At 53.6% G+C, this 57,244-nt stretch carries 50 protein-coding genes and 3 tRNA genes (1 of these 53 running past the window's edge); 18 read left to right on the forward strand and 35 right to left on the reverse strand.

The window, feature by feature from the left end; translation table 11 throughout:
- Nucleotides 1-123: the 5' end (the start) of a hypothetical protein gene (locus HMPREF3039_RS03880; protein ID WP_067569019.1), read on the reverse strand. It extends 534 nt beyond the left edge of the window; 123 of the gene's 657 nt are visible here — the first part of the coding sequence; it begins with the start codon at nt 121-123; its stop codon lies beyond the left edge, outside the window.
- Nucleotides 124-283: 160 nt separating this feature from the next.
- Here HMPREF3039_RS03880 and HMPREF3039_RS03885 point away from each other — a divergent pair, with 160 nt between their 5' ends.
- From HMPREF3039_RS03885 to HMPREF3039_RS03905, 5 genes are all read left to right on the forward strand, one after another.
- On the forward strand, nt 284-3,034 hold the full coding sequence (locus HMPREF3039_RS03885; RefSeq protein WP_067569021.1) for a calcium-translocating P-type ATPase, PMCA-type: 2,751 nt from the start codon (nt 284-286) through the stop codon (nt 3,032-3,034).
- Between the two features lie 140 nt (nt 3,035-3,174).
- Nucleotides 3,175-3,414 (forward strand): hypothetical protein, encoded by a 240-nt coding sequence (locus HMPREF3039_RS03890; RefSeq protein ID WP_067569023.1) that lies wholly within the window; start codon nt 3,175-3,177, stop codon nt 3,412-3,414.
- A gap of 425 nt (nt 3,415-3,839) precedes the next feature.
- On the forward strand, nt 3,840-4,673 hold the full coding sequence (locus tag HMPREF3039_RS03895; RefSeq protein ID WP_067982620.1) for a hypothetical protein: 834 nt from the start codon (nt 3,840-3,842) through the stop codon (nt 4,671-4,673).
- 261 nt (nt 4,674-4,934) lie between these two features.
- Nucleotides 4,935-6,092: an efflux RND transporter periplasmic adaptor subunit gene (locus tag HMPREF3039_RS03900; protein ID WP_167506799.1), complete on the forward strand. Its 1,158-nt coding sequence runs from the start codon at nt 4,935-4,937 to the stop codon at nt 6,090-6,092.
- Nucleotides 6,093-6,105: 13 nt separating this feature from the next.
- Entirely contained in the window at nt 6,106-9,246 is a 3,141-nt protein-coding gene (locus HMPREF3039_RS03905) for an efflux RND transporter permease subunit (RefSeq protein ID WP_067569030.1), read from the forward strand.
- A 74-nt stretch (nt 9,247-9,320) separates the two neighbouring features.
- Here the strand turns inward: HMPREF3039_RS03905 and HMPREF3039_RS03910 are convergent, their stop codons facing one another.
- The 3 genes from HMPREF3039_RS03910 to thiD form a co-directional block, all read right to left on the reverse strand.
- Complete coding sequence (locus tag HMPREF3039_RS03910; protein ID WP_067569036.1) at nt 9,321-10,703, reverse strand: SLC13 family permease; 1,383 nt, start codon at nt 10,701-10,703, stop codon at nt 9,321-9,323.
- Nucleotides 10,704-10,909: 206 nt separating this feature from the next.
- Nucleotides 10,910-11,227 (reverse strand): hypothetical protein, encoded by a 318-nt coding sequence (locus HMPREF3039_RS14095; RefSeq protein ID WP_067569038.1) that lies wholly within the window; start codon nt 11,225-11,227, stop codon nt 10,910-10,912.
- Nucleotides 11,228-11,425: 198 nt separating this feature from the next.
- Nucleotides 11,426-12,217 carry a bifunctional hydroxymethylpyrimidine kinase/phosphomethylpyrimidine kinase gene (gene thiD / locus HMPREF3039_RS03920; protein ID WP_067569157.1) on the reverse strand — a complete coding sequence of 264 codons (792 nt, stop codon included), beginning with the start codon at nt 12,215-12,217 and terminating at the stop codon, nt 11,426-11,428.
- Nucleotides 12,218-12,330: 113 nt separating this feature from the next.
- Between thiD and HMPREF3039_RS03925 the strand changes: the two genes are divergently transcribed.
- Nucleotides 12,331-12,798 carry a hypothetical protein gene (locus tag HMPREF3039_RS03925; protein WP_067569040.1) on the forward strand — a complete coding sequence of 156 codons (468 nt, stop codon included), beginning with the start codon at nt 12,331-12,333 and terminating at the stop codon, nt 12,796-12,798.
- A gap of 7 nt (nt 12,799-12,805) precedes the next feature.
- On the opposite strand, the gene HMPREF3039_RS03930 is transcribed toward HMPREF3039_RS03925, so the two are convergent.
- Complete coding sequence (locus HMPREF3039_RS03930; RefSeq protein ID WP_067569047.1) at nt 12,806-13,852, reverse strand: tetratricopeptide repeat protein; 1,047 nt, start codon at nt 13,850-13,852, stop codon at nt 12,806-12,808.
- A gap of 175 nt (nt 13,853-14,027) precedes the next feature.
- On the opposite strand from HMPREF3039_RS03930, the gene HMPREF3039_RS03935 reads away from it, so the two are divergent.
- Nucleotides 14,028-14,759, forward strand: a complete 732-nt coding sequence (locus tag HMPREF3039_RS03935) for a hypothetical protein (RefSeq protein WP_067569050.1) — start codon at nt 14,028-14,030, stop codon at nt 14,757-14,759.
- A 28-nt stretch (nt 14,760-14,787) separates the two neighbouring features.
- Here the strand turns inward: HMPREF3039_RS03935 and HMPREF3039_RS03940 are convergent, their stop codons facing one another.
- Nucleotides 14,788-16,041 carry a hypothetical protein gene (locus HMPREF3039_RS03940; protein ID WP_067569053.1) on the reverse strand — a complete coding sequence of 418 codons (1,254 nt, stop codon included), beginning with the start codon at nt 16,039-16,041 and terminating at the stop codon, nt 14,788-14,790.
- Between the two features lie 116 nt (nt 16,042-16,157).
- Here HMPREF3039_RS03940 and HMPREF3039_RS03945 point away from each other — a divergent pair, with 116 nt between their 5' ends.
- Nucleotides 16,158-16,706 (forward strand): DUF805 domain-containing protein, encoded by a 549-nt coding sequence (locus HMPREF3039_RS03945; RefSeq protein ID WP_067982615.1) that lies wholly within the window; start codon nt 16,158-16,160, stop codon nt 16,704-16,706.
- Here the strand turns inward: HMPREF3039_RS03945 and HMPREF3039_RS03950 are convergent.
- On the reverse strand, nt 16,651-18,615 hold the full coding sequence (locus tag HMPREF3039_RS03950) for an Eco57I restriction-modification methylase domain-containing protein (protein ID WP_167506798.1): 1,965 nt from the start codon (nt 18,613-18,615) through the stop codon (nt 16,651-16,653). The two genes, HMPREF3039_RS03945 and HMPREF3039_RS03950, sit on opposite strands and share 56 nt — an antisense overlap.
- A gap of 652 nt (nt 18,616-19,267) precedes the next feature.
- Between HMPREF3039_RS03950 and HMPREF3039_RS03955 the strand changes: the two genes are divergently transcribed.
- From HMPREF3039_RS03955 to HMPREF3039_RS13575, 3 genes are all read left to right on the forward strand, one after another.
- Nucleotides 19,268-19,765 (forward strand): hypothetical protein, encoded by a 498-nt coding sequence (locus HMPREF3039_RS03955; RefSeq protein ID WP_067569060.1) that lies wholly within the window; start codon nt 19,268-19,270, stop codon nt 19,763-19,765.
- A gap of 690 nt (nt 19,766-20,455) precedes the next feature.
- Complete coding sequence (locus HMPREF3039_RS03960) at nt 20,456-20,878, forward strand: hypothetical protein (protein ID WP_067982607.1); 423 nt, start codon at nt 20,456-20,458, stop codon at nt 20,876-20,878.
- A gap of 99 nt (nt 20,879-20,977) precedes the next feature.
- Nucleotides 20,978-21,484, forward strand: a complete 507-nt coding sequence (locus HMPREF3039_RS13575) for a hypothetical protein (protein ID WP_147550073.1) — start codon at nt 20,978-20,980, stop codon at nt 21,482-21,484.
- Between the two features lie 325 nt (nt 21,485-21,809).
- Here HMPREF3039_RS13575 and HMPREF3039_RS03970 read toward each other — a convergent pair.
- A tRNA-Lys gene (locus tag HMPREF3039_RS03970) sits at nt 21,810-21,885 on the reverse strand.
- Between the two features lie 41 nt (nt 21,886-21,926).
- Nucleotides 21,927-22,001 (reverse strand) — tRNA-Thr (locus tag HMPREF3039_RS03975).
- Nucleotides 22,002-22,196: 195 nt separating this feature from the next.
- On the opposite strand from HMPREF3039_RS03975, the gene HMPREF3039_RS03980 reads away from it, so the two are divergent.
- Together HMPREF3039_RS03980 and HMPREF3039_RS03985 are read left to right on the forward strand one after the other, a co-directional pair.
- Entirely contained in the window at nt 22,197-22,694 is a 498-nt protein-coding gene (locus HMPREF3039_RS03980; RefSeq protein ID WP_067569069.1) for a hypothetical protein, read from the forward strand.
- Between the two features lie 234 nt (nt 22,695-22,928).
- On the forward strand, nt 22,929-24,902 hold the full coding sequence (locus HMPREF3039_RS03985) for an alpha-galactosidase (protein WP_147550070.1): 1,974 nt from the start codon (nt 22,929-22,931) through the stop codon (nt 24,900-24,902).
- Between the two features lie 31 nt (nt 24,903-24,933).
- Here HMPREF3039_RS03985 and HMPREF3039_RS03990 read toward each other — a convergent pair whose 3' ends face one another.
- Both HMPREF3039_RS03990 and HMPREF3039_RS03995 read right to left on the reverse strand, forming a co-directional pair.
- The gene (locus HMPREF3039_RS03990; protein ID WP_197457188.1) at nt 24,934-25,719 is read right to left on the reverse strand and encodes an SDR family oxidoreductase; all 786 of its coding nucleotides are present in this window, start codon (nt 25,717-25,719) and stop codon (nt 24,934-24,936) included.
- 54 nt (nt 25,720-25,773) lie between these two features.
- Nucleotides 25,774-26,997, reverse strand: a complete 1,224-nt coding sequence (locus HMPREF3039_RS03995; protein ID WP_197483296.1) for a hypothetical protein — start codon at nt 26,995-26,997, stop codon at nt 25,774-25,776.
- A 203-nt stretch (nt 26,998-27,200) separates the two neighbouring features.
- On the opposite strand from HMPREF3039_RS03995, the gene def reads away from it, so the two are divergent.
- Entirely contained in the window at nt 27,201-27,905 is a 705-nt protein-coding gene (gene def / locus HMPREF3039_RS04000; protein WP_067569076.1) for a peptide deformylase, read from the forward strand.
- Between the two features lie 72 nt (nt 27,906-27,977).
- On the opposite strand, the gene tdh is transcribed toward def, so the two are convergent.
- Complete coding sequence (tdh, locus tag HMPREF3039_RS04005) at nt 27,978-29,015, reverse strand: L-threonine 3-dehydrogenase (protein ID WP_067569079.1); 1,038 nt, start codon at nt 29,013-29,015, stop codon at nt 27,978-27,980.
- 240 nt (nt 29,016-29,255) lie between these two features.
- Here tdh and glgP point away from each other — a divergent pair, with 240 nt between their 5' ends.
- Nucleotides 29,256-30,920, forward strand: coding sequence for an alpha-glucan family phosphorylase (glgP, locus tag HMPREF3039_RS04010; RefSeq protein WP_067569082.1), 1,665 nt, complete (start codon nt 29,256-29,258; stop codon nt 30,918-30,920).
- Nucleotides 30,921-31,354: 434 nt separating this feature from the next.
- Here the strand turns inward: glgP and HMPREF3039_RS04015 are convergent, their stop codons facing one another.
- The 14 genes from HMPREF3039_RS04015 to HMPREF3039_RS04075 form a co-directional block, all read right to left on the reverse strand.
- Nucleotides 31,355-32,131 (reverse strand): ion transporter, encoded by a 777-nt coding sequence (locus tag HMPREF3039_RS04015; protein WP_067569085.1) that lies wholly within the window; start codon nt 32,129-32,131, stop codon nt 31,355-31,357.
- Nucleotides 32,132-32,139: 8 nt separating this feature from the next.
- On the reverse strand, nt 32,140-32,499 hold the full coding sequence (locus HMPREF3039_RS04020) for an arsenate reductase family protein (RefSeq protein ID WP_067569088.1): 360 nt from the start codon (nt 32,497-32,499) through the stop codon (nt 32,140-32,142).
- Nucleotides 32,500-32,634: 135 nt separating this feature from the next.
- On the reverse strand, nt 32,635-34,041 hold the full coding sequence (locus HMPREF3039_RS04025) for an MBL fold metallo-hydrolase RNA specificity domain-containing protein (protein WP_067569091.1): 1,407 nt from the start codon (nt 34,039-34,041) through the stop codon (nt 32,635-32,637).
- Nucleotides 34,042-34,301: 260 nt separating this feature from the next.
- The gene (locus HMPREF3039_RS13580) at nt 34,302-34,730 is read right to left on the reverse strand and encodes a hypothetical protein (RefSeq protein WP_067982595.1); all 429 of its coding nucleotides are present in this window, start codon (nt 34,728-34,730) and stop codon (nt 34,302-34,304) included.
- A gap of 281 nt (nt 34,731-35,011) precedes the next feature.
- Nucleotides 35,012-35,191, reverse strand: a complete 180-nt coding sequence (locus HMPREF3039_RS13585; RefSeq protein WP_147550064.1) for a hypothetical protein — start codon at nt 35,189-35,191, stop codon at nt 35,012-35,014.
- Nucleotides 35,192-35,255: 64 nt separating this feature from the next.
- A complete protein-coding gene (locus HMPREF3039_RS04035; RefSeq protein WP_197483297.1) occupies nt 35,256-35,549 on the reverse strand; it encodes a hypothetical protein in 294 nt (97 codons plus the stop codon).
- A gap of 1,362 nt (nt 35,550-36,911) precedes the next feature.
- A complete protein-coding gene (gene tatA / locus HMPREF3039_RS14465) occupies nt 36,912-37,211 on the reverse strand; it encodes a twin-arginine translocase TatA/TatE family subunit (protein WP_067569100.1) in 300 nt (99 codons plus the stop codon).
- 55 nt (nt 37,212-37,266) lie between these two features.
- Nucleotides 37,267-38,694, reverse strand: coding sequence for a tetratricopeptide repeat protein (locus HMPREF3039_RS04045; protein WP_067569102.1), 1,428 nt, complete (start codon nt 38,692-38,694; stop codon nt 37,267-37,269).
- 18 nt (nt 38,695-38,712) lie between these two features.
- Nucleotides 38,713-40,344, reverse strand: coding sequence for a pseudouridine synthase (locus tag HMPREF3039_RS13590; RefSeq protein ID WP_147550061.1), 1,632 nt, complete (start codon nt 40,342-40,344; stop codon nt 38,713-38,715).
- A 200-nt stretch (nt 40,345-40,544) separates the two neighbouring features.
- Nucleotides 40,545-40,700 (reverse strand): small basic protein, encoded by a 156-nt coding sequence (locus tag HMPREF3039_RS13285; protein WP_012419301.1) that lies wholly within the window; start codon nt 40,698-40,700, stop codon nt 40,545-40,547.
- A gap of 123 nt (nt 40,701-40,823) precedes the next feature.
- Nucleotides 40,824-41,543 (reverse strand): tRNA (guanosine(37)-N1)-methyltransferase TrmD, encoded by a 720-nt coding sequence (gene trmD / locus HMPREF3039_RS04060; RefSeq protein ID WP_067569111.1) that lies wholly within the window; start codon nt 41,541-41,543, stop codon nt 40,824-40,826.
- A 12-nt stretch (nt 41,544-41,555) separates the two neighbouring features.
- A protein-coding gene (prfB, locus tag HMPREF3039_RS04065) for a peptide chain release factor 2 (RefSeq protein WP_336296839.1) occupies nt 41,556-42,675 on the reverse strand; the annotation gives its coding sequence in 2 pieces (ribosomal slippage) (nt 41,556-42,590 and nt 42,592-42,675; 1,119 coding nt in all).
- Nucleotides 42,676-43,093: 418 nt separating this feature from the next.
- Nucleotides 43,094-43,495, reverse strand: coding sequence for a metal-dependent transcriptional regulator (locus HMPREF3039_RS04070; protein WP_067569114.1), 402 nt, complete (start codon nt 43,493-43,495; stop codon nt 43,094-43,096).
- 137 nt (nt 43,496-43,632) lie between these two features.
- Nucleotides 43,633-45,321 carry a 30S ribosomal protein S1 gene (locus HMPREF3039_RS04075; RefSeq protein WP_067569117.1) on the reverse strand — a complete coding sequence of 563 codons (1,689 nt, stop codon included), beginning with the start codon at nt 45,319-45,321 and terminating at the stop codon, nt 43,633-43,635.
- Between the two features lie 310 nt (nt 45,322-45,631).
- Between HMPREF3039_RS04075 and HMPREF3039_RS04080 the strand changes: the two genes are divergently transcribed.
- On the forward strand, nt 45,632-46,222 hold the full coding sequence (locus tag HMPREF3039_RS04080; RefSeq protein WP_067569119.1) for a SagB/ThcOx family dehydrogenase: 591 nt from the start codon (nt 45,632-45,634) through the stop codon (nt 46,220-46,222).
- A 302-nt stretch (nt 46,223-46,524) separates the two neighbouring features.
- On the opposite strand, the gene HMPREF3039_RS04090 is transcribed toward HMPREF3039_RS04080, so the two are convergent.
- Entirely contained in the window at nt 46,525-47,007 is a 483-nt protein-coding gene (locus HMPREF3039_RS04090; protein WP_067569162.1) for a GNAT family N-acetyltransferase, read from the reverse strand.
- 94 nt (nt 47,008-47,101) lie between these two features.
- Between HMPREF3039_RS04090 and HMPREF3039_RS04095 the strand changes: the two genes are divergently transcribed.
- Nucleotides 47,102-47,178 (forward strand) — tRNA-Pro (locus tag HMPREF3039_RS04095).
- A 91-nt stretch (nt 47,179-47,269) separates the two neighbouring features.
- Here the strand turns inward: HMPREF3039_RS04095 and HMPREF3039_RS04100 are convergent.
- Genes HMPREF3039_RS04100 through HMPREF3039_RS04115 form a run of 4 tightly spaced genes read right to left on the reverse strand, consistent with a single transcriptional unit; the run spans nt 47,270 to nt 52,784 of the window.
- Nucleotides 47,270-49,462, reverse strand: a complete 2,193-nt coding sequence (locus HMPREF3039_RS04100) for a hypothetical protein (protein ID WP_147550052.1) — start codon at nt 49,460-49,462, stop codon at nt 47,270-47,272.
- A 21-nt stretch (nt 49,463-49,483) separates the two neighbouring features.
- Nucleotides 49,484-49,780: a RyR domain-containing protein gene (locus tag HMPREF3039_RS04105; protein WP_067569164.1), complete on the reverse strand. Its 297-nt coding sequence runs from the start codon at nt 49,778-49,780 to the stop codon at nt 49,484-49,486.
- A 26-nt stretch (nt 49,781-49,806) separates the two neighbouring features.
- Nucleotides 49,807-50,508, reverse strand: a complete 702-nt coding sequence (locus HMPREF3039_RS04110) for a hypothetical protein (protein WP_067569127.1) — start codon at nt 50,506-50,508, stop codon at nt 49,807-49,809.
- 20 nt (nt 50,509-50,528) lie between these two features.
- Nucleotides 50,529-52,784: a hypothetical protein gene (locus HMPREF3039_RS04115; RefSeq protein ID WP_147550049.1), complete on the reverse strand. Its 2,256-nt coding sequence runs from the start codon at nt 52,782-52,784 to the stop codon at nt 50,529-50,531.
- 378 nt (nt 52,785-53,162) lie between these two features.
- Here HMPREF3039_RS04115 and HMPREF3039_RS04120 point away from each other — a divergent pair, with 378 nt between their 5' ends.
- Complete coding sequence (locus tag HMPREF3039_RS04120; RefSeq protein WP_067569132.1) at nt 53,163-54,008, forward strand: GYF domain-containing protein; 846 nt, start codon at nt 53,163-53,165, stop codon at nt 54,006-54,008.
- A gap of 13 nt (nt 54,009-54,021) precedes the next feature.
- Here the strand turns inward: HMPREF3039_RS04120 and HMPREF3039_RS04125 are convergent, their stop codons facing one another.
- The 4 genes from HMPREF3039_RS04125 to folK all read right to left on the reverse strand — a co-directional run bounded on the left by HMPREF3039_RS04125 (nt 54,022) and on the right by folK (nt 57,208).
- Nucleotides 54,022-54,891, reverse strand: coding sequence for a M23 family metallopeptidase (locus HMPREF3039_RS04125; RefSeq protein ID WP_067569134.1), 870 nt, complete (start codon nt 54,889-54,891; stop codon nt 54,022-54,024).
- 47 nt (nt 54,892-54,938) lie between these two features.
- Nucleotides 54,939-55,820, reverse strand: a complete 882-nt coding sequence (locus tag HMPREF3039_RS04130; RefSeq protein ID WP_197483298.1) for a sugar phosphate isomerase/epimerase family protein — start codon at nt 55,818-55,820, stop codon at nt 54,939-54,941.
- A gap of 69 nt (nt 55,821-55,889) precedes the next feature.
- Nucleotides 55,890-56,678 carry a 3-methyl-2-oxobutanoate hydroxymethyltransferase gene (gene panB, locus HMPREF3039_RS04135; RefSeq protein WP_067569141.1) on the reverse strand — a complete coding sequence of 263 codons (789 nt, stop codon included), beginning with the start codon at nt 56,676-56,678 and terminating at the stop codon, nt 55,890-55,892.
- 20 nt (nt 56,679-56,698) lie between these two features.
- Entirely contained in the window at nt 56,699-57,208 is a 510-nt protein-coding gene (gene folK, locus HMPREF3039_RS04140) for a 2-amino-4-hydroxy-6-hydroxymethyldihydropteridine diphosphokinase (protein WP_067569144.1), read from the reverse strand.
- Nucleotides 57,209-57,244 lie beyond the last annotated feature (36 nt).

Below are 57,244 nucleotides of genomic sequence, written 5' to 3' on the forward strand. Positions count from 1 at the left end.
CCACACGTAAACCGCTGCCAGCCCCGCCACACCGCCTACGGACATCCAGAAGCCCCACGACCGGCAGGCGATCGCAAAAGCGGCGGAAAGAACGGAAAGGCCATGACAGAGATCGTTCCACATAGGTCCACCAGAATCGCCGGAACACGTTCAAAGTCAAGTCTGCAATTCCGGATATGCCCTCAGGAGGGACCCGCGCCGCAAAAACTCCCGTCATCGTTCCTTCAAAGCGCCCTATGGGCTTCCATCCCCGGACCGAATCAGGTAAACAAGCGTTCCGGACATGAAGAATACAGCACATTACCAGGGACTCACGGAAAAGCAGGTTCTGGAAAACCGTGACAAATACGGCGTCAATATCCTGACTCCCCCTGAAAAGGAGCCTTTGTGGAAGCAGTTTCTGGAAAAATTCTCCGACCCCATCATCAAGATACTTCTCGTAGCCCTGGTGCTGTCTGTCGGCGTAGCCTGCTACCAATTCTTCTCCGGGGCGGAACCGGCAAGCGTCTTTCTGGAACCCGTCGGCATCCTGGTGGCCATTCTGCTGGCCACCTGCGTAGGCTTCGCCTTTGAGGTGAGCGCCAATAAAAAATTTGAAATCCTGAACCAGGTCAACGACGATACGATGGTGCAGGTCATCCGCGGCGGCAATATCTGCGAAATTCCCCGCCGCGACGTGGTGGTCGGAGACGTCGTCGTCCTGAACACCGGAGAGGAAGTCCCCGCGGACGGTGTTCTGCTGGACGCCGTTTCCCTCCAGGTCAACGAATCCACGCTGACCGGGGAACCCCTCATCAGCAAAACCACGGTGGAAGCCGAATTCAAGCCGGACGCCACCTATCCCTCCAACCATGTCCTGAAGGGAACCACCGTGGTGGACGGCCACGGCGTCATGGAAGTGAAGGCCGTGGGGGACAAGACGGAATACGGCAAGGTTTACGAAGGCTCCCAGATAGACAACAAGGTGGAAACGCCTCTGAACCGCCAGCTTTCCCGGCTGGGGGACCTGATTACCTGGGCCAGCTACGCCATTGCCGCCCTGATCATCATTGGCCGCCTCACCCTGTACTTCACCCGTCTGGAAGGCGCGGTGGACTGGCTGGCCGCGGGCAGCTACATCCTGAACACCATCATGATCGCCGTCACGGTCATCGTGGTGACGGTGCCGGAGGGGCTGCCCATGAGCGTCACGCTGAGCCTGGCCCTCAGCATGAAAAGCATGCTGAAAGCCAACAACCTGGTGCGCAAGATGCACGCCTGCGAGACCATGGGGGCCGCCACCGTCATCTGCACGGACAAGACGGGTACCCTGACGCGCAACCAGATGAACGTGTACAAGGCGAATTTCTACGGCCTGGGAGACGCCCTCCCGGCGGATGACGAACTGGGGAACCTGATCCGGGAAGGCATTGCCGTCAACTCCACCGCTTTCCTGGATTATGCCGATCCCGAACACATCAAGGCGCTGGGCAATCCGACGGAGGGTGCCCTGCTGCTCTGGCTGCACGGCCAGGGAGTAAACTACCTGGACCTGCGGGAAAACGCGCGCGTTCTGGAACAGCTCACCTTCTCCACGGAACGCAAGTACATGGCCACCGTCGTGGACTCCCCCCTGCTGGGTAAAAAAGTCCTGTACGTGAAGGGCGCGCCGGAAATCGTGCTGGGCAACTGCGCCACGGTGCGCACGCCGGACGGAGAGACGGACGCCGCCGCCATGCGCCCGGCCATTGAGGAACAACTGCTGGCCTACCAGAACCAGGCCATGCGCACGCTGGGCTTCGCCTACCGTATTCTGGATGATGACGCCCCCGTGTTCCAGGATGGGAAACTGGCACGGCACGACCTGGTTTACCTGGGCATCACCGCCATTTCCGACCCCGTCAGGGACGACGTTCCCCAGGCCGTGAAGGACTGCATGGATGCCGGAATCAGCATCAAGATCGTCACGGGAGACACGCCGGGCACCGCACGGGAAATCGGCCGCCAGATCGGCCTGTGGACGGAAGCGGACACGCCGGACCGCCTGATGACGGGCGTGGAATTTGAACGGACGCCGGACGGGGAATTGCTGGACCGCGTGATGGACCTCAAAATCATGTGCCGCGCCAGGCCCATGGACAAGGAACGCCTGGTAAAGCTGCTCCAGCGGAAAGGCCAGGTGGTGGCCGTCACCGGGGACGGCACCAATGACGCCCCCGCGCTGAACGCCGCCCAGGTGGGGCTTTCCATGGGGGACGGCACCACCGTCGCCAAGGAGGCCAGCGCCATCACCATTCTGGACAACTCCTTCATGAGCATTTCCCGTGCCGTCATGTGGGGCCGTTCCCTGTACCGGAACATCCAGCGATTCATCGTGTTCCAGATGACCATCAACGTGGCGGCCTGCCTCATCGTGCTCATCGGCGCCTTTCTGGGAACGGAATCCCCCCTCACCGTCACGCAAATGCTGTGGGTGAACCTGATCATGGACACCTTCGCCGCCCTGGCCCTGGCTTCCCTGCCGCCGGACGAACGCGTGATGCGGGACCCGCCGCGCAAAACCACGGACCATATCATCACCCGCCCCATGGGCAGGGACATCCTGGGCGTGGGCATTCTGTTCGTGGCCTTCCTGTTCGGGCTGCTCCAATACTTCAAGCATGCGGACATCACCAGCCTCACCCAATTCAGCGTCTCCGGCTATCTGGGAAGCTACCTGGACTTTTCATCCCCGGAACATGAACTGACGCCTTACGAACTGTCCCTGTTCTTCACCATCTTCGTTCTTCTTCAGTTCTGGAACATGTTCAACGCCAAGGCATTCAATACACACAGGAGCGCTTTCGCGCGCATGGGCGCCAGCATCGGAGGCTTCGGCCTGGTGGCCCTGCTCATCCTGACCGGGCAGTACCTCATTGTCACCTTCGGCGGCAAGATGTTTAACGTAGTACCCCTGAGCTGGACGGACTGGGGCCTTATCTTGGCAGGAACTTCCATCGTCCTGTGGATCGGGGAATTCATCCGGATGCTGGGGGACTCCAGCCATAAATCCTGATACATTTTTATCCCGTAAAAATGGATAAAACACGGATCAGGCCACCTAGAATCCAATAAAAAATCATGGACAATTAAGGAACATATTTTCTTCTTTAGAGAAGGCTGATGGCGTTTTAATCCAATCTCTAATCTCTTCTCATGCTCCATGTCGCCTCCATCACGAAATTATCCGCAGGGCCGGTTTCAGGAGGAATTCTTCCATCTGTCGCAAACGCCGGGAAGGAAAATACCGGCACTTTGCAAATGGAATCGGTTCCGGATGAACTATCCGCTGATATTCATCTTGCAAAAGAAGAAGGTAAAGAACCGCCCAAAAGCGGAGCTGAAGACAAAAAGCGTAAAAACCTGGGGATTGGGGAATTGGTGACGCTCCCCTGACAGGAAAACCTTCTCTCATGCGAGATGCAGAAAAACTGGAATGGGAAGTCATTTCCAAAACCCATTTAAAGAACATTCCCAAGCCACTTCCCGAAATGGCGGATGAACACAAACCGTTGGTCATAGCTGCTGATGTAAACGGGAGACTCGTTCTTATTGATAACACCGGATCCCCAAGACCATGAACCGCTGCAAGGATTTGCCTCAGGAATGGTGCCGGGTCACCAAGTTCAGTACCAGCCAATGTTCAGATTCAATCGTAGACATCACTACGCAAAAACGGTATTTTCGATTCGACTGGTCGGCTTCAAGGAAGAAGGCGTTGCCATCAAAGTAACACCATTCGGCCGTAGTGTCCAAAGAACGGGAATCAAGCAGCTCTGTTACAAGACGTCACGCAAACCGGAAACCCTGACACAATCTTTATGGCCCGGATCATCATCATCTTTTTTTCCTGTTTGGCAGGTGCCGGTTTAGTTCTCGGTACACCGGTAAAGCTGGCTCCTGATGTGCCTTCTCCCCCCTGTCCCCGGATTCTCAAGTCTCCGGAGAATATGGCTTTTCAACTAAACACATTGCTTGAGGAAGGAAAGCTGGAGGAGTTCTATCAGTCCGCATCCCGGGAACTGGCAAAGATAGATGATGAAGATGAACAGGTTCGAGACATGGAGCGTATCCAATCCCGTTTATGGGTTTTTTACTACGTCGCGGCGGCTCCGTTTTTTCAAATGGAGGAAAAACCGGATGAAATGATTTCCTGGTCTCATTCAAGATTACTGGATTATCTGACCAAAATCAGTGCGGTCCGCCATATGGCTTATTCCCGCAACGACGCGATAAACGGAGACACGGTCATTCCAACTATCCTGCGCGCCGAGTATTGTGCCCGGATCATTAAAGACATGCGTCTCTCCTACGATCCCGAGTCAGAGAAAAAACAACAGAAAAAGGGGGAAGAATTCATGGCAGACTCCCGGAATCTGATGAACAAAAAGAAATTGGATTTTCTGCAACTGCAGCGGAGGGAACGCCTGTTCCAGTACAAGCTGAGTACGGCCTCCAAAAGGAACGACATGGTCAAAAACAATATTCAACTGCTGGAAGAAGATTTCATTGCCATGCTGCTCCGCTCTTTTCCCGGCAATGCGGCCAAAATTAAAAAGTACCTGAAACAGGCCGGATACTTAAACAAGGAAATCCCACCGCTGCTTGACCGCACGGCAGGCCGTACGCCGAAAACCGCCTTTTTATACAAATAGGGCAGAATCAAACAGCAGCATCTTCCACGGCAAGATATTCAACATGGCCGGTTGGACGTGATCCTCATCGTTGCAGGCACCCACGCCATCCTGTGGTTCGGGAAGCTGACGGGAGCCTTCCTCCCCAGCTCCTTCCCTCCGGCGTCCGTGGCCTATCCGGCCGCATGATGCGGCCGAAATCACCCCTGCATGACACGGACGGCGCTGCCGCCCGGAAAGCCTTCTTTCAACAAAGGGACACCCGGACATGTCATTCACAGCATGGACTTGACACGCCTGACGGGCTCTATTTCCGTTTTTGCCGCCTTTCTCTCCGTGACCTGCCTGCTCCTTCCCGGCTGTAAAAAAGCGGAACGGCAGGCGCCTGAAATGCCCACGCTTACGTATGAACACCCGGTCGCGATGGACATTCCCGTCAAGGGAAGCTGGGTGGGCCATCTGGACGGGGTGGATAACGCCTCCATCGTGCCGCAGGTGACGGGCTACCTGCAAACGCAGAACTATTCCAACGGCGCCGTCGTGAAAAAGGGGGAAGTCCTCTTCCGGATTGACGATACCGTTTTCAAGGACCAGGTAACCAAGGCCCAGGCCACGCTGGAACAGTCGCAGGCCCAGTTGCAGCAGTTGAATTACGACTTGCAGATTTACAAGCCGCTGGCGGCGGAGAACGCCATCTCCAAACAAAAATATGAAGACACGCGCCTGTCCGCCATCGCTGCGGAAGCCCAGGTGAGGGAGGCCACGGCCGCGCTGGAACTGGCCAAAAGGAACCTTTCCTACACCATCCTGTACGCCCCCTTTGACGGAATCGCCGGCATCTCCAAGACAAACATAGGCGACCTGGTCAGTCCGGAAAGCGGCGCCCTGGCCATCGTCTCCTCCGTGGACCCTATCCGCGTCAATTTTGCCGTCACCCAGCAGGAATGGATTCAGCAGGCGGGAAAAAACGGGGACGAAGGCATCCGCACGGACAGCAAGCTGGACATCACGCTCAAGGACGGCAGCACCTATCCGGAACAAGCCACCGTCGTGGCCATTGACCGGGCATTCAACCCCCAGACGGGAACGATCCGCGTCCAAGCCAACCTTCCCAACAGGGACTACCTGCTGAGGCCCGGCATGTTCATCATCGCCACGGCGCAGCTCGCCACCGTTAAAAATGCGCTGACGGTGCCCGCCAAGGCCATTCTTTCCACGCAGGGCCGCTTTTTCGTGGTCACGCTGGATGAAAACAACCACCCCTCCATCGTCCCCGTGCAGGCCGGGACGCAGATCGGGGAGCGGCAGCAGGTCACTCCCCTGAAGCCGGACTCCCTCACTCCGCAGAGCAAAGTAGTCGTGGACGGCCTTCTCCAGGCGGAGGCGGCCACCCGGAATCCGGACGCGCGCCTGAAAGCGGTCCCTGCCTCCAACCAATAAGCCCTTTTTCACCATGGCCGACTTCTTCATCAAGCGCCCCATTCTTTCCTTCTGCCTCTCCATCATCATCGTCCTGCTGGGGGCCTTCTCCATTCTGCGCCTTCCCGTTTCCGAATACCCGGACATCATCCCCCCCTCCATCCAGGTGACGGCCACCTATCCCGGGGCCGACTGCGAAACGGTGGTCAAATCCATCGCCTCCCCCATCGAACAGCAAATGTCCGGCGTGGACGGCATGTCCTACATGACCTCCGTCAACACCAACAACGGGCAGATGAGCATGATGATCCTGTTCGAGACAGGCACGGAGGCGAACATGGACCAGGTGCTCTCCTACCTGCGCTACGGACAGGCCACCTCCCAGCTTCCGCCGGAAGTCAGCGAACTGGGCATCTCCCTGCGGAAAACCAGCGGGCTGCCCGCCCTGGTCATCAGCTTTTATTCCCCCAACGGAACCTATGACGGCCTGTGGCTGGCCAACTACGCCTACATCAACATGGTGGATGCCATCAAGCGCGTCCCCGGCGTGGGGGATGTCCAGGTCTTCGGCTCCGGCCGCTACGCCATGCGCATCTGGCTGAATCCGGAAAAAATGGCGGCCCTGAACATCACGGCCAGGGACGTCATGCTGGCCGTCCAGGCCCAGAACGCCGTAAATCCGGCGGGGAAGATAGGCGCCCAGCCCGCTCCGCCGGACCAGCAGCTTTCCTTTACCGTCAAGGCTCCCGGACGCCTGACGACCGTGGAGGAGTTTGAAAACATCGTGGTGCGCGGCCAGGGCAGCTCCATCGTGCGGGTGAGCGACGTCGCCCGCGTGGAACTGGGTTCGGAAACCTACAGCCTCAGCTCCACCGTCAACGGCATGCCGGCCGCCTCCCTGGGCATTTACGAAGCGCCGGGCGGAAACGCCATTCAGCTGGTGGACAACATCAAGGCCCTTCTGGCAAAAAGCAACCTGCCGCCGGACATGGATTACCTGGTTTCCCTGGATTCCACCCTGGCCGTACGCGCCGGGATTGAAGACATCGTCAGCACCCTGCTCATCGCGCTGGGGCTCGTGGTCCTGGTCGTATTCATCTTCCTGCAGGGGTGGCGCGGAACGCTCATTCCGGCATTTGCCGTTCCGGTCTCCATCGTCGGGGCCTTCATCGCCTTCCCGTTCTTCGGCTTTTCCATCAACACCATCTGCCTGATGGGGCTGGTGCTGGCCATCGGCCTGGTGGTGGATGATGCCATCGTGGTGGTGGAAGCGGTGAAAAACCACATTTCCAATGGAGAAAAGCCCTTGCCGGCCACCATCGCGGCCATGCGGGAAGTATCCGGCCCCATTGTCAGTACGGCCCTGGTGATTTCCTGCGTGTTCGTTCCCACACTGCTGCTCCCCGGCGTATCGGGAAAGCTGTTTGAGCAGTTCGCCGTGACCATTGGCATGTCCATCATCATTTCCGCCTTCTGCGCGCTGTCCCTCAGTCCGGCGCTGTCCTCCCGGCTGCTGAAAGGCGGCAATTCGGACACCATCTGGCTGCTGGGCCCCTTTTTCAACATGTTCAACAAGGGATTCAACAAGGCGCGGGACTGGTACGTCAACGCCTGTTCCTGGCTGATCCGCCGCATGTGGGTGTCCATTCTGCTGCTGGCCGCCATGACCGCCCTGCTCTTTCCGATGGCCAGGCTCATTCCCTCCGGCTTCCTTCCCAATGAAGACCAGGGCTACCTGTTCGGCGGCGCGGAACTGCCGGACAATACCTCCCTGAATGTCACGGAAAAAACCTCCGCGCAGATTGAACGGATCATCCGGGAAGACCCCGGCGTGGAAGTGGTCACCACCGTCAACGGCTTCAACCTGATCAGCAGCGTCCAGAGCTCCTCCAACTCCTTCTTCTTCATTTCCCTGAAGCCCTGGTCCGAACGAAAGGGACCGGACATGACGGCGGACGCCATCGCCGCCAGGCTGAAGAGCAAGCTGAACGCGTCAATTTCCTCCGGCATGGCCTACGTGGTTCCGCCTCCCCCCCTCCCGGGAGTGGGAACGTCCGGGGACGTCACCTTCCTGCTGGAAGACCGCCAGGGCATAGGCGAGGAATTCCTGGCCTCCAATACGTCCAAATTCATCGAGGCGGCCGGGAAAAGGCCGGAAATTGCGGGCATCAGCAACTTCATGTCTCCCTCCAACCTTCAATACAATCTGAACGTCAATACGGAACAGGCTACCCTCCAGAACATGAACGTGGATGAGATTTATGCCACCATCCAGGCGTACATGGGGAGTACCTTCCTGAACAACTTCAACATCTACGGCCAGGAATGGCAGGTGTACATGCAGGCGGACGCCCCATACCGGGACAGCATCGACAAGCTTTCCATGTTCTACGTGCGCAACAACAACGGGGACCCGGTTCCTCTGGACTCCGTCATCAACGTCACGCACGGATGGGCCCCGGAATTCCTGATCCGCCAGAACATGTTCAACAGTTCCCAGCTCAACATCACGCCAGCGGAAGGCTATTCCTCCGGACAGGTCATGAACGCCCTGGAAGAGGTATTTACCCAGACGATGCCCGCAGGCATGGGCTACGGATACTCCGGCATGAGCTATCAGGAAAAACAGGCGCAGCACGGCATCACCATCGGCATGATTTTCGCGGCCTCCGCCATATTCGTTTTCCTGATCCTGGCCTCCCTGTATGAAAGCTGGTCGCTCCCCGTCGCCGTCTTCATGACCGTTCCCATCGCCATTCTGGGCGCCTTCGCGGCGCTGTGGATTTTCGGCCAGCAATTGAACATTTACTCGGAAATCGGGCTCATCGTGCTGATTGCCCTGGCGGCGAAAAACGCCATCCTCATCGTGGAATTCGCCGTGCTGGAACTCAAACAGGGGAAAGACCTGCTCACCGCCACCCTGGATGCGGCCAGAATCCGTTTGCGGCCCATCCTGATGACCAGCATCGCCTTCATCATGGGCTGTCTTCCTCTGGCCCTGGCCACGGGCGCGGGAGCGGCGGCGCGGCAGGTGGTGGGCATCGGCGTGATCGGGGGGATGATTACGGCCGTCTTTATCGGCGTTTTCTTCATTCCCTCCTTCTTCTACCTGATCGCCAAACTGGCCAAACTGGACAAGAAGGCCGCCCTGGAACGGCAGGAAAAGGCCTCATGAAAAGGCTGTAGGACAGCACTCCCGTGTAAAACGGAAGGCCCCATGAAACCGGCCATATTCCCCTTCCGGCGGCGTTACATCCAGAATATCCAGGCCCAGAACGCCTTGACGAACACGAGCACCACATTGATCAGCAGGCCGACCTTGATCATGGACATCTGGGGGACTCTCCCCGTGGCGAAGGCGAGCGCGTTGGGCGGCGTGGATACGGGGAGCATGAACGCGCAGGAAGCGCCGATGCCTACCAGAAGCACCAGCGGCGTGGCGGACATTCCCATGGCGGAAGCCACCGTCACCATCAGCGGAGCCACCAGGGCGGCGCTGGCCGTATTGGAACAAAACTCCGTCAGGGACGTGATAAAAACGCTGATGATCAGCAGAATGATCAGAGGATTCTGCCCCATTGCCAGGTCGGAAACCTGATTTGCCAGGAATTTGGCCGCGTCCGTCTGAACGAGAACCGTGCTGAGAGTAATGCCCCCGCCAAACAGGAGCAGCACGCCCCAATCCGTATTTTTGGCAATGCCGCTCCAGTTGATGACGCCGCACAGGGGCAGCAGCACCACGGCGCACAGGGCAATCAGCGTATCCATGGAAGGAATGCCGCCCAGCAGGGAGGAAAGAAAACCGCTGCCCATCCAGCACCCCGCAATCACGGCAAACAGGATCAAAACGCGAATCTGCTTTCCGTCCAGGCCGGAAGGCCGTTCCTCGTCCGTGGCGGGCGCCATATCCACGTGCAGCTTCAGGTTGGGCTTGAAAAACAGGTACATCAGGGAGAACACCAACACGCCGAACACGGCCACAATGGGCATTGCAATACGGAACCATTCCGCAAACCCCATGGCAAGCTCATGGGCCGCAATCGCATTGGGAGGAGAGCCCACCAGCGTGCCCATGCCGCCGATGGACGCGCTGTAGGCCACCCCCAGCACGGCGAACGGAGCCGTGGTCTTGATTTTCTCCTTCGGAATGCGGTCCAGCAGGCCGATCACCAGCGGCAGCATCATGGCCGCAGTGGCCGTATTGGACATCCACATGGAAAGGAATGCCGTCGCCAGGAAAATCAGAACCAGGGCCATGCCCAGGCTTCCCCGCGCCACGGCCAGTATCTTCCCGGCTAGCCATGAATCTATCTTCTGTTCATGCAGAGCCCCCGCTATCGCAAAACCGCCGAAGAACAGGAAAATGGTGGGGTCCGCAAATCCGGCCAGCGCCCTGGCGCCCGGCAGAATGCCCATGAACATGGCCAGAACAGGCACCAGCAGGGCAGTCACGGTCACATGCAAAGCCTCCGTCAGCCACAGGATGCCGATGAACGTCAGCACGGCAAGGCCCTTGGCTACCTGAGGCTCCACGGGAAGCCACTTGAGCATGGCCAGGAAAAGAAGGACATCACAGGCAATGATGATGTAATTGCGGTGTCCCTTGGGTTTGTCTGTCGTATCGTGGCGCATGGCGGAAAAACGGAATGATATTCCCTTCTATGTAGGGCCGCGAAGGGTGAAGCGTCAATACATTTTCCGGACAATTGCGCCCGGTGCCGCGAATATGGCCGGATGCGGAAGATGCCGCGGCACGCAAAAAGCCGCCGCGCATCAGGCGGGGCGGCTTGTTAAACCGTTTGATGGACGCACGGGGGCAATCCCGGCCATGCGGACAATTATTCAGCCGCGGATTCAGCCGCGGGCTCGGCGGCTTCCTTCTTGGCAGCCGGCTTTTTGGCAGGAGCCTTCTTGGCGGCAGCGGCCTTGGGTTCCGCTTTCTTGGTTTCCGTTTTCTTCGCGTCAGCCTTCTTGGCAGGAGCCTTGGCCGCGGTCTTTTTGGCGGGAACTTCCTTGGCGGCCGGCTTTGCTTCCTTGGCAACGGGAGTAGCCAGGCGGATAGGCGTATTGGAATTCAACTTGGCCTGTTCCTTCTTACGCTTAAGGTAATCGGCACGTCTGCGGCGCTTGGTGACTTTGCGGATTTGCTGTCCCATAGTGATATTGCTATGATAATTACTAATTTTTGAAAAGCTCCATGCCATACATGGGCGCAGATAGGACTACCAACCCGGCATCCGATACGCAAGCACAAAGCGTTATTAGGGCACAGAAAGGCGGCTTTCCCATCCGCTTTTCAGCGGGTTTCCCCGCATCACGGCGCCATTGCCGCAAAGTCCGTACGGGGAAAAAGGTCACCACAGCTTCAGCGCATCCACGCGCGCGGGACGCTCCCAGCGCACATGGTCGCGGATGGCGGCGGCGATGAATTCCAGCCCGCGTTCCACCGCAGTCACGAGTCCGTCCCCCGCCGCCAAACGCGCGGCAATGGCGGCGGACAGGGAGCACCCCGTTCCGTGCGTGCTGACATCCCGCACGCGCGGACGCGTCCATTCCCCCAGCATGCGGCCGTCCGGCCCCGCAAGCACGTCGCGGCAGTCCCCGGCCAGATGGCCGCCTTTCAGCAGCACGGGGCACCCGTACCGCAGGGCCAGCCTGGCGGCGGCTTCCGGCAATTCATCCCGCTCCGGATTGGAGGAGGAACGGAGCAGCACGGCGGCTTCGTCCAGATTGGGGGTCAGCAGGGCGGCACGCAGCAGGAGCAGTTCCTCATAAACGGCCACGGCCTCTTCCCGCATCAGGCGGTCGCCGGCCGTCGCGATCATGACGGGGTCCACCACCAGGGGAATGTCCGCATTCTTCAGCACCCCGTGCACGGCGCGGACAATGGAGGGAGAATACAGCATGCCCGTCTTCACGGCGGCAACGGGAAAATGTTCCAGATTGATTCTGACCTGGTCGGCCACCAGTTCCGGCTCCACTTCCTGGATGCCGCGCACGAGTCCGGGCACTTCCGAGACGATGCAGGTGACCGCCGTCAGCGCGAAAGCGCCCATGGCGTGCGCCGCCTTCAGGTCCGCCTGGAGTCCGGCCCCGGCGGAACAGTCGGAACCGGCGATGGTCATCATTACGGGAATCTCGCTCATGCCCCTGTTTTTAATCGCGCGGGAAGACGTTGAACATTCAAAAATCAACCAGCGGCTCCCGACTGTCACAAATCCCTGTGGGAAAATGGCGCAGGAATGCCACAATCCGGCCCATGACCCACGCCGCCTCATCCGGGGACGACCAGGAATTCTGGCTTTTCGTCCAGGACGCCCCGCTGCCTTCCGGGGAAGAACTCCAGCAGGCCATGTTCCGCCTGGACCCCTGTTTTCAACTGAACCTCTCCGGAGCTCCGGAAGAAGCCCCGGACCATGTGCTGGAAGGCAGCTACCTGGATGAAGAAGGGGAATCCCAGCTGGACGTGTTCTGGGTCATGGAGACGGAAGACGCGCGCAAAGCCTTCAAACGCGACCGCGGCGCCCTGAAAAAAATAGGAGACCGCACCAACATGCTGCGCTTCATTTTGGAAGACGAATGCGCCACGGGGCACGTCTTTGCCATGATTCACGCCATTCTGGAAAACCGGAACGGGCTGCTCGTCATCCCCGACGAGCGGGGATTCGCCATTCTGGAACGGAAGGAAGCCCTGAAATTCCTGCATCAGGAAATTCAGGAAAACTGACTCTTCCTCATGGGGCGGAGGAAGGCTGGCGCCCTTCCTGCGGCGTCTGCCTCCGGCTATTCAGCTCAAGAGCCTTCTTTTTCCAGACTTCCGCCATGTTCGCATCCTGCCGGGTGCCTTTGCCCGTGCTGTAGCAGACGGAAAGCATCAGCATGGCGTTCACGTGTTCCTGCCCCGCCGCCAGACGGAGCCAGTTGAACGCCTTCCCCTCATCCACGGGAACGCCGGAACCGTCCAGATAAGCCAGCCCCACGATATACTGCGCATGGGGATCCCCGCCGGAAGCGGCCTGCTGGTACCATTTCAAGGCGCGCTCCATGTCCTGCGCCACTCCCTCCCCCTTGGCGTAGACGCGCCCCAGATACATGGACGCCGCCACATCCCCGCCGTTGGCGGCCCTTTCCAGAAAGGCCAGCCCTGATGCCGCATCCTTGTCCAAGCCCAGCTTCCCCTCCATGGATGCGCGCCCCAGCAGGGACAGAGCGCCCGGGTGATTTTCATCCGCCGCCTTGTGCCACAGTTCCAGGGCCTTGTTCTGGTCCTGATTGACGCCGTCCCCTTTGGAATACATCATGCCCAGCATGTACAGGGCATTTCCGCGCTGGCTGCCGGGCCGGCCCAGGCCATATTCAAACCATTCCCTGGCTGCGGCCGGATCACGCGTTACTCCGGTACCGTAAAGAAAAAGGGCTCCGATGACCGTCTCCCCGGAATAACCGGCGCCGGACTCCGCCACGGACTCGCACCAGGACCGGACATCCAGCGGATGAACCCAGCCGTTTTGCAGGCCTTCCGCATAAAGGGAGGCAAGTTCGTTCAGGGCCTCCACGTGTTTTTTATCGTCTCCCCTGGCGCGTTCGGCCCCTGCGGAAGCCGCCTGAAGACGGTTTTTCCAGGTTCCGGACTTTCCCGTATCTGCGGAAGATTCAGCCTGTTTTTCCCCGTTCTTCTCAGAACGCACCGGTTCCTTTTCTCCTCCGGACGGCTTATTCTCGCAGCCGCACCAGAAAACGGCCAGGAAGACCAGCAGACAAGGGAAAATCTTTTTCATCATGTGCTCACCATAAGACAGCCGCCCACAGCTGCCAAGCAGAGAAACGACAGAAACGCCGTTTTGACCCCGTAGTATGGCAAATAAGGCGTCATTACCCGGAAAACGCGCGGAATTTCTTGCTTTTTAGCATTGAATCTTTGTCTTCTTTCTGTTCTAACAGAGTCGTTCACCTATCATGAAAGCTTCTCCATGCCTGTATCTTCTGACATGTCTGGCCATGGCGTTCCTGGAATGCGCCTTTCACCGGGCCTACGCAGAAGAACGGCCTGTGAAATACATCTTTGAGCTGTCCGACGAACCCGTGAAAGTCCGCCCGGGGAAAATAGATACCAAAAGCGTTTTCTTCCCAAAATACGCGCGCGGCACCTCCCCGGAGGCGCTGAAGCGGCAGGCGGCCATTTTCCAGACGCCGGAGGAGCAGGAAGCGCCGGAAAACAAGGTTTCCATCAACATCCATATGAACAGCGACAGGGATGATGCGGACGGCGGCAACCTGACGGGGTACGAATTCAACCATTCAAACACCCAGGAAGGCATGATCATCACGACGGAGACGCCGGACGAGGAAGTCTGGCTGAATGACGGAGACCCGGACAGTCCCTTCTTCCACACGCCCCGTTCCGCGACCAATACGGAAATCCGGGAAATATCGGCTCCGGCGGACGTTTGGCCGGCCTGGAATGAAGAAGAAATAAATTTAAGCATGAATCTTCCGGAATCGCCCCCTCGCCCTTTCGTGATCCGTCCGTCGCCGCAGGGTTCCTTCCGGACCATCATCAAATCCTTCAACGGAGAGGTTTTTGAAACGGAACCCAAACCGCTCCATCCCGTATGGGACGATCTTCCCCCCGGGTACGTTCCCATTCCCGCACTGCCCGCCTACCAACCCACTGCCTTTAAAAACTGAAAAGGGCGTTTCTCCCTCTCCCGGATTTTCAGAACTTGAACCGCACGGCCCCGTACAGGGACCATCCGTTAAAGGCCCTGGCCGTGGCGGAATCCGTATGGCTGGTGACGTACTCCAGCCCCAGCATCAGCTTTACCGTATCAATGGACTCCGGGCACAGATAGCAATTCAGGCCCAGGTAAAAGGAATTCATGCTGTCCACCCATGCGGGATAGCGCGTCACGGAAGGGACATAACGGCTGTTCAGCCGCACGGAGCCGTCCCCAAAGGAACATTGATACTGGAAAACGCCTTCCAGATGCGGGGAAATCCGGTAAACCGGCTGTAAAACGAGTCCGTACACATTTTTGGCTCCCGGTTGTCCCACGATTCCCACCCCGGCCAGCAAATTGGCCATCACGGCCAGATTGCCGCGCTTTGCGTCCCAGCTCAGGGAAAGCACATCCTGCGCACCGGGTCCCTGGTAATCGGAACCGGAGGCAATCTTCCTGCCGCGCCATTCCGTAAAATTATGGGCGTACTGGTATCCCAGGCTCTGGGAATCCCACATGGGGGAAGCCACGTTCCACTTCATGGCGACCAAAGCGAACACGTTATCGTCGGAATGGAACTGGATTTCATCCGTCAAATCCGTTCCGTTCGCGTTCAGGTACACGCCGTAGGAATGGTACAGGCTTTTAGGATTTCTCTGGAAATTGGCTTCAAATCCCCAATTGGAAATGGGAATCAGTTCATTGCAGATGGCGGACCTCTCCACCGTCTTGATCCGGGAGGAAGGAAGGCAATACTCCGAAGTCAGGTGCGGGGTCAGCTTGCCGGCCCGCAGCTTGACGCCGGGCAGCGTCTTTTCCAGATAAAGTTCATACAGGGACCATTCCGTATGGCTTCCCGTCCACTCTCCGCGCACTTCACGGTGGCGGCCTTCCAGGTCCCCCACGTTCGTCAGGTTCGACAAGCGCCAGGAACCGTCGCCCAGCAGGATGTCCGCCCCCAGATAGGCGCGCCGCCATTCGCTGTTATGGCCCCCGGAACCCGGACAAAACCTGTTGGAGCCGTTGGGGCTGACGGCCGCCGTCTGATACTGGCCGATCAGGGTCAGCTTCACCTTCCGGATCCAGGAGGAATCATCCCGGTACAGAACAGGTCCGCGGGCGAGAGCTCCGCACCACGGGGGAGAAAGGGATTCCCGCCCCTGCATGGCCGGAATGCCGGCATCCGCCGCACTCAAGGCCGCGTACCAGCACGCGCCGAACAGGCAATTCCTCAGGCAAACAGGCATCATGATCGGATCAACTCAGGGTTGCAGGACGCACACCATACGGGGATGCTTTTGAAAATCAAGTCCCGATCTTCCGTTTGCCATTGCCGCCTCCCATGACATGTGCTATGAATGAAAAAATGATGAACGCTCCAACCCGCCCCTCCCTCTGGCAAAACTTCATCCTGTGCCTGACGAAAAAATATGTCGACTTCTCCGGCAAGTCCTCCCGCCGCGAATTCTGGGGATTCAATCTGTTCCTGTTTCTTGGCGCCTTGTTTCTCTCCCTCGCGGGAACCGTATTGACCCTCGCGTCCCTGCCGTGGAAGGAACTTCTTGCCACGGACAACCAGGAAGTATTCCACGCCATAGCCCAGGAGCACTTCATGTACTTCATCATCACCATGCAGGTCGTATTCCTGGCTGTCTACCTCCCCTTCTGGAGCGCCATCATCAGAAGGCTCCGCGACGCCGGATTCCATACGGCATGGGGGTACGGCTACATGGCGCTGGGAATCGCCGGCCTCATCAAATGGATGGTTTTCGACCGCTTCCGGTACAGTATGGACGGCAGCATGGACACGACCACCCTGTTCCTGGCCGTCGTGGGAAACGTCTGGTTCCTGTTGATCGTCATTCTGGCCTGTTTCCCTTCCCGACCGGAGCCGGAGAAACTGCCTGAACAATGACCGCTCTTTCTTCGGCGGAAATACCGTAAATCTCTTCAATAAGCCCGTTCATCCGTTCATCCCCCTCCGGACAATAATGCCCGGCAAGGGTATCGGAAAGCCTATCCACTTCCGCAACAGCGGAGGCGGAAGGCACATGGACGGGCGCTCTCAGGATGGGCGCCGTATCCATCTGGAAAAAATCCCCCTGCATCTTGCCGCGCAGGCGGAACCAGAAATGCATCAACCGTGAATTGAACAGGGCGGCAAGATACTTCATGCTCAGGCGCTCCGTGCGTATCACATTGAATGACATCATCACATAGGCCTCCCGTTCCGTATAGGTGAACGTGGGCCGCGCGCACTTGCGGGCAGCCAGTATCTTGGGACCCGGCAGAAAAAACGCCTCCTTTCTGGGCCAGTGCACGTGGTAATACTTCATGCGCCCCATGCGGGTCTCCCGCCTGGACTCCATCAGGGGGCGGAACTTTTCCAGATGCCGGATAAGCGTCCGTGCCCGCTCGGAGCCGTTCTCCGGCGTCAGGTACAAAAGAACCTTTTCCGGCTCTTTCAAGCCATACCGCTCCGCCAGCACGGGTTCATAAAGGGGTTTGAGAAAACACCGTTCCCGTTCCGGTAAACGGGTGAAAAACTCCCGCGGCACCACGAACACGCCTTCCCCGCGCCGGATGCCGGAACTCCGCACTGTTTCCGGGGGCAGACTTCCCAGGGCGCGGGAGGAAACCACGTCCGGGTTCGGTACAATCCCCTGCGCCATTTCGTGCATTGGGTCCAGCTCAAAATTCCTGAGGGCCTCCATCTTCTCCAAAACCGCCTTTTCCGCGGCGGAACAGAAAAACAGGCCCTGCTGCACACACCCGGACCGGTCTTCTGGCAACTGGAAGCACTGGTAAGGGGTGTTTTCCAGAAACTCTTCCACATGTTCCGACTCTCCGGAAAAACGGCGGTATTCAGGGACAAGAGCTTCATCCCCGTTTTTTTTCCTTTCCGCCAGAAGCGTCATGGTATGAACCCGGGCGGACTCAAACACCCGGCAGGCTCCGAAGTCGGACAAGCGCAGCGCTCCGCATTCCTCCAACAATTTCCGCCGCAGGGGGGCCGCTCCGGCATTGGCCATCCATTTGTTGGGCACCACCAGGTGCATCACCCCGCCGGGTTTCAGAACATCCATGCCCAGGCAGGCGAACACGTACCAGTAATCCATGCGGGAAGAACAATAAGCGGACATGCGGGAAGCCTTCAGCCTGTCAAAAAGCTCCTTGTTCCCCTTTTCCCCAATAAAAGGAGGATTGCCTATAACCAGATCGAACCCTCCCTCCTTCATGACGCTGGCCAACACATCCCGCCGCACTCCGGCGCCGAACAGGTCCAGGCTGTCCCCGCAGATTAAATGATCGCGGAAAGGGGTGTCATCACCCGCGGCAAGCAAGGCGCAGCGGAAACGGAAGCGCGCCACGTCCAACGCCTCTGCGCAGATGTCCGCCCCGTAAACATGATCTTCTACGGCCGCGCGCACCAGGGCGGCTTCCGAACACTCCGGTTCCAAAATCTTTCTGCGGCGGACAAGTTCATGAAGAATCCCCATGGTGAACGCCCCGGAACCCGCGGACAAATCCAGCACCCGGACCCTCTTCAACAGGGTCCTTTCCGCCTCCCTGCCTTTTTCATGGCTGGCGGACAAAGCGGAATCCATCCAGCGGGAAACCGCCTCCCGCGCCATCCAGCGCACCAGGAACCCGGGCGTATAGACCGTCCCGGTTCCACGTGCGTCCGTCATGCTGCGCTCCAGCAAATCCCCCAGAACGGACGGAGTAACGGCACGGTCCTCATCACCTTCCCGCAGGGAAAACGGAAACCCTTCCGGAAAGGAAAAATCATCCTGGCCTCCCTGCCCCAGAAAACGTCTCATCAGCGCCCTCTTGAACACAAGCCACGTTCCGGCCTTCCGGCCTGCGCCGCGTCCCGGAACCGGACACCCGGCCATAAAGCAATCCTGAACGCAGCCTTCCTTCACTCCCGTATTCGTACATTACTCCGGCTCTCCAGGCAATCAAAAGAGGAAGACTGCTTCACTTGGCGACATCCCGCAGGCATCTTGTTCATTGACGCGCCCCGCCGGGATTTCAACCGTCTCTCATATTTGGGAATGGAAAAGATCCATCTTCCCTATAAAATAACAGGTCAAGTGCTTTTCATTCGGATAACGGGAAATTCCACATTACCCACAAATCATTGAAACACATATGGCAATGCCTTTATCACCAAAACCGGCATTCCCGCACGCCCGATCAGAACCACTGGTTCTTCCGGGAAAAGAACCGGTGCCTTCCCCCCTGCTGTAAGATTTCAGTCTGAATCAATGACGTCCCAAAAACATTCCTTGTTATTCATAAGATAGGTATGGTAGAAAAAGACTGAACCCCGCGCAATCATTCACCCTCTTTGCTTCTTTTCCAACGATAACGACCAAAATACCCAGGTCCCTTTCAGGATGGACGAAGAAAACATCACCACTGACCCTTCCCGCCTCATCGGAGGGGATACCACCGCCTGATTCTACAATGTGGCAGCAGGACTGGAAGGGAAAAGGCCTGCGGCGTCGGGGCCTGTCTCTCCAAGACCCGCCACAGACTTCATCGTATACAAATAACGCCAGGACAAACAATTTTATTTTGATAATGATAGACTTTGATCATAGCCAACTAAAATATATAGTTGAATGGTGGGAAACCGACTCTCTGGATATAGACAGCAATCAGCATCTATTGCTTGTTTTTCCACAAAGCTCCATAGACATATTAGTTACGGAAGAAAACATAGATGAAATCAATTCAAGGCTCCTGAAAATAGGCAAATCACCTGGAGATGGAATTAAAATAAAACTCGAGTTGAGAACAGAATTCTTTGACCGCATGATATATCCTGAAAAATTTTATGCACTCAAATACTATCAACCTAAATACAATAAAATGATCAATTTCATATTGAAGATGATTGGCTTGAAAATACCTTTGATTCCAGCGGACTGGACCAAGGAACGAAAATTCCCGTCAAGTTGATCAAGAAGCGAAATATGAATAAATTCTATTTCCCTACAATTGTTGATTCTTTAAAACCGTACTACTCCTGCGCAGCAGGACATTCTGCATGCCCGGCATCAATGGAAGATCAGCTTAGCCCCTTCCATGCGACACGGGGATAAAAACCCAGAATAAAATTCTGCATCACTACTCCCTATAAAGATTATTAAAATTCTTATACCAATACTATTTTTTATTTGGACCCAAGCATATTTATCATCGGTCCAGGTAGCATTAGCCACACAGCAGACACATCCTATAAATGATGAATGCGTCAGATGCCTTTACCAATTCACAACTGACCATCCCCTTTTAGTTCTTATCATAGGAACAAGCCTGGGATTTTTTGCATCTTATTTAATTATTTCATTAATCAAGGCAATAAAATATCTCAAAAATTTTATTTCCAAATGGACGAAACGTCAGCCAGGAGATCCACATTAATCAGCCAATAGAATTGCAGATCGTTTATTCACGGAAAATCCGTCTGCATCTCAATTAGTGTGTCTGGATACCTGTTGAAAATATCCCTGCAAAAAACTTGCTGTCAGTAAAATAGAAAATGTACAAGTATTGACAATTCAATTTCTTTATTGCTACAAGGATTAGTTTCAGGATTATCATTTCCAAAAATTAAATTTTAGGTAAAAACATGATGAAAAAATTATATTGATCATTCTTGGTTGTTTCATTTGCCATACCGGCCATTTAGAAATGGATGCCAGCCAGTTTCTCCAACACAATGAAGCATTATACAATGCACTCAATGAAAAAAACCAGAGGATATCCGGATTCTTTTTCTCCGGGAAAAAAGAAGATACCTTGCATTTTACACCAGCAGAAAAAAATCTAATCGCCAATGCATTAAAAAAACAGGCTATAATGTATATGAAGAAAGAAAAGATTGCCAGCTTTAGAACGGAACTGCTCTTGGCCCCCAGTGCTGTTTTATATATTGGTACCCTCCAATTATACTGGTACGGACGACCTGATCATAAAGAAGGAGCGGACATGTTGATATACCAAGGCATTCCATTTAAAGTAAATGGAATTGACAAAATATTGTCAGACAAGAAAAATTCTAAAAAATAAATCTCAGAGCCAGTTGGTAATAACGAATCAGAAGAATGAACTGATTCATTCCCAACATAACGGATAAAACCAATTACGAATTCATTAAAAAATCATCGTATGAAAACCATCATTGTCAGTATTATTTCATCCGTTATCACGAGTATATTATGTATCCTTTACGTACTCAATTGCGGGGATGTATTGCTGGGAAACGCATGGCTTGATCGGGACCGGGAAGAATATATAGGCAAACTCTGGAAAGAAGTCGATGAGGAACTCCATGGCAAAGGATTCTATTATATGGGATATTCCCTCTCTCCCCATACAGAGGAAACAAAAGAATATCGGCACCTGTACTGCAAGGAAAGTGTTTTGAATACAAAAAAGTATATTATTTTATTTATTCCGGCAGAGGGGCAACAAGAAGGCAAGAATGTCCGTTCCGCACTTTACCTTTTCCAATGTCCCTCATATGGATTGGAAGTACGAGGATATACTCCTCATCCCAATTCGGATAGATTTTCTAAACCAAGAGGATTTATCAAACAATTTAAGCGGGCAATTCCCCCGTTTGGCAATATCTATGAAAGAGATGTCGATCCCAATTTATGGCTGGATCAATAAGCAAGTAATCTATTCTACACACGAAATATATGGACAGGAAATATTCCCTATACGATGTCAGCATATTCCTCCTCTGTTACCCAATAATACAGCAGGGAAAAAGGTGATGGCTAACATAAGCATCGTCATTCCAAGAGGAATGAAACATAGGCTCCCAGCCCAACCGTGAATGCAAGTACAAGTGCATACCTGACACTCCGTCCGTGAAATATCTGAATTCAGCCATTTCCCGGAACCAGGGAACCTTTCCTGAAACAGTCTCCCTTCTGTACTTTAATAAATAAAAAGCCCGGCACTGCGCAGGCAGACCGGACTTTAAGAAAGATGGTACCCCGTCACGGGCTCGAACCGTGGACAAACTGATTAAGAGTCAGCTGCTCTACCAACTGAGCTAACGAGGCATGTATCCGGCTGTTCACGCGGCTGATTCCATCCCGGAAGATGGAGCCACTGGTCGGAATTGAACCGACGACCCACGCATTACGAATGCGTTGCTCTACCCCTGAGCTACAGTGGCGTCGCGAGAAGCGCGCAAGCAAGTAATCACATGCCACCCCTTTTAGCAAGTCTTTTTTTGCAACAGGTCTTCTTTTTTCCCCTCCCCGGCAGTATTCGGAAACAAGCGCGGCAGGTGACAGTAGAAGAGCTTGCATAGACCGGGGAAACATGATGGAGTTCATGACCTCAAGGAGCTTTTCTTTCATCATCCATCATGAAGGCATATTACATTTTTCAACAAGCAGACGAACAGACCATCAGCGACATTCTGGACTGGATGCGCAACCAGGAACGCGCCATTTACCGCGCCGCCGTGCGTGAACTTGGAGCCCTGAAAAAACTCCGTCCGGAGTTCATCCAGCGCAAGCCCCTGCAGGAACAGTTCTCCTTCATCAAGAAAATGCTGGGATGGAAGCCCAGCAACGAGATCGGCGACCACCTGCTTCAGGTCTGGCTGCTCCGCAAGCATCAGGACATGCTCATCACCTTCCTGAATACACTGGGCATCCCGCACGACGGCAACGGCATCGTGAACGAGCTGCCGGAAACGCTGGACAAGGAAAAGCTTTCCAAGGCCGTGGACGAACTGTTTGAAAAATACTCCCCCGGCGTGGCTTCCGTTTACCTGCAGATGTTCCAGCTCCAGACGGAAGACGGCTGGGATGAACTGGCCGATGTTCTGGCCAACGATCCCCGCGTCACCATCCGATAAATTTTCCCCTTCTTATTTTTTCAGCTTTTCAAAGGGTTGTCCGCCGTTACAAGGCCGGGCAGCCCTTTTTTGATGAAAGGGGGAAATATCTTTTATTCCGGAAAAACGGCCTTCCTCCACGCAGGTCCTCCGGCATCTTATACCCGGTCCGCAACAGTCTTTTTCCGGAGTAAGCCGGGAATGCCGCACACTCCCGGCTTTACTTCCAGCGGATGCGGCCCTAGCTTTTTTTTCATGAGCGCATGTTCCCTTTCCCTGGATATTCCCGGCGTGTTGACGGCCGCCAACGATTGGATTGAAATCAAGGTACACACGGCGGGAAGAAGGCTCGCCGGAGTGACGTTTACGGACAAGCTCAATGGCTGCGCCTACCGCTTCGGGGATGATATTTTCAGCATCCATCTGGATTACGGGATCAAGGAAGACGGCGTCACGGACGATGCTCCGCGCCCCCGCCCGCGCAAGATTTCCGCGGCCAGCCTGATGGCGGAAACGCCCGCTGGCGAGGAAATCCCGGGCAATCCCCAGGGCCGCAGGCTGGCGGACCGCCGTTCCGGCGTGAAGATAACGGTCCCCTTTGCCTGGGAGACGGAAGGCCTGGCCGTCACCTGGACTGCGGAACTGAGGGAAGGATCCCCCTACGTCCGTATCATGCTGGACATTTGCCCGATGCAGTGGGCCTGCCCCATCCGCATGGTGCGCGTGCTGGAACTGTCCGCTCCGGATATCCAGCAAAGGGGCAGCGTGAAGGGCGTTCCGGCCACGGCGTTCTGCGGCAGGCTGTTTGCCGGGGTGGAAAGTCCCCTTTCCTTCAACGGGGAGGAGGAAGGAAAACTGGTGGCCCAAATTTCCCGCAAGACGGATATTGCCTCCCGCACGCATTTAAATGTTTCCGCCGTGCTGGGGGTAGCCGCTCCCGGCCAGCTGCGCCGAACCTTCCAGCTGCAATACCTGAACGAGGAGCGTGCGCGGCCCTACGGAGCCTTTCTGAATTACAACACGTGGTACGACACCCTGTTCGACCGCTATGACGAAGCTTTTGCCACGGAGGCCGTGCGGCTGTACGGTGAAGAGCTGGTCCGCAAGCGCGGGGCCGTACTGGATTCCATCCTTTTTGACGACGGTTGGGACAATCCGGAAACGCTCTGGGAGTTCAACGAAGGGTTCAAACACGAGTTCCGCAATGTCAACAAGCTTGCCGCCTCCTACGGAGCCGGTCCCGGCGTGTGGTTCTCTCCCTGGGGCGGCTACGGCAAGCCCAAGCAGAACCGGCTGAATGCCGCCGGAGACTGTTTTGAAACAAACGAACGCGGCTTTGCCTTGAGCGGTCCAAGGTACTACGACTATTTCAAGGAGATGTGCCTGCACATGATCCGGGACAACGGCATCAACCATTTCAAGCTGGACGGCACTTCCGGGGAGGAGACGCAGCTTCCCGGCAGCCGGTTCGCCAGCGATTTCGAGGCCGTCATCCATCTGCTGGGGGAACTGCGCGACGAGCGGCCGGACCTGTTCATCAACCTGACCACGGGCACGTGGGCCTCCCCCTTCTGGTTCGGCATCGCGGATTCCGTGTGGCGCGGCGGCTGGGACCATGAGTTTATTGGCGAAGGAACCATGAGGCAGAAGTGGATGACGTTCCGGGATTCACGCATTTTCAACAATAACGTGGCCGTTTCCCCGCTGTTCCCCATCAATTCCCTGATGAACCACGGCATCATTTACACGCGGAAGGCCCGCGGCCTGGATACCGTGGAAGGGACGGACCTGGAGGATGAAATCTGGTCAGCCTTCGGCTCCGGCACGCAAATGCAGGAGATTTACATGACGCCCCAGCTGCTTGAGCCGTCCCAGTGGGATACCCTGGCCAGGGCGGCCATCTGGGCCAGGGAGAACAATGAAACGTTGGTGGACGTACACTGGGTGGGCGGCAGCCCCATGGAATTGCAGGTGTACGGCTGGGCCGCATGGTCTCCGGCCAAGGGGCTTCTCACCATCCGCAATCCTTCCTCGGAACGGCGCACCTGGAGCTTTGATCCCGGCGCCGTCTTTGAACTGCCGCCGGAAGCACCGCGCAGCTATTCCGCTACTTCCCCCAATGGAAAGCGGCTCCCCTTCTCCGGATTCCGCGCCGGAGAAATCGTCCGGATGGAGCTGGAACCATTCGAGGTGATTGTAGTGGAAGCCCTGCCGGAACCGCTGCCGTGAAGCGGCAGAAAAGGCAGACGGGAACCGTCCGTCAGGAAGTCTCCGCTTCCTGAGCGTCCGGATTGTATGTCCACCCTTCTTCCCCGTGGTACACCATCATGCGGGTCATGCCGCCGTCAATGACCAGGTTTTCCGCAGTGACGAATCCGGAAAGGCACAGGAAGAACACCCCTTTCACAATGTCCGCGGGAACGCCCGCGCGCCCTGCGGGATGCTGCCGGGCATCCTCCCGCGTCAGTGTGCCGAACTTTCCCGTATCAATCCAGCCGGGGCTGATGCTGTTCACGCGCACGCCCCGCGGCGCCAGGCTCATGGCGAGAGCGTGCGTCAGCGCGATGATCCCGCCTTTCGCGGCACTGTAGCTCTCCGTGTCCTTCTGGGACATGAACGCGCGGCTGGAAGCTATATTGACGATGGAAGCCCCGCGGGGAAAATGTTCCAGAAACAAGCTGGACAGCAGATAAGGGGCGGAAACCCCTACGCGCAGAACCTCATTGAAATCCTCATAGGAACAACCGGAGAGAATGCCCCGGCGGCTGATGCACGCATTGTTCACCAGCACATCCACGCGGCCGAAATGCTCAAGCACCTTTTCCGCAAAAAAGCGAAGGTCCTCCTCCACACCCGCATCACCCGTCACGCAGATATGGCCCTCTCCCTCCAGAACATCCAAAAGTCCGGCCGTCTGCTCATGGTCAACGTCCATCACGGCCAGCAGGGCTCCCGCCGCGGCAAAAGCCTCTGCAATGGCCCGGCCAATGCCGGAAGCACCTCCCGTCACCACGACCACCTTGCCGGAAAAATCAGAATCCATCATGGCCCGATTGTCGCTCTTCACCGGAAGAAGTCAACAAGTTCCCCGTACACCGCGTTAGCGTGCGTACATCACATACCTGTAAAAACCCAGGGCATGGGAAAGAAGCGGGGAACGGGTAACAACGTCCGTTTCCACAATAAGGCGGGCCATGGCCCCGGAAACGGTCATTTCCGCATCTTCCGCCCGGCGGCTCACGCGTTCCAGGTCATTTGCCTTCACTGTCTCCATTTTTCCGGACTCCTGGAACCGGTTTATATGGCTGCGCAGCCTTTTCAGGCGGGAAACAACCTCCACCAACTCAATGGCCCTCTTGTCCGCCGTCTCCGGGTCCTTCACATCCTGCAAAAGAAGGTTGATGCGTTCCAGGGACAGGCAGAATTCCTCCATGGTCATCATGGGATCGTTCCAAAATTCGGGGGAATCAATCATCAGGGGATGGTCCACCCATATTCCCGCAACCGTCTTGGCCAGCAGGGGGGAATCATACATCCTGGCAGTCGCCAGTTTCAACAGGGCGCGGAAGCAGCGCTTGCACTCCGCGTCAGCCTTTACCCTCAGCTTCGCCAGCCCTTTATGGTAATAGTTCTCAAATCCGGGCAGCCATGCCTGATAAGCCTGTTCCATGCGCAACACATTGACAGCCTGCTCCTGCACCATGCGGCCCTGAAGCGCCAGGGACACGGCATACGCATCCGCGGCCACTTTGCAGTCAATGCCCTCCAGCATATCCACCATGGAGGAATACTGGGCCAGATAAGCCTCCATGGAAGGGAGCATCCTGCTGTTCAGGTACTGGGCCATTCTCTTATTGGTCAGCTTCAGGCCGTACTTTTCCAAATCATCCTTGATCACGGCGGAACCGTAATACTTGACGTCATGAATCCTTAACAGCTGCTCCATCACCTGGGAGTGCGCCTTCACCACACGTTCCCGGAGAATGGCGTGAAAAACGGGATGCCTCTCCCTGGACAGCGCCTGAATGTCCGGATTCAGGGTAAGAAGCTGCCGGCAATTTACTTCATACTGCTTCTGCCGTTCCGCCAGCCGTCCCAGTTCCTCCATCACGCCTTCCCCCCTGTCGCGGTCCTGTACGGAGACAATCAAATCCGCCATCTGCTCCACATCCCTCAGCCGCAGGGAAAGCAGCTCCTCATAGGATTCCACCGGGGAAAGCTCCCCGGATCCGTCTTCTTCAGCCTGGGCGGGGCCGTCCTTCCTGTCCCCGCAGGAACACAGCGCCAGGGCGCATACGCCCCCCAGCAAGGAAAATTTCAACAATAAAAAGAGATGGAATCTGTGCTTCATGAGGGAGGAACGTTGACGAGGACAAGCCCCGGCAGCATCGGGCTGCATGGTTACCGTAAAAAAGACGGCACAAAGTTCAAGGCCTTTTCATTCCATCCGCAAAAAACTTGCTGAGGCATATCTTGCTGTCAGAGTTATTCCGCTGGATTTCCACACCCCATCCATTATAGAAAAAAATGAACGCTTCCGTCTTCCGGACAGTCGCACCTTATTACCTGTTCAACACCATACCTGCCGTGATTCTTGACATTCTGCAATACGGGCATCCCGCCCTGCGGGAGAAATGCAGTCCCATCGTCCATATCAATTCCGATATTCTTAACTTCCTGAAAGACATGCAGGAGACGCTGGCGCAGGGAGGCATAGGACTGGCGGCGCCGCAGGTGGGCCGTCCTATCCAGATGGTCACCATCAACATTCCCCTCACGGACACTTCCACCACGTGGCTTGAAGTGGACGGCAGCCCCGCCACGCTGGCGCAGCTTATGCCGCTGAACTTCATCAACCCGGTCCTGCATCCCTTCGGCAAAAAAGTACCGTACCGGGAAGGATGCCTGAGCATTTCCAAAGTATATGCGGACGTCATGCGGCGTTCCTGCGTAAAAGCCACGCTTACCCTGATGAACGGAAGGACCGTTGCCATCAAGTGCAACGGCCTTCTGGCGCGCTGCCTGCAGCACGAAGTGGACCACCTTCACGGCAGCCTGTTCACGGACATCGTTTCTCCGCAGGACCATGAAAAAGTCATCCGGCGCCTGAGACTGACGCATCCGGATGCCTTTGAGGAAGACGATGACAGCTACGCGCGCCGTATGAAGGAGGAACGCCGGAAACTGGCCCAGGCCGCACAGACTCCGGACGCATCCCGGAAAACCGCCTGACCCTTCTGCAAAAAAAGCCCCAGCTTCCCTTTCAATGAAAGCCGGGGCAAATGCGACTGGAGGCAGGCCGGATCAGTTGACCCAGTCCAGCACCACCTTGCCGGACTTGCCGGAATTCATGGCCTCAAAGCCTTCCCTGAATTCCGTATAAGGCAGGCGGTGCGTGATGATCGGGGCGATGTCCAGGCCGCTGCGGATCATGGAATCCATCTTGTGCCATGTTTCAAAAATCTCACGTCCATAAATGCCTTTCATCTTCAGGCCTTTCCAGATGAACTTGTTCCATTCGATACTGGAGCCGTCCGGCTGAATTCCCAGCAGGGAAATGCTCGCGCCGTTGCGGGAATTATCGATGATGTCTTTCAGGCAGGAGGGAGCGCCGCTCATTTCCAGGCACACGTCAAACCCTTCCGTCATTTCCAGTTCCTTCATCACGTCGGAAAGTTTTTCACGGGTCACATTCACCGTGCGGTCCGCTCCCAGGGTTCTGGCCAGACCCAGGCGGAAATCGTTGATGTCCGTAATCACCACGGTTTTGGCTCCGGCCTTCTTGCACACGGCGGCGGCCATGCAGCCGATGACGCCGGCGCCCGTAATCAGGACGTCTTCACCCACCAGGTCCCAGGAAAGGGCCGTATGGACGGCATTGCCCAGCGGGTCGAAAATGGAGGCGATTTCCATCGGAATATTCTTGTGAATGCGCACCACGTTGTCCTGGGGAATGGAAAGGTATTCCGCAAAACATCCGGGCCTGTTCACTCCCACGCCCTGCGTATTCGGGCACAGGTGCTTCTGGCCGGAGCGGCAGCTGCGGCAGTGGCCGCAGACGATGTGTCCTTCTCCGGAAACGATCTCCCCGGGCTTGTACTCGGTCACGGAGGACCCCACGGACTCAATCACGCCGCAAAACTCATGCCCCACATGCATGCCCACGGGAATGGTCTGCTGGGCCCATTTGTCCCAGTTCCAGATATGGAGGTCCGTGCCGCAAATGGCCGTCTTGTGAATCTTAATCAGAACATCGTTCGGGCCGACTTCCGGCATGGGAACATCCATCAATTCCAAACCGGGACCTGCCTGCGTTTTTACAAGAGCTTTCATGCGCCCCATTCATGCTCTTTTTCCCCTCCGGCGGCAAGCTCAAAATTCACTTGCACGCCCCTGGAAAACGCAGTTACGCGCCATGCCGTGAAGGCGGGAAAAAACCGTTTATCCGCCTTTACGGAAAAGCTTTCCTGTTCAATAGTCAATTCCGCCACACACGCACTTTGCACTTTCCAATAATAGCGAATCGTGCTACCAAGCTACACGGTTCATCTGCTGAACATCTTACTCCATACTTACAGAGCCATGGCGAAATCATTTTTACCCACCATTTTCGAACATCCATATGAAATCGATCCCAAATACGGAAAAAGCGTAGCGTATTTCTGCATGGAATATGCTATCGACAACTCCTTCAAGATTTACTCCGGCGGCCTGGGCTATCTGGCCGGTTCCCATATGCGCAGCGCCTATGACCTTCGCCAGAACCTGGTCGGCGTCGGCATTCTGTGGAGCTACGGCTACTACAACCAGATTCGAGCGGAAGACGGCTCCATGGCTACGCAGTACATGCGTAAAAACTACCCGTTCCTGGAAGACTACAACATCAAATTCCTCATCCATGTCTGCGGCTCCCCCGTGTGGGTAAAGGCCTACTTCCTGAATCCGGAAACATTCGGCACCGCCCCCATGTTCTTCCTTTCCACGGACCTGGAGGAAAACGACGAAGAAAGCCGCAACATCTCCCGCCGCCTGTACGATGCCAACGGCTTCACCCGCATCGCCCAGTACGTGCTGCTCGGCAAGGGGGGAGCGCGCCTCTTTGACGAACTGGGCATTGAGCCGGAAATCTACCATCTCAATGAAGCCCACGGCCTTGCCGCCGCCTTCCACGTGCTGGCCAAGACGGGCAGCGTGGAGGAAGTGCGCAAGCGCTTCGTCTTCACTACCCACACGCCGGAAGAAGCAGGCAATGAAAAGATGGACGTGAACACGATGAACACGTTCTCCTTCTTCGACGGCCTCTCCATGGAACAGGTCCGCGCCGCCGTAGGCCTGACGGACAACACCTTCAACTATACGCTGGCCGCCCTGCGCCTCTCCCACATCGCCAACGGCGTTTCCAAGCTTCACGGGGAAGTCTCCCGCCAGATGTGGAAAGACTATGAGGGCATCTGCCCCATCACCCACATCACCAACGCCCAGAATCAGAAATACTGGCAGGACCCGGAACTGGCGGAAGCCTTCCATGCCCGGAACAAGGAAGCCTTCATCCGCCGCAAGCGCGCCCTGAAAAAAGCCCTTTTCCGCATCGTGGGGGAACAGACCGGCCGCGTCTTTGATCCCAACTGCCTCACCATCGTCTGGGCGCGCCGCTTTGCGGCCTACAAGCGTCCGGATCTGGTCACGGGGAATCCCACCATGTTTGAGCGCATGCTCCAGCGCACCAACTATCCGGTGCAATTCATCTGGGCGGGCAAACCCTACCCGATGGACCACGGCGCCATTGAAATCTTCAACCGCCTGAACGACATGACCGCCAAATACCCCCGTTCCGCCGTACTCACCGGCTATGAACTGGGCCTGAGCCGCTACCTCAAGAACGGCTCGGACGTCTGGCTGAACAACCCCGTGGTCACCCGTGAAGCGTCCGGCACCTCCGGCATGTCCGCGGCCATGAACGGCTCCATCTCCGTCTCCACCAACGACGGCTGGATCTGCGAATTTGCCAAGGACGGGGAAAACTGCTTCGTCATTCCGGAGGCTTCTCCACGACTGTCCCCGGAAGCCCGCGACCGCTCCGACCGCGACAACTTCTACAACATTCTGGACGACAAGATTCTCCCGCTCTACTACGATCACAACGACAAGTGGATGGACATCGTCTTCAATGCTATGACGGACATCTATCCCGAGTTCGACTCCGACCGCATGGCGGACGAATACTACACCAAGATGTACAACAGCTAGGAGCCATTCCTCCCGGTTGCCGGACAATATTGACAGGCTGCCCCGCTTTCCGTGGGGCAGCCTTTTTTGAGCCGGAGAAAAATAAATCAAACTCCCCCTTCTGGCTTCCACCGGCACATCCCTCCGGGAATAATTAAAAACTCGAAAACGCCCTCACCGCCTTCCGCAAAAAATATTCCTCCACACAGGCGGGAAATGTTTCTTCCATGAAAGGAAGGCGATCGGGAATGGAACCACAGGAAACATGCTGATCCACGGCGGCATGGAGCCTCCGGAACCCATACAGGGCAGGCTCCTCCTTCCTGCGGAATGAAAAAACCTTCCCGCGGCAACAGCAAGGAACTCCCTCCAGGCATGGGAAACACGCCGCGGTCCCCCTGCCTCCCCCTCGTGGCAAAAAAGCCTACCTTCAGGCGGAAGAAGGCCGAACCGCCCTAACTCCCCGTTTCCGGCTTGTCACTCTCCGCGGTGGCCGGCACCTTGGTTGCGGCACTCCTGCGATGGCGCGGGAAAATATTCTCCTCCTGCCAGACGCGGGAAAAGGCGGAAGTAATCAGGCCCGTTGAAATGGCAATGATGGACACGGCGATGAACATGATCACCCCGGTAAAAATGCGTCCCATCGCCGTAATCGGCACCAGGTCTCCGTATCCCACCGTACTCAGGGTTTCCACGGCAAACCAGAGGGCGTCGAAAAACGATCTGAACTTTTCCGGCTGCGCCTCGTGCTCCGCAATGTAAATCCCCAGGGAGGTCACATACAGCATGAACAGAATGACGGAAAAGAACAGGAAAAACTCGTCCCGGATCAGGTAAAAGGCCCTCTTGAAACTGGCGGCGGTTTTATTAAAGCGCGCCAGCTTGAAAATGGCCAGAACCCGGACAAGCCGGAGGGAATATAGCACCTGCCAGTCAGCCCCAAAAAACATGCTCAGGAACGGCAGGCAGACAATGAAATCCAGAATCCCCATGCCGCTGAACACATACATCCTGCGCGGCTTGGCGCACAATACCCGCAGAATGTATTCAAAGACGAAGAAATAGCTGATCCAGTTATTCACCTTGCCGGCGATCCTCCCCACCATGGGATGAACGTCCGGAATGGCATTCAACGTGTACAGGACAAACCAGACCAGGATCAGCACCCGGACGACATTCTCCCAGGGGCCGAAATTGGCTGCGCCTTCCTTCGTGCGGGTAATCAGGGGCATGGGAGTATTCAGGGATGGAGGGCGGCTTTCCACTCATCGGCCTTGAAGCCGACGCAGATACGCCCGTTGACAATTAAAATGGGCCGCTTCACCAGCATGCCGTTGGTCGCCAGCAGAGCCGCCTGCTCCTCCAGGCTCATGCCGGGAAGCTTGTCCTTCAGCCCCAGATTCTTGTACATCAGGCCGCTGGTATTGAAAAACTTCCTGGACGGCAGCCCGCTGTCCCTGATCCATGCGAGAAGTTCCTCCTTCGTGGGATTCTGTTCCACGATGTGGCGGTCTTCATAGGAAACACCTTGTTCATCAAGCCACTTCTTGGCTTTCTGGCAGGTCGTGCACTTGGGATATTCAATAAACAGGCAAGACATATCCTCACGCTAGCCCCGCATAAACTCCGGGTCAAGCGGCCAGCACAGCCATCATGCCGTCATGACTTGATTGGAATGATTCCACACATGGGCAAGGCCACGCGGAAAAAGCGCCATTCAGCTCAGGCATTCCGCTCAAAGCACCATGACGCTGCCAAGCTGCGCTATGGACACCGGATTGGCCTGCCGTTCCTCCAGGGCATTCGCCAGAGCGAGAGACGCCTGTTCCTCCCCGTGCACCAGAATGATATTGCTCTTGGGACCGCCGGTCCTGTCAAAATACTCCAGTAACTCGCCGTGGTCCGCATGGCCGGAGAAGGAATCCATCTCCCGGATTCTGGCGCGCACGCGGTATTGCTTGCCCAGGATCGGGACCTCCTTCCAGCCGTCGATGATTTTACGGCCCAGGGTATGTTCCGCGCAATACCCCACAAAAAGGACGGTATTCTTCGGATTGCCGATGTTGTTTGCCAAATGGTGCAGGATGCGTCCGGCCTCGCACATGCCGGAAGCGGAAATGATGATGGCCTGACCGTCCATCCTGTTCAACGCCTGGGACTCTCCCACAGAGCGGATCAATCGCAGCTGCTCAAAAGAAAACGGGTCCTGTTCCCGGAACAGGAAATCGTACACTTCCTTGTTGAAGCACTCCGGATGGATGCTGAAAATTCCCGTGGCGCTCACGGCCATGGGGCTGTCCACGTACACGGGCAGCAGGGGAAGACGGCCTTCATGGTAGGCTCTGTTCAGCAGGTAGAGGAGCTGCTGGGTACGCTCCACCGCAAAGGAGGGAATATAAATGCGGCCTCCCAGTTCCAGGGCCTCCCTGATCGCCTGGCAGAACGTCTCGTCATCCCGGGAGGGGGCCTCATGGAAACGGCCGCCATAGGTGCTTTCCATCAGCAGAATATCCACATCCGGCACAGGCACGGGATCGCGCAGGAGCTCGTTGTCTCCCCTCCCCACGTCCCCGGAAAACAGGAAACGCTTCTTCTTACCGTCGTCGCGGTCTTCAATATCCAGGCACACCTGGGCGGCTCCCAGAATGTGCCCTGCGTCGTAAAACGTCAGCGTCACCCCCGGAGCCACCGGAATGGGCCGTTCATAACCGATGTTCACGAACAGGCGCATGCAGCGCTCGGCATCCTGCTCGGAATACGTGGGGTATACCTCCGGCTGGTCAATGCCGCGGCGCTTGTTCATCTTGTTGATAAAGGCGCAGTCGTGCTCCTGGATGCGGGCGGCGTCCGCCAGCATGATCTGGCAAAGGTCGCGCGTGGCGTACGTGCTGTACACATTCCCCTGAAACCCCTTCTTCACCAGATTGGGAAGGTTCCCGGAATGGTCGATATGCGCATGGGAAAGAATCACCACGTCCACATCCGCCGGAGAAAAATACGGAAAATCCTTGTTGATGTGCCACGCTTCCTCGCGCCTGCCCTGATACATACCGCAATCCAGAAGAATCCTGCTCCCGTTCACCTCAAGCAAATGCTGGGACCCCGTCGTCGTACCTGCCGCGCCGCAAAAATGAATTTTCATTAAAACATGTGTACAACAAGCCCCCGTCCAACGCAAGAAATCAATGCCTTCCGGGATGATGAATTTCATAGGTTCGTGCGCACAATTTCACGTTTCCTGCATTGATTTTCACTTGGCACAATTCCTCATGAACACGGCATGCACTCTCAAAAATTTTCATAACATATGACAACAACTCCCGGCTTAAAGAAAAACAAAAAAGCTGTTCCCTCATCATTGAGGGAACAGCCCATCAAAAAGACTGTTTGTTCTTCAAAAAATCAAAGAGGCAATATTCTCATTCCCTTACGAGGCATTCCTATGATAGGCGGTTCACATTTTCCCTTCTCATACAGAAAAACAAAATCATCTGTTGTTTTAACCTCAAGCCCATTTCCCCAGTCTATATATTCATACGAATCCGAGTATGTTACATATGTCCACCCATGATATTGGAACCTTATATTAACATGGCCATCCAGAAAAATATCACCCATATCAAGAAAAAATCCCGCACCTGGTATTATACTCAAACACCAAGGTGTTTCTTTTTCAATAGTTATTTTAATTTCATCAATTTCATATTTTTCAATCGAACGATAGTATAACACACATGATAGTACAAGCTGCAATGTATAAACAAAAATAATTGCTTTTGCAACATTGATTATTTTCCTTGATTTTTTTCCTGACAAAACCTCTTTCTCCATGTATCTGCTATTTTATGTTTGTTCTTATTTCATGTATCTTTGTCAAAATAATGTAATTTAAATACTTTAGACAAATCTTTTTCAGAGCCAGCTGCCGCTCTGTCAGATTCCACTTCTGCTTCACACTCCTGTTGTCTTGCGCCAGAACGAATCAATGATTCTCCAAAATCAATTAACTGCGCAGCTCTTACTCCTAATTGCCCTTCGTGAAGTGCCCAAGCAAAATAACGGACATTATTGGCACCATTTGCAGCGAGTTCAGGCTTAAACCCAACATTTTTTTAATTTCTCAGAGTATTATCATGCATTACCCTCTTGAGGGCGGCATCTTCATCTCCGTTAAAAAGATTGTCAACATTATTAAAAAAATTACTTTCTGTTTTCATTTCTTCCACTTTTGGAGAGAAAACACATATAGTGGAGAGGAAATGCCCATGAAACGCAGGAATCTCTCTGATCATGGAACAGCAAAAGACCGTTCCTCCAAACCTGAAGGAACGGCCTGTAAAAAATGCTGATTGCTCTTTAAGATAATCCAAGAGAAAAAACGATCACGAATGGAAGAAACCATAAAACAGACAAAACCAGAGCTATGATGAAATCTTTTTTCTTTTTATTTTCAATGAGTCCGCCTACTCCCCACAACAAACTAAGAATAGGCCCTCCCAACATTATTAACCCAAAAAACACCGTGACCAATTCAGACAGATTGCTCAAATCCATCCATTTCGGAAAATCATAAAAAAGGACTCCCATGTTTGTTCCACAGAAAAGCAATGTAATAATCCATGAAGCCAGCACGGGATAGTATGATTTCACCTTCATCTTTATGGAAATGCTTTTAAACAATGATAAAGAGTACCCTCTGCGTTCTCACCTTCTTCAGATAATCGTCGGCTCTCTACGAAATTCGTTTGCATAAATTCAATCGCATTTTAATTTCTCTAAAATTTATTCCTATTCTGTAAAAAAATAATACCCCATTCCCGTACGAGCCAAATCATCTATGGCATCTTTATAACAATATGCTGAAAATTCTATGGATACTTTATCTCATTTTTTAAAATTATTTATTTTCAGTTCATATGATAATCAGCATAAAATAAATTTTCCAATATACTGGTTTGATGAAAAGCCATTAATCGTTTCTTCAATATAATAGCAGAAGAAAAATTCATTCTAAAAACGAGACCTAGGACAGAAAAAAATCGTTTCCTCAACAGGAAGGAATAATCTATTGTTTCAATATTTTTAACTAAAAATATGTTTATGAAACATATACCATTGATAATACAAATATGAATAAAATTGATATATTTATTAATAAAAACAAAATATATAAAACATTCTTTATTATATTTGCGTTTTGTTTAAAATAACTAACAAAATTGCAAAAATAATATATTAGAAGTATAAAATTGATTATTGCATAAAAAATGTATGCAATCTTTTGCAACCCATGAGATATGTATTTGTCTATGAGAAGGCATACTGGGAAATAAAATAAAAGACTTAACACCCATAGAGTGAACAATATATTATTAGAAATTCTGCAGCAGTTCTTTGATTTTATCATAATGCCTTCCTTTATAGTGTTCTAAATTAAGGATCGGCTTGATTCGTACGACTCCCTGATTCTGTTTTTCCATTCTCCATACGAACAGTATCTCCTTTCCAAGCATTTACTTGAGTTTTTTATAGAGCACCATGTTACCAGGCATAAATAGTATTGTTTTCTTACTCATAGATTTCATTTTTAAGAGGTCCACCATGATGGAAACTTCATCTGTTACCAGAAATTTTCGTCTCGATTCATCATTTTTCAAGACTTTTTTAGTGATTCTTCTGTTCTTCCTGACTAATTTAACGAATGAGTAGGAACATTTCTTGCCGTATATCCATTATATTCCCTTTTCCTATTTCCTTATTCCATTTCACGGTTCAAGTCGCTAGAGAAAAGCTCCATGCCCATCCTCCTGTGAATGACAGTACAACAAATAAACCCTGCACATCAATCACAAGAATTTAATTGAGTGGAACATAGGACAAAGAATACATCACGGGATCAATCGCGGAAGATCGGAATCGGTACAGTCTGCTAGCTATGGAAAGGCATGGAAAAGGCCGACAAAAAAGGCGGGAAAAAATCCCGCCTGCTCAAATTTTCTACTGAATGAAAATCTACTTCCCTTCCTGATTGGTTTCCTCCGGTTTTTCCACTTCCACGTCAATGGGCTGGGAAAGCTCCGGAGAAGGCCTGGATTCCGGCTTGGAAGCGGAGGAATCGGACATGGCTTCCTTTTCCGTCTTCAACAACTCCTCCTCAAACTCGGATTTGGCCTTCTTGAACTCTCCCAGGCTCTTGCCCAGTCCACGGGCGAATTCCGGAAGTTTCTTGGCTCCGAACAGCAGAAAGACGATCACCAGAATGGCGATGATCTCCGGAGTTCCCAGACCGAAAATGGCTAGTGTATTCATCATGGAAGATACGATATTTTTAACAGATTTATTTCAATGTGGAACTTCATAATGCGCTTCATGCGTCATCGCCTCCGGCCTGTTCCTGCTTTTGCTGTTCTGCAAGCCTCCTGACGGCAAAACGGTGAAAACGCCAGACCACGAGGAAAATCACCAGGGAAAGCACCGCCAAACTCCCCCACAGAAGCCAGGATGCGGCGGATGCCGCCCCTTCATCGCCCAATTCTCCGGCCTGGCTCCAGTAATAATAAGACAGTACAGGATTCCAGGCCAGGGAACTGTCCGGGAGCAGATGCAGGCGCGCCATGCGATTCATGGCAGGCAGATAGGCCGCCTGGGCGGAAGCTTTCATCAGGGAATCTCCCTGGGCCTCATCTCCCCTGGCATAATAAAGCTGGGCCAGCATGTACATGCCCTTGGGATTTCCCGTAGCATCCACGACACGGCGCAGAAGCCTGTACGCTTCATCAGCATCCAGTTCGCCGCCCTTGCCGTTCTGAAGCAGTTCCGCCGCCTTCAGGGCCGCGGGAGCATAGCCGATGGCGGCGGCCTCCCTGTACAAAGCTAAAGCACGGGCGGCATGCTCTCCGGACGGGGAATCTTCCATGAGCATATCCGCCAGGGCGGCCATGCTGTACGGGTCCTTCCACTCCGCCCCCTTCTCAAACCATTTGCGGGCCTTATCCATGTCCCGGGGCACATACTTGCCGTCCCGGTACATGATGCCCAGTTCCATGACGGCTCCCAAATCCTTTTGCTGCGCAGCCTTTTCAAACCATTGCACGGCCCAATTCGCATCCCGGGGCACGCCGAGGCCGTCCCGGTACTTGAAGCCAAGCAGACCCTGGGCTGTCAGGTTGCCGTGCTCGGCCGCCCGTGTCAGCCAGGGAACGGACTTCTCCGGGGAACTGCCGGGTACCAGCTTCCTTTCATAAAGAAGGCCCACCCACAGGGCGGCCTTGGGATCGCCCGCTTCCGCCTCCTTCTGCCAGGAATGGAGAGCCTTTTCATAATAGCTGGTGGCCAGGGCCTCGTCCCGGCGCCCTCCCATGCCCTTGGAAATCATCGCCGCCGTCTGATACTGGGCATCCGCATTGCCGCTGTCTGCGGCGCGGGTAAACCAGAACCGGGCTTTCTCCATATTCTTGGGATAAAGACGGCTGCCGGTATAAAACAGCTTGCCCAGGTCCAGCATGGCAGACACGTTCCCGGCATCGGCCGCCTTTTCCGTCAGGGAAACGTACTGATTCATCCATCTGGAAGTTTCCGGCACATTGCCGGCCACCTCATAATGCACGACCAGTTGTTTGGCCGCATCTGCGTCTCCGTTCAGGGCTTTCTCCCTGAGCCCGGCCAGATAGGCGTCAAAATCCTCTTCTCCGGCGGAAACCGGAGAAGAGGGGACAGGAGATGCCTGAAGAGAAGGCTGTGCCAGGCACAGCGCGCATAATCCGGCAAGGAACCACCATCTGCAATGTCTCTTCATACCGGCACAAGTAAATGATTAACGTCCTCTGCCTCCGCGGGAAAAACCGCCGGAGGATCTGCCTCCGAAGCCGGGCTTGCGGAATCCTCCTTCGCGGCGCTGGAAGCCACCTTCACGGCGTTCGCCTCCAAAACCACCTTCACGACGCTGGAAGCCTCCCTCACGACGGTTGCCTCCAAAGCCGCCTTCACGACGCTGGAAACTACCTTCGCGACGGTCACCTCCGAAACCACCTTCACGGCGCTGGAAACTACCTTCGCGACGGTCGCCTCCAAAGCCGCCTTCACGACGCTGGAAACCTCCCTCGCGACGATCTCCTCTAAAACCACCTTCACGGCGTTGGAAACCTCCTTCGCGACGGTCGCCTCCGAAACCACCTTCACGGCGTTGGAAACCTCCCTCACGACGGTCACCTCCAAAGCCGCCTTCGCGGCGCTGGAAACCACCCTCGCGGCGATCCCTATTGAAACCGCCTTCACGCCTCTGGAAGCCTCCCTCACGGCGGTCGCCTCCGAAACCGCCTTCACGGCGTTGGAAACCTCCCTCGCGGCGATCCCTATTGAAACCACCTTCACGCCTCTGGAATCCTCCCTCACGGCGGTCACCTCCAAAGCCGCCTTCACGGCGCTGGAAGCCACCTTCGCGGCGGCCTCGGAAATCATCCCTCCGGTCATTCCGGCGGTCACGGGAACGGAAAGAATCGTCCCGCATCACGTCACCCTCCGCAACCTCATCCTGCTCGTCCGTATCTGCAAAACGGGTCTTCATCTCGGGGGAAGGTTCATAAGATTCTCCCGCTTCAAAATCGTCCGGATTAAATACATAACCCTCATCGGAATCAGAAGAATTGCCGGATTGTTCCGTTTTGGCGGAAGTCCCGGTGGCAAGCTGGGCCGCACCCAGGTACTTGCGCTGGCGGGGCGGATTCTTCAGAAGGAGAGCCACATCGGCATCATCCATGAACCTCCAGCTTCCGGGGTCCAAATCACCGCCCCACAGGGACCCGATGCGCACGCGCACCAGCTTGCGCACGCGCAAGCCCAGGCACTGGAACATCTGGCGGACCTGCCGTTTCAAGCCCTGCTCCAGCACGATGCAGGCGCGGCGCGCGGAAGCGCGGCAGACATATTTGGCCTTGGCGTTGCCTTCCGGAATACGGACTCCGCGCAGGAACTGCATCAGCACGGAATTGTCAAAATTCTGATCCACCGTCACCCAGTACTCCTTCTCAATGCCTCCGGTGGGATGGGAAAGGGTCTGAGTCAGCTCTCCCTTGTTGGTCATGATCAGCAGGCCCTCAGAATCGGCATCCAGGCGGCCCACGTAATTCAAATGGCGCAGACGGGGCGGCAGCAGGTCGTAAACGGTGCCGATCGCGCCCTGGGCCTCACGGCTGCACACATAGCCGCGGGGCTTGTTCAGCAGCACTACGACTTCCTCCATGGGAGTCATGTGGCGGCCGTCCACCTTCACGAAATCCTTATCGGTTACTTTCATTCCGGGAGTATCAATAACTTTCCCGTTCACCTCCACACGTCCTTCTTCAATCAATCTGTCAGCCACCCGGCGGGAATCAATGCCGCAGGATGCCAGGAATTTATTAATGCGGATACCTCCGTTTTCTTCGGAGCCATGTTGTTCTTCACTCATATCAATGTAATGTCCGCTATCTCAGCGGATGTTTTTTATTTGTTTGTTTTGCCGGCAGAACACGTTTTCCAAGGGAAAAAGTTCCGCCAGAAGAAAAAAGCCTCCCGGTTTATAGACATCCGAGAGGCTTCCTGTATTAGGAAAATGATGTGCCATAACGGCCCCGCAGAGGAAAAATCCCGGCGGAAACACTGTCAGGCTTAAGCTTCATGCTTGGTCTTCGGCAGGCCGAGGGGGCTTTGGCCCTTCTTCCATTCACCGCGTTCCTTGAGAAGCTTGACGCGTTCGAAACGCTTCAGGACGGAACGCTTGCCGCCTACGGTACCGGTTGCTTTGAGGCTGGAATGCTTGGACATGATCTTGTGATTTCGTAAAAGGTTCAGAAAGGTGCTTTACACCACCCTCACGGTGGCAGGCGAGGTCTTATAACGGAAGCCCCCCCTCTTGGCAAGAGAAATTTGACGCGACGGCCAAATATCTCACCTGGCGCCGTCCTCCGGATGCGCCTCCACCCATGCCCGCCATAAATCCGGACGGTTCAGGCGCGTACGTTCCAGGGACCGTTCATGCTTCCATCTCTCAATGGCAGGATGGTTGCCGCTCAGCAGGATTTCTGGAACGGACAGACCGCGGAACTCATTCGGCTTGGTGTAGGCCGGAGCCTCCAGCAAACCGTTGGAAAAAGATTCCTCCACGGAAGAACGTTCATCCCCCAGCACCCCGGGAATCAGCCGCGCCACGGCGTCAATGACCACGACGGCGGCTATGGCGCCGTTGGTCAGGATGTAATCCCCGATGGACAATTCCACGTCCACCAGTTCCTCCACCACGCGGTGGTCCACCCCCTCGTAATGGCCGCAAAGAATGATGAGATGGCCGCCGGAAGCGGCCAGCTCCCCGGCCAGGGCCTGGTTGAACGTCCTCCCCTGCGGAGTCATCAGCACCACCCGCGTTTCCGGGCGCCTGAGTTCCTCCACGGCGGCGAAAATAGGTTCCGGCTTCAGCAGCATGCCCTGGCCGCCTCCGCAAAGATAATCGTCCGTCTTTCGGTGCCTGTCCTTCGTCCAGTCCCTGATATTGTGGCAGCGCACCTCCACAAGCCCCTTTTCACGGGCCTTGCCGAGGATGCTCCCCGCCAGGGGGGCTTCCACCATCTCCGGAAACAGGGAAAGAACGTCTATGGTCAGGGCGGCAGACATAAAGGGAAAACGTCAGCGGTCGCGCTTGTGGCCGCGCAGCATGGCCTCAATAAAGGGGTCCAGGTTGCCGTCCATCACGTCCTGAATGTTGCCAGACTCCACGCCCGTGCGCAGGTCCTTCACCATCTGGTAAGGCTGGAACACATAGGACCGGATCTGGTTGCCCCAGCCGATGTCCCCCTTTTCGCTGTACTGGCGGTCCGCCTCAGCCTGCTTCTTGTCTTCCTCAATCTGGTACAGCTTGGCGCGCAGCATGTTCATGGCCTCTTCCTTGTTGCGCAGCTGGCTGCGTTCGTTCTGGCAGGCCACGATCACTCCGGAAGGAATGTGCGTGATGCGCACGGCGGTCTCCACCTTGTTCACGTTTTGGCCGCCCTTGCCGCCGGAACGGTAGGTATCCACCTTCAAATCCTTGTCCAGAATCTCGATGTTGATGGAATCGGAAACCTCCGGCGTGGCGTCCAGGGACGCAAAGGAAGTGTGCCTCTTTCCGGCGGAATCAAAGGGGGAAATGCGCACCAGGCGGTGAATGCCGCGCTCGTTCTTCAAATAACCATAGGCATACTCCCCGTCCACCTTCACGGTCACGGAACGAATGCCGGCATCGTCGCCGTCCGTACTTTCCAGATAAGTTACCGTAAAGCCGCGGCGTTCGCACCAGCGCATATACATGCGCAGCAGCATGGATGCCCAGTCGCAGGCCTCCGTGCCGCCGGCTCCGGCGTGAATCGTCAAATAACAGGAAGCCTGGTCCTGCGGAGCGTTCAGCAGGGTCAGCAGCTCAAAATCGGCGAGGGACTTCTCCCATTTGCCGAACTCTTCCACAGCCTCGCGTCCCAGGTCGTCGTCATCCGCCTCCTGGGCCAGTTCAATTGTGGCGTCTATATCTTCCAGGCGGGACTTCAGGGAGGAAAACGCTTCCATCCTGTGCTTCAGGGGATTCACTTCCGCCATCAGCGCCCGCGCGGCGTTCTGGTCATCCCAAAAATCCGGGGCGCTCATGCGTTCGTCCAACTCGGCTACTCGTTTTTGTATGCCGTCCAAGTCAAAGATAGCTCCCGAGCTCGGAAAGACGGCTGTGCAAGGCAGCCGTGTCGAGCGCCGAGAGATCTGCAGCGATATGGGGATCCATGCGCGGGAACCTACCATGAATCAGACAAGCGGAAAAGGGCAAAATGCCGTGCCTTCAAGTCATCCCGCGCCATGAGCCGGCAAATGGCCATACGAGAACCAGCCCTGCCCCTCCAATACTTCCTTCCATTCCTGCACTCCCGGAACCCGGGATGGAAAAGCTCCCGACTTTCATGGCGAAAAAACTCCCCTGAAACCCGGGAGAAGAAAATTTTCTTGCCCGCCTTCCGTAACTCGTAAAATCCTGCCGTGGAAAACAGGAATCGCCCTCTTCCCCTCTTTCCCTATTCTAAGCTGAAAATGTCCTACGGAAAGCCTCTTCCGCCCGTAAAACCTCAATCCCCCTCCACAAAAACGGAATTCCCAGTCTCCTTTAAAAGCACGCGAACCTTGCGGTTCCGCCCCGGGATCAAGACACTCTATCTGCCTCCGTTTTCCATACCGTCCGCAAACGGGCGAATACGGCAGGACTTGAGCCGTTCAATCTCCTCAAAAGTCATGATGTGCTCAATCTGGCAGGCAACCTCATTGGCCCGTTCCTCCGACAGGGCGAGTTCTTCACGCAGGAAATCAAACAAAATGCCGTGGCTGACGATGATCTTGCCCGCGATTCTGCGCCCCTGTGGAGTCAGCTTGACGGGGGCATACTGCGTGTATTCCACCAGGCCCATGTCCGCCAGCTGCTTCACGGCGGAAGTCACGGAAGGCATCTTCACCTTGAGCATTTCTGCAATATCCCGCACCTGGGCTGTGCCGCTCTTTTCAGACAGCAGGCCGATGGCCTCCAGATAATCTTCATTGCTCTTGGTAAGTTCCAGCATGGTGTGAGAGATTAGTTAACCCCTTAGGCGGAACTAACTCAAGATTTTTTCCAGCCTTATTTAGAATTAGAAAAAAAAGCCGCCGCGGACAGAACATCCGCGGCGGCCAAATCAATCAGTGTAAAACGGAGTGAAGCTTACTTCTCTTCAGAGGGGCTCCATTCTTCGTTTTCACGGGTAGCCAGATTGAAGGCGTGTTCCAGACCGACCATGTCGCTGCTCGGGCGGAGGGCTTCAAAGGAAGCGGTTTCACGGCGGAGCTGTTCGGTGTCGTAATTGACGGCCTTGATGGAAAGGCCGATACGGCGTTCGATGCTGTCCACCTTGATCACGCGGGCGGTGATCTCATCACCCACCTTGATCACGTCCTTCACGCGTTCCACATGGTCTTCGCTCAGCTGGGAAATGTGGATCAGGCCGTCGATGTCGCCGTCCAGATTCACAAAGGCGCCGAAGCTGGCGATCTTGGCCACCTGGCCGCTCACCATGTCGCCCACCTTGAAGCGGTCGTTGATGGATTCCCACGGATCGGACTCAAGCTGCTTGATGCCAAGGGAGACACGCTGGTCTTCCTTCTTGATTTCCAGAACGATGGCTTCCACTTCGTCGCCCTTCTTGAGCACTTCGGAGGGGTGGTTGATCTTGCGGGTCCAGCTCATGTCGGACACGTGGATCATGCCGTCGATGCCTTCTTCCAGGCCCACAAAGGCGCCGTAGGGAGTAAGATTGCGGACCTGGCCCTTGATAACGGTGCCGATCGGGAAGCGGGATTCGATATCCGCCCAGGGATTGTCTTCCAGCTGGCGGACGCCGAGGGATATCTTCTGTTCCTTGACGGAAATGGAAAGCACAACGGCTTCGATCTCCTGGTCCAGTTTCAGCACGTCGCTCGGACGGGTGATTCTCTTGACCCAGGACAGTTCGGAAACGTGAACGAGGCCTTCCACGCCTTTTTCCAGCTCCACGAAGGCGCCGTAAGGCAGGAGCTTCGTCACGCGGCCCTTGACCTGGGAATTGATCGGATACTTGCGTTCGATGTCCGCCCAGGGATTGTCCGTCATCTGCTTCAGGCCCAGGGAAACGCGTTCCTTGTCGCGGTCCACTTCCAGAATCACGACTTCCAGGGACTGGCCGATGTGGAGCATTTCGCTCGGATGGTTCACGCGACCCCAGCTCATGTCCGTAATGTGGAGCAGGCCGTCCATGCCGCGGAGGTCCACGAAAGCGCCGAAGTCCGTGATATTCTTCACGAGGCCTTCCACCTTGTCGCCTTCCTTGACGGTTTCAAGGAAGCGCTGGCGCTGGTCGGCGCGTTCGGCTTCGATCACCTCGCGGCGGGAAAGAACGATATTCTTGCGGTCGTCGTTCACCTTGACGATCTTGAACTCGTAAACCTTGCCGACATACTCGTTCAGGTCGCGCGGGGGAATGATATCCACCTGGGAACCGGGCAGGAAGGCTTCCACGCCAACGTTGACCATCAGGCCGCCCTTGACGACGCTCTTCACTTTGCCCTTGACCAGGCCGCCGTCGCGGTACACGCCCACGATCTTGTCCCAATTCTGCTTATGGGCGGCCTTTTCCTTGGAAAGGACGACGATACCTTCGTCGTTTTCGAGGCGTTCAAGAAGGACCTCGATCTGGTCCCCTACTTCGATCTCCTCGTCTTCAAACTCGGAAATGGAAATAGCGCCTTCGGACTTGTAGCCGATGTCCACCAAAACGACTTGGGGACGGATTTCCTGGATGGTTCCGGTAACGATGGAACCTTCTCGTAATTCGCGGAACTTGCTGTCAATCAGCTCCGCCAGTTCAGTTGTGCTCATTTAAATGGTTGATGAGTTAGTATTGGCGATTTTTCTCATGGCCCCTGGTTGGCCGGCGGGCAATCGGGGCGCCTTCCCCCGCCGGGCGAAAAATCGGTCGCTTTCAATAGCAGTTCTCCATAAAAACTCAAGGCTTTTCTTGAAAAAACTCTCCGCTGGCATGAAGACTTTCCCGCCCCGTTCTCTCCCCTGTGGAAACGCTTCTGAAAAACAGGGCGCAGAAAAGCCTTGAGAGGGCACGTTCCCATGTTAAATTCCCGCAATGGGGGAATCCTTCCCCTCCATTCCATAACCCCTGCACTTCCGTAACATGAAAAAACACCTCCTTCCTCTTATTGTTTCCCTGGGACTGGCCGGAACCGCCCTGCTCCAGGCGGCGGAAACCATCAAGCTGGACCAGCCGGACCTGACGCGCGGCTCCACAGTCATGAAAGCCCTGTCGGACAGGCAATCCATCCGCAGCTGTTCGGATAAAATGCTCTCCCAGAAAGACCTCTCCGACCTCGTCTGGGCGGCCAACGGCATCAACCGGGCCGACTCCGGAAAGCGCACGGCTCCATCCGCCATGAACCGGCAGGACGTCAAAATCTATGTATGCACCAAGGACGCCTCCTATCTGTACGACCACAAGGCACATGCCCTGGTTCCGGTCAGCGACGGAGACGCCCGGCCGGCCGATGCACCCGTCTGCCTCATCCTGGTAACGGACACGGCCGAACCCTGGGCGGCGATGGACGCGGGCATCGTCTCCCAGAACATCTCCCTCTTCTGCTCAGGCACGGGCCTGGCGACCTATCCGAAAGGCAGCATGGACAAGAATGCCCTGCAAGCGGCGCTGAAACTCAAAGCCCCGCAAACCGTCATGCTCTGCCACCCGGTAGGCTATCAACAGGACAAATAACAGCCTGTCCCGGAAAGGCGTTCACATGGAATGCCCTCCCGGCATTCGGCCAGACACCCCGCAAATGAAAATGGCGGGGTGTTTTTTATGCACATGATGCATATCTCTACTCCCTCCGGGCCCGCCCAACGCCCTCCGGTGCAGGATTCCCCTGAATCCGCTCCCTACCCCTGCTTTCAACCTGCTGGAAACGCCTCCATTCTTCCGCCCGCTCCCCGCACCTTACTTTTTCCTTTCCGGATGGCGGGCGATTCCGAAGCCATTCAAAAAAACAAAACGTAAACCATGCGCAGATCAAGACCTCACGCCTGCGGTTCCGGCAAAATATCCACGTAAATACCGGGGGAACTCCCCTCAATGGGAACAGCGCCTACCGTCCGGGCATAAAAGTCGGCAGGCCCCACACCGCCGATAATCCCGTACGCATGCCCCATATCCCTCAAACCGCGCAGGGCGGAAACCAGCAACACCCGCCCCACACCGCTCTTCCGGGCCTCTTCCCCGACGCCCATCGGCCCCAGGAACCCCCGGACCGTCACGTCGTAGCAGGCAAACCCGATCATCTGCTTCTCTCTCGTAGCAATAAAACAGGAAATGGGCTGTCGTGCAAAAGCCGTCTTCGTCTCACTCACCCACTTGGGGGAAAAATGGAGCCCTACCCAATCCGCAACCAGATGCCGTTCATAAGCTCCGGGACGCCGGATCAGGATGCCCCGCTCCTTCAAGACCTGCACTTCATCATCAATATCGGGCAAATCATACAGCCGCACCAGCATATCCATCATAGCCCCTGAATCGTACCACAATTAAGTTCCGCCGCGAACAAAAAAAACTGGACAAACCGCCTTTCCGCCCTTAGACTGTGCCGCACCATATCAACGAGCTGTAGCGCAGGCTGGTAGCGCGCTTCGTTCGGGACGAAGAGGTCGCAGGTTCGAATCCTGTCAGCTCGACCAAAATTTCCCATTTCTTAAGCCCTTGCAGAATAAAACAATCTGCAAGGGCTTTTTCTTTTCCTGATACATCATTCTCCAATGGGTCTGTATACTATTCATCGCCAGGTAAACAGATAAGATAACAGTAAAGTACAAAGAAATAATCGTAAACTCTATCTTTTATTCCCAGCTCGTGAAACGGCCTAATAGCATCATGAATTGCATAACGGTTCTTATAAAAATTTCTACAACTATAATCTCTTTGACAATTCATATGTTCCGTGTCAGATGTTGGAACAAACCCCAGTAATAATTTTTCCATGTTCCAACGGTTATGTTCCGTTGAAGCCAATATATTTGCATTATCCCTTAGAACGGTATGCCATTTTTCACAGAATGCCCTGCTTTGACGAAAAAACTCAGGGGGTATCTCCACACTTCGAAGCTTAATTTCTACGGAGGCTGCACTATATCTATTGGAAAACTTATTTTTTATATTCATTTCCTCCCAATCTTTTTCCGCCTTATTTTTTAAGTATTCCTTCATACCGTTTTCCACCTTGTCTCTCTCACTAAGTATGGAATTAATAATCCAATCGAGATACTCCTTGTTTTCCTCTAAAAAATCCTCATTTTTCCTAATCCATTCAGAAGCAAATGAATAAATATAATTCACAATTTGTGCTCCACGGTCATTATCACAAACAATACCTGTTACCTCATCCAACATGCCGAAAGGAAAAACATTTTTATAAGGTTGGTAACACTTCGTCGGGATATGATGTTCATTCACGGATAAAACACTTTCTACAGTCTCCTGCTGAACCAAAACGGGCACTGTACGCTTGCTGCGACAAGAATCATAAACGCAAGAAGGAAGATTCAACCCTATATTCAGAGCATCTGCTGGGTTGGGAATACACACGGCAATCGTAACAATGGCATTTTCATCACTAACAAAGTCCTTTATGCGTTTGCGCACAGAAGAACTTAAGATATCTCCCTGGATAAAATTAAAAAAGATATCAGTAAACAAATTATTTCTTTGCGGAGTAAATTCAAATTTCACAGGTTTATTCTCCGAAATAATTTCAAGCTGATAAGAAACCTCACGAAAAAGTCCTGTTCGGCTATTACGGAATTGACGCAGTTCTTCTGAAGCCCGCTTGTCAATTAAAGTAATCCTGGTCTTTATTTGTTGAGATGAAAAATTAGGAAAATGAGCGAAATGCGCGGCTTCTTCAGCCATCGTAATGCCCATTTTTGACATACCTATAATGATTAAATGAACAAATTTTTTAGAATCTTTTACAATGGGAACACGATCTAAAGGAAAATATTTGATACCAAAAGAATTATTTACATTTGAGGCAAAAATTTTCTCTACCCAATCCTTATAAAAACAAAAAGGCTCAAAGTTAATATTGGCAAGAGAACCCCCTAATCCTCTCTGAAACAATTCATAAGTGGAATGTTTGTCAAACATGACTTTACAGACAGTCTTTTTAGGTTGGCTCTTCACACAATCTTCAAATAATTGGGAGATAAGATAAGCGGTGTTAATATTTTTACCATCCCGGTCAATATCATTATTTTCACCCAGAACATAAATCTCCCGGCATGTTTTCAAATTCAGTTTTTTAATATCCTCTTTGCAATTCTGGCCGCCATGAATAAAAATTACTTTAGAAAATTGGTCTTTAGACAGCTGGGCTCGCAAACGCTCCTTAAGAGTGGGAACATGTTCTGAAGTTAATAACATAATATAAGGCTTTTTCTCGTATATCTTCTGTAATAAACAGCAATTTTTATTACGAGGTAGCGGGTGGTTGCGTAATTGTCGAATAATACTTCCTACTAAAAATCTTCCCCCGATGATCACATAATGGTCATTTACATTTTTATACTCAATTTTTCCAAGGTCGTGAAGTTCCTGCTTTTGATGAAATATACTGACAAAGGTAGTTATGAATAATCCGGATAAAAGGATATACCCTGTGAACGCTGCCATAAAATGCATATATAAATTATTTTTGAACAAATATAATGCCTCTGGTGATACAGAGTTAAAAAAATGCTTAACCGGCGAGGCAGATGTATAATTTCCAACACCATACCCATGGCCGTAAGAATCTAATAAATGAAACGATATTCCTATCAATATAATAATTAATATCAGAACACCTATTTGGGTAAGGGAGCCTTTTGATATCCATATGAAAAATTTAAATTTAGGAAAAAATCTCCATACCACTATGGATACTGCCAGAATAGCAGTAAAAAAAATATAAAAACTATTATCCATAATAATAAATCAATTCTATCATTAATAACGTTTAATTGAAAATCCTGATACCTGAATAAGTTTTATCACTTCCGAAACTATTCGTCTGTCAAAAATCTTTTCTTTCTCCGGGAGGTCTTCATAAGGAATGAGGCAAGGATGGGTTTTAAGTTGTTCATCCCGGCAAGGTCCCAACTTCCATCCTTGCCGCAAACGTTCTTCAGCCCATACGTTATGGGTGTTCTCCGCAATCAACTCAATTAATTCCCTGAGATCATCTGAAATTTGCACGGATGATGTGTCCGGTGGCTTGGAAATACATTTCTTTATAAATTTCATGAGGAAAAAACCTTGATCAAACTTTTTCAATTCTTTAAAAATGAGCCAGGTAGAAGAATACAATTCTCTCCGGACATATATACTTCTTTTAATCTCTTTCTATGAATAAAGTCCAATAAGGCAGAATCTACATCATTTGTAATGACATATTTGTTTTTCAAATTTTCCAGTGACAGGATATCTACAAAAATATCTTTGTCTTTGATGAACAAATGTTTCCTTCCCATATTGGAAACCATTTTTTTAAATTCAAATGATGAACAAGGATAATGGGCTTCAAAAATATGAAAATAATAAGTTCTTTCGGAATCCATGTCATTGCGGGCAAAGCCCGTATATTTCAATTCCGGTTTTTTTAGCAGCTCTGATGTAATTTCCTTATGAAAAATAAAGAACAGGTCTTCCTGATCACTGGGCCAGCTATTTCCCGAGGGAAAAACGGACACGGCCGGTGACCAGGAAACCAGCAGACTCAAGCCGCGCGTGATGACATGGCTTTTATCCGAACGTTCGATCAGCATGATATCCCCTTCGCGCGTAGTAATAAAAAAACTGAATTGAATAATATCCTTTCCTTTTTTTTGTTCGTGATTCAGGGGAGCACTTTGCGAATGGAAAAACAACTCTTGAAAAGACGGAATTTCCCTCTTGTCAAAACGCTCTCTGAGGGTATGTGAATATCGTTCCTTTTTATCTATATATCTTTTTGCATCAATGTTTTCAGGCATAATGGAATAATGAGTGTAAATTATACCAATCCGCTGCACAGCATATCTTTAAGTTGCTGGACCGCGCAGCCAACGGCATCAGAACTGTTCTGTTCAAGAAGAGCATTGCACGTGCGGCAGTTTTTCAATATTTCAGGAGAACATTTTTCAGGATTGTCAGCCTTTCTTACCAACAATTTAATAATATTGTACGTATTAATTCTCTCCAGCTTGCTGGACGTTTCCAAAGCCCATTGGCTATCTTTACGCATACGCTCGGAATCACAAGTTTTTTCAGTACATAGAAAGAGACAGGAATAGCTGTAATGCATGGCTTCCTTATCCAATTCTCTTTTCTCGTAATTAGGAACATACACCGGGCCACATCCGGCAGCTTCCAGTTTTTGCTTAAGTTCGAGTGCCAGAAGGTATTCTTCTTCCGGATAGGAAATATAAAGACAACTCTTATCTTCTCCGACAAGCTGCTTCGGCAATAGTCCGGGAGCGGTTGAGGAGATTGGGGTTATTTGAGATTCTCCGAAGTCCACAAAAGAGGCTTTGCGGACGAAGGAATCATTTCCATTCTGCTCTAAAAGCATTCTGAGCGTTTGCACATCTGACTTATTTTTCTGTGGCAATGGCACAGGTCCCTGCTGCAGAGGATTGCCGGCAAGAACTGCTACTTCTTCCTCACAAGGAAGCAAATCCTGCGCCTCAAAGAAACCGATAACGGCATCTTTATCTTTTTTAAGAAAAATCTTTTTTAGGAGTTCCTCTCCCTTTACATGGTAATGGACACGGAAAATATAAAACAAATAGCTCTTTTTTCCTAAAATATTAGTGACAAAGGCAAAAGGAACAATATCCGGTCTCTTGAGACGAACATGATGACCCACTTCCATTTGATAGATATTCCAGATATCCTCCAAAGAATTAGGATAATATCTTGTATCTCCATCATAGGATTCTTCAAAGGGCGACCAGGAAACGAGAATACTTTGCCCTCCTGTGACGTTATGAAATTCATCCAATCTGCCTAATTCGAGAATACGCCCATCCGAACATTCTATTATGAAGCTGAATTGAATAATACCTTTGTTCTCCTTATTCTCATTAGTCAATCGCCCTGTCGTAGAATCGGCAAAAATCTCAGGAAACAAAGGAATATTAGCAGGCATCAACGTAGCACGGTCCATGATTGATCTTCCCCTGGGGGTAGTCAAATCAATGAAACGTTTGATATCCTCTCCATTTTGAGTCAAATTCCGTCCCGTAGAAAATCCTCCTTTTCCCATCAAAAAAGAACGAACGCTTTCATCCGTAGACAAAAAAGAGCAAACATTCATGGAATCATCTTCAGGAAGATATTCATTACCATATATTTCTGAAGTAAAATACAACTTTACAATTTTAAATTTTTCCTGTCGTGACATTAAAAGTTCTTTGGCTACCTCCAACTCTTCACGTACGGAATTCATATTATTTCTCAGTTCTTCAGTACATAAAATAAGCATACCTTCACAACACTGCATAGAGAGGCGAACTTCCAGAAACCAATGCACACCATAGGACATATAGCTTTCATCTACCCAGACCGGCACTACTTGTCGGATAATATCCTGAGCCTGCCGGATCTCTTGAAGATTCTGCGATCTATGAGCAAGAAAATATCCCAATGAATTTTTGAAAAACGGAAGAGGCAATGAATGATCTTGAGGAAATTCCAAAAAAGTGGTCTCCTTTTCCGATTCTGAAAAAAGAATGTGGGGTGGAGGTAGTGGGCAAATATCGGAAGCGATAAAAGCGTAAGAATACTCATACCTGTTATTGCTCTTCTTGATTTGCTCCACACCATAAAACAGAAGGGGAAACTCGCCTTCAGTTATCTTTGATAGAATAAAATCTTTGCTCCATTCCGGCGAATTTTCATATTGGATGAATTTTTTGATCAATGAGAAATAAACCGGATAGGGAGTATTTCTATGAAAAGGTAGACTACTTGGCATGTCCTCATAAAAGTCATGGAACCCATGAGGTCTTTTGCTGTCTTTATAAAAGAAATGTAAGCTCAATGTATCTCTGCACCATTTCTCTTCGTCATCCAGAAAAGCATGTGATGAAAAATTGCTATCAAAAATAGTTTCCAGAGAAATAAATTTCTTCTGATCCATAGCTGACGCCATTTTTCTTGAGCTCTCCTCTGTTAGAAGAAATCTGGTGAAGGATCTCTTCTTTTTCTGACTAATATACTTTTCCTGATTCATACCGAAATTCACTATATTAATAATATCTACCATGACGCTATATTTCCTAAAAATCAAGATAATTGACATTAACATCAATTAATGTTGGATATTCAAATAAATTCAAGAACGACAATAAATAAGATTGCTTACACTCACAAACTAGACCCTATATTTGCCGTAAAAGGAGCTGTTTCCTACATTCCGACATCAATGATTTATAGAAATATTTGGGAAACATTTGATTTATCCAGCATTTCATAACATTTCTCTTAAAAAATTTTAAAGCCTCAAACAGTGACTGTATCTACTGTCACCACCTGTTTTTGAAAAAATAAAAAGTGGAAAGAACAACTTAGACCACAGAACTTTATCAGTCATCCCTCAATTTCACATTGCTCCCGCGGCCTTTCTTCTCTTAACATGCGGGCGATGAGTGAATACTTCCTGAAGCTTCCCGGCGATTCACAGCCGAGGTCCTACTCCGAATACGAAGTCCGGGAATTTCTGGGCCAGGGCGTCATTGACTCGAAAACGCTCACCTGGAAGCCGGGCATGGACGGATGGCAGCCGGTCGGGCAGGTTTTGCCGGAAAAAGAACCGGAAATCCTCCCCTTCCGGAAGGAAGAGCCGGATATTTCCCCTCCACCCCCCACGTACCGTTTGCGGTACTCCCTCTTCGAGCTCTCCAGATTAGCCTTTCCGGCCTGTTTCATTCTTCTGGCCTGCTCCCTGTGGACCCTGTGGATCGTCTGTTTCCATCATATCGTGGACTATGCGGAGGTTCAAACCACCCTCCGGCAGGTCGTAGGTCAGCTTCCCTCCTACGTGCTCCCCCTCATTTTCCTGTTCAGCCTTCTGTGCATCCCCTCCCTGGCCGTCCAGCTGGTCTGGCTTTACCGGGCCTGCGCCAACGTGCAGCAATTCCGGGTTTCAGGGTTGCGGTTCACTCCCCTGGTCAGCGTTATCCTCAGCTGCATGCCCCTCGTCGGCATGGTCCTCAATGCCCTGATCATCCAGGAACTGTACAGAGCCTCAAAAAATCCGGAAGAATGGATGCTGCAATCCCCCTCCCTGGCCGTGCGGCTGTACTTAACCGCGGCAACCGCCCTCACGCTGTCCCTGCTTTTCCCTTTCGGAGTGGAACATTATCTGGTTGCCTTCTTCCTGATCGGTTCCCTGATAACCGCGGCCAGCATCCTGTGGCTGATATCCGTTCTCCAAATCAGCAGGATGCAGCGGGAACTGGCCTCCAGACAGGCGGACAAACTTCCATAAACGGCTTTTCCGGTTACGGTGCGGGTTCCAGGACGCCTTCCTGCTGTTCCTTCGGCAGAATCTTGTCCAGCGCCTCCATGCTGTTGTCCCGGTAAAGGTTTTCCAGCAATTTCTCCCAGCCGGCAGCCTGCTGAACATCCTTCAGGGCAATCACGGGGTCCGGAATCATCATCGCGGGGTCGGGAGCGTACTTTTCCAGCACCTCGTCCGGATTGATCCGGTTGAACGTCGTCTTGCCATACCCCGGCATTCCCGCCTCATGGGCGATGGACTCAATCATTTCAAAATGCAGATGAGCCAAATAATTGCCGTGCGCCGTGCCCACGGTGCCGATCTGCTCCCCACGGCCCACGATGGTTCCCAGAGGAATGTCGCTGATGGTTTTAAGATGCGCATACAGGCTCTGCACAAAACGGCCGTCCGGAAGCCGATGCAGCAGAACCACGACGTTTCCCCAGTCCGGAGACGGCTCCCCGGCATAAATCAGCAGCCCGCGCCCCGCGGCGCGCACCGGAAGCCCCTCATCCGTATTCTCTCCGCCAATCCCGTTCAAATCCTGTCCGGTATGCCTGCCGCCGCGCGCGGCATTCATGGCTCCGAATCCCTGGGCGGAATACGTAAACGCTCCGTTGTCATCCCCCAGCGGGGACACAAACACATCCGCCAGAGGGGCCTTGGCCAGTTCCTGGGGAGTCAGCAGAATCAGCCTGTAGTCCACGGGAATGGGAGCGGACTGCGGAACATCCACGTCATAAATATTCTTGTACGCGCCCGCATCCGCACTGGCGGCGTCGCGGGCCTTGTACCAGGCAAACGCTGCAACCATCACCCCGGCCGTCACCAGCAGGCCCAGAATGACGCGGGATGTCGTCTTGTCAATCATTGTTCCCACTCTATATGCAATGCACCGCATTGACAATCACAAGATGGTTACTGCAACGTCTGCGGAAACCTGCTTTCCCACAATTCCCGCGCGGTCAGAATGTCCTCCGCGGCGGCTCTCCCCGAAAGTTCCCAGACAAGCGGCACGCCTGCGGGGAAAAAAGGCAAAAGGCGTTCAAAAGGCACCCCGCCCCCCATCAAGGGCACCTGGTGGTCGCGGGCCGGCCATTTAACGTCGTTCACGTGCCCGCCGATCAAATGGGGAGATATACTGCGGATGAATTGTTCATGATTCAATAGGAGCAAATTGTGCTTCCGCTGAATATGCCCGAAATCATGCCAGTAACCGACAAACCTCTCTTCTGCAAACTCCCGCATCAGGTCCGCCATTTCATCCTCACTGGGAATCTGTTCATAATGGCTGCGGCCTTCGATGCCCAGTTTCACTCCGAACTCCGAGGCATGGGGCAATAACTGGCGGATGGCCTCGCGGGCGCGCTCCACATAAACGGGAGCGAGACGGTTGCGGCGCCTGACAAATTCCCCCTTGGTCCGGGCAAACTCCTCCGTGCCCACCAGCCCTTCCCTGGCCATGGTCTGCAGCCGGGCCGTATCCGTACGCTTCACCAGCGGTTCCACCGTCCCCATGTGCAAAACAATATATCCGGCGCCCAGGGAGGCGCCCTGTTCAATGGACTTCTTCGTCAACTCAATCGCCTTGCTGCGGATCTGGGGCAAATCCGCCGTAAACGGCCTGCTGTCCGGGGCATCCCCCACCTCGTCAATCGGAGCGGGAAAATAATTGTGAACGCCGGCAACGCGCACCTTGCCCGCTTCCACGGCCCTCATGATGCCCGGCAAAAGAGAAAGCTTGATGCCGTGGGAAAGTTCCACATGGTCAAACCCCAGGGAAAGAATCTCATCAATCATCTCCTCCCCGTCCTGATGGCGGTGGGAATTCCAGCATGTAGAAAAAACCAGCATAAAAATCGTCCAGGGCTAGGAGCCCGCAGTTCCGGGTTCCGTGTACACGTCCTTCATCCACTCCTTCACCGCCGTCGTCATACTTCCGGCCACGTCGGCGCGGGGCTTCACAAAGGCCGGGACAAACCACGGGAACGCCCCCACCAGGTCATGGATCACTACCACATCCCCGTCACAAGTATGCGCTCCGGAACCGATGCCCAAAGTAGGAACGGGAGAATGAGCCGTAATACGGCGCGCCACGGAGGGCGTAACGCCTTCCACTACCACGGAGCAGGCTCCGGCCTCCGCCACGGCCTGAACATCCTTCACCAAGGCGTCCGCCTCAGCAGCGGATTTCCCCTTGATCCTGTATCCCCCCTCTTCCAGAACTTTTTGAGGCAGCAGGCCGATATGGCCCATCACGGGAATCCCCGCCTTCACAATGGCGCGTATCTTTTCCGCCTGGGAGGCGCCGCCTTCCAGCTTGACGGCATCCGCTCCGGCCCGGAACAGTTTTTCCGCGGTACGCACGGCGTCCTCCACCGTCTCATAAGTATGGATGGGCATATCCCCCACCAGCAGGGCGTTTTTTACGCCGCGCGCCGTGGCCTCCACATGGTGGACCATATGGTCCAGCGTCACGTGGGTGGTATCCGGGAAACCCAGCTGGACCATTCCCACGGAATCCCCCACCAGGACGACATCCACGCCGGCCTCATCCAGCAGGCGTCCCGTGGGATAATCATAAGCGGTAACCAGCGTCACATGCCGCGTGCCCTTGCAGGCGCGGATGCGTTCCGCTTTTTCAACAGATTGATTCATGGCGTTAATATGAATGTTTTTTACCACTGTTCCGCAACAAGAAGCGGCTCCGTCTCCTCCGTCTCCAGTTCCGCCAGCAGGCGGGAAACCGTTTTTTTCTGGAGCGGCAGGACCAGATCCGGCCTGATGTCGGAAAGCGGCTTCAGTACAAACTTCCTCAAATGGGCTCGCGGATGGGGCAGGATCAGGCGGGGGGGATCATTAATCACCAAGCCGCCTACGTAAATAATATCCACATCCGCCGTGCGGGGTTCGCACCTGATGCCGGAGCGCACGCGGCCCAGGGCGCGTTCTATCCCCTGGCAATGCACCAGCAGTTCTTCCACCGTTCCGGCCCAGGTAAACTCCACCACGGCATTCAAGTAATCATCGGAGCCGTGGGGGCATCCCAAAGGGCTTGTCGCGTACAGGGAGGACTGCAAAAAGGGATCGTCGGACAAGGCCATCTGCGCCAGATGGTCCCGCGCCTTCACAATCAGGCTGTTCTTGTCTCCGAGGTTTGATCCCAGCGCAATACCGGCTCTTTTCATAGGTAAAAAGGCACTCCGGCAGTCCAGATAAAGGGA

Origin of the sequence: Akkermansia sp. KLE1798 (assembly GCF_001580195.1) — a bacterium.
GTDB classification, from domain to species: domain Bacteria; phylum Verrucomicrobiota; class Verrucomicrobiia; order Verrucomicrobiales; family Akkermansiaceae; genus Akkermansia; species Akkermansia biwaensis.

Bases quoted from the DNA above. Each gene is read 5' to 3' on its own strand.
- HMPREF3039_RS03885 (WP_067569021.1), top strand. From the start codon at position 284: ATGAAGAATACAGCACATTACCAGGGACTCACGGAAAAGCAGGTTCTG.
- HMPREF3039_RS03890 (WP_067569023.1), top strand. From the start codon at position 3,175: ATGCTCCATGTCGCCTCCATCACGAAATTATCCGCAGGGCCGGTTTCA.
- HMPREF3039_RS03895 (WP_067982620.1), top strand. From the start codon at position 3,840: ATGGCCCGGATCATCATCATCTTTTTTTCCTGTTTGGCAGGTGCCGGT.
- HMPREF3039_RS03900 (WP_167506799.1), top strand. From the start codon at position 4,935: ATGGACTTGACACGCCTGACGGGCTCTATTTCCGTTTTTGCCGCCTTT.
- HMPREF3039_RS03905 (WP_067569030.1), top strand. From the start codon at position 6,106: ATGGCCGACTTCTTCATCAAGCGCCCCATTCTTTCCTTCTGCCTCTCC.
- HMPREF3039_RS03910 (WP_067569036.1), bottom strand. From the start codon at position 10,703: ATGCGCCACGATACGACAGACAAACCCAAGGGACACCGCAATTACATC.
- HMPREF3039_RS14095 (WP_067569038.1), bottom strand. From the start codon at position 11,227: ATGGGACAGCAAATCCGCAAAGTCACCAAGCGCCGCAGACGTGCCGAT.
- thiD (WP_067569157.1), bottom strand. From the start codon at position 12,217: ATGAGCGAGATTCCCGTAATGATGACCATCGCCGGTTCCGACTGTTCC.
- HMPREF3039_RS03925 (WP_067569040.1), top strand. From the start codon at position 12,331: ATGACCCACGCCGCCTCATCCGGGGACGACCAGGAATTCTGGCTTTTC.
- HMPREF3039_RS03930 (WP_067569047.1), bottom strand. From the start codon at position 13,852: ATGATGAAAAAGATTTTCCCTTGTCTGCTGGTCTTCCTGGCCGTTTTC.
- HMPREF3039_RS03935 (WP_067569050.1), top strand. From the start codon at position 14,028: ATGAAAGCTTCTCCATGCCTGTATCTTCTGACATGTCTGGCCATGGCG.
- HMPREF3039_RS03940 (WP_067569053.1), bottom strand. From the start codon at position 16,041: ATGATGCCTGTTTGCCTGAGGAATTGCCTGTTCGGCGCGTGCTGGTAC.
- HMPREF3039_RS03945 (WP_067982615.1), top strand. From the start codon at position 16,158: ATGATGAACGCTCCAACCCGCCCCTCCCTCTGGCAAAACTTCATCCTG.
- HMPREF3039_RS03950 (WP_167506798.1), bottom strand. From the start codon at position 18,615: ATGAGACGTTTTCTGGGGCAGGGAGGCCAGGATGATTTTTCCTTTCCG.
- HMPREF3039_RS03955 (WP_067569060.1), top strand. From the start codon at position 19,268: ATGTGGCAGCAGGACTGGAAGGGAAAAGGCCTGCGGCGTCGGGGCCTG.
- HMPREF3039_RS13575 (WP_147550073.1), top strand. From the start codon at position 20,978: ATGAAAACCATCATTGTCAGTATTATTTCATCCGTTATCACGAGTATA.
- HMPREF3039_RS03980 (WP_067569069.1), top strand. From the start codon at position 22,197: ATGAAGGCATATTACATTTTTCAACAAGCAGACGAACAGACCATCAGC.
- HMPREF3039_RS03985 (WP_147550070.1), top strand. From the start codon at position 22,929: ATGAGCGCATGTTCCCTTTCCCTGGATATTCCCGGCGTGTTGACGGCC.
- HMPREF3039_RS03990 (WP_197457188.1), bottom strand. From the start codon at position 25,719: ATGATGGATTCTGATTTTTCCGGCAAGGTGGTCGTGGTGACGGGAGGT.
- def (WP_067569076.1), top strand. From the start codon at position 27,201: ATGAACGCTTCCGTCTTCCGGACAGTCGCACCTTATTACCTGTTCAAC.
- tdh (WP_067569079.1), bottom strand. From the start codon at position 29,015: ATGGGGCGCATGAAAGCTCTTGTAAAAACGCAGGCAGGTCCCGGTTTG.
- glgP (WP_067569082.1), top strand. From the start codon at position 29,256: ATGGCGAAATCATTTTTACCCACCATTTTCGAACATCCATATGAAATC.
- HMPREF3039_RS04015 (WP_067569085.1), bottom strand. From the start codon at position 32,131: ATGCCCCTGATTACCCGCACGAAGGAAGGCGCAGCCAATTTCGGCCCC.
- HMPREF3039_RS04020 (WP_067569088.1), bottom strand. From the start codon at position 32,499: ATGTCTTGCCTGTTTATTGAATATCCCAAGTGCACGACCTGCCAGAAA.
- HMPREF3039_RS04025 (WP_067569091.1), bottom strand. From the start codon at position 34,041: ATGAAAATTCATTTTTGCGGCGCGGCAGGTACGACGACGGGGTCCCAG.
- HMPREF3039_RS13580 (WP_067982595.1), bottom strand. From the start codon at position 34,730: ATGGAGAAAGAGGTTTTGTCAGGAAAAAAATCAAGGAAAATAATCAAT.
- HMPREF3039_RS13585 (WP_147550064.1), bottom strand. From the start codon at position 35,191: ATGATCAGAGAGATTCCTGCGTTTCATGGGCATTTCCTCTCCACTATA.
- tatA (WP_067569100.1), bottom strand. From the start codon at position 37,211: ATGATGAATACACTAGCCATTTTCGGTCTGGGAACTCCGGAGATCATC.
- HMPREF3039_RS04045 (WP_067569102.1), bottom strand. From the start codon at position 38,694: ATGAAGAGACATTGCAGATGGTGGTTCCTTGCCGGATTATGCGCGCTG.
- HMPREF3039_RS13590 (WP_147550061.1), bottom strand. From the start codon at position 40,344: ATGAGTGAAGAACAACATGGCTCCGAAGAAAACGGAGGTATCCGCATT.
- HMPREF3039_RS13285 (WP_012419301.1), bottom strand. From the start codon at position 40,700: ATGTCCAAGCATTCCAGCCTCAAAGCAACCGGTACCGTAGGCGGCAAG.
- trmD (WP_067569111.1), bottom strand. From the start codon at position 41,543: ATGTCTGCCGCCCTGACCATAGACGTTCTTTCCCTGTTTCCGGAGATG.
- HMPREF3039_RS04070 (WP_067569114.1), bottom strand. From the start codon at position 43,495: ATGCTGGAACTTACCAAGAGCAATGAAGATTATCTGGAGGCCATCGGC.
- HMPREF3039_RS04075 (WP_067569117.1), bottom strand. From the start codon at position 45,321: ATGAGCACAACTGAACTGGCGGAGCTGATTGACAGCAAGTTCCGCGAA.
- HMPREF3039_RS04080 (WP_067569119.1), top strand. From the start codon at position 45,632: ATGAAAAAACACCTCCTTCCTCTTATTGTTTCCCTGGGACTGGCCGGA.
- HMPREF3039_RS04090 (WP_067569162.1), bottom strand. From the start codon at position 47,007: ATGATGGATATGCTGGTGCGGCTGTATGATTTGCCCGATATTGATGAT.
- HMPREF3039_RS04100 (WP_147550052.1), bottom strand. From the start codon at position 49,462: ATGGATAATAGTTTTTATATTTTTTTTACTGCTATTCTGGCAGTATCC.
- HMPREF3039_RS04105 (WP_067569164.1), bottom strand. From the start codon at position 49,780: ATGAAATTTATAAAGAAATGTATTTCCAAGCCACCGGACACATCATCC.
- HMPREF3039_RS04110 (WP_067569127.1), bottom strand. From the start codon at position 50,508: ATGCCTGAAAACATTGATGCAAAAAGATATATAGATAAAAAGGAACGA.
- HMPREF3039_RS04115 (WP_147550049.1), bottom strand. From the start codon at position 52,784: ATGGTAGATATTATTAATATAGTGAATTTCGGTATGAATCAGGAAAAG.
- HMPREF3039_RS04120 (WP_067569132.1), top strand. From the start codon at position 53,163: ATGAGTGAATACTTCCTGAAGCTTCCCGGCGATTCACAGCCGAGGTCC.
- HMPREF3039_RS04125 (WP_067569134.1), bottom strand. From the start codon at position 54,891: ATGATTGACAAGACGACATCCCGCGTCATTCTGGGCCTGCTGGTGACG.
- HMPREF3039_RS04130 (WP_197483298.1), bottom strand. From the start codon at position 55,820: ATGATTGATGAGATTCTTTCCCTGGGGTTTGACCATGTGGAACTTTCC.
- panB (WP_067569141.1), bottom strand. From the start codon at position 56,678: ATGAATCAATCTGTTGAAAAAGCGGAACGCATCCGCGCCTGCAAGGGC.
- folK (WP_067569144.1), bottom strand. From the start codon at position 57,208: ATGAAAAGAGCCGGTATTGCGCTGGGATCAAACCTCGGAGACAAGAAC.